60 protein-coding genes (2 of these 60 only partly in view) are annotated in these 54,398 nt (G+C 67.8%); 22 read left to right on the top strand and 38 right to left on the bottom strand.

Going from position 1 to position 54,398, the window contains the following annotated elements:
• Nucleotides 1-700 carry the 5' portion of a helix-turn-helix domain-containing protein gene (locus AC5592_RS10920; protein WP_036503997.1) on the bottom strand. It extends 179 nt beyond the left edge of the window, so the window shows 700 of its 879 coding nt (coding positions 1-700); the start codon lies at nt 698-700; its stop codon lies off the left edge, out of view.
• A 228-nt stretch (nt 701-928) separates the two neighbouring features.
• On the opposite strand from AC5592_RS10920, the gene AC5592_RS10915 reads away from it, so the two are divergent.
• From AC5592_RS10915 to AC5592_RS10895, 5 genes are all read left to right on the top strand, one after another.
• Entirely contained in the window at nt 929-1,063 is a 135-nt protein-coding gene (locus AC5592_RS10915; protein ID WP_262985056.1) for a hypothetical protein, read from the top strand.
• A gap of 5 nt (nt 1,064-1,068) precedes the next feature.
• Nucleotides 1,069-1,248 carry a hypothetical protein gene (locus AC5592_RS10910; RefSeq protein ID WP_157121733.1) on the top strand — a complete coding sequence of 60 codons (180 nt, stop codon included), beginning with the start codon at nt 1,069-1,071 and terminating at the stop codon, nt 1,246-1,248.
• Nucleotides 1,229-1,513 carry a hypothetical protein gene (locus AC5592_RS10905; protein WP_036503999.1) on the top strand — a complete coding sequence of 95 codons (285 nt, stop codon included), beginning with the start codon at nt 1,229-1,231 and terminating at the stop codon, nt 1,511-1,513. Before AC5592_RS10910 ends, AC5592_RS10905 begins: the two co-directional genes overlap by 20 nt.
• Before the next feature lie 153 nt (nt 1,514-1,666).
• Nucleotides 1,667-2,749, top strand: a complete 1,083-nt coding sequence (locus tag AC5592_RS10900; protein WP_036504001.1) for an S-(hydroxymethyl)mycothiol dehydrogenase — start codon at nt 1,667-1,669, stop codon at nt 2,747-2,749.
• Nucleotides 2,746-3,366: an MBL fold metallo-hydrolase gene (locus AC5592_RS10895; protein ID WP_232329299.1), complete on the top strand. Its 621-nt coding sequence runs from the start codon at nt 2,746-2,748 to the stop codon at nt 3,364-3,366. Before AC5592_RS10900 ends, AC5592_RS10895 begins: the two co-directional genes overlap by 4 nt.
• A 23-nt stretch (nt 3,367-3,389) precedes the next feature.
• On the opposite strand, the gene AC5592_RS10890 is transcribed toward AC5592_RS10895, so the two are convergent.
• Nucleotides 3,390-4,169 carry a glycoside hydrolase family 19 protein gene (locus AC5592_RS10890; RefSeq protein ID WP_176569397.1) on the bottom strand — a complete coding sequence of 260 codons (780 nt, stop codon included), beginning with the start codon at nt 4,167-4,169 and terminating at the stop codon, nt 3,390-3,392.
• Between the two features lie 556 nt (nt 4,170-4,725).
• Between AC5592_RS10890 and ppnP the strand changes: the two genes are divergently transcribed.
• Nucleotides 4,726-5,037, top strand: a complete 312-nt coding sequence (gene ppnP / locus AC5592_RS10885; RefSeq protein ID WP_036504002.1) for a pyrimidine/purine nucleoside phosphorylase — start codon at nt 4,726-4,728, stop codon at nt 5,035-5,037.
• A 115-nt stretch (nt 5,038-5,152) separates the two neighbouring features.
• On the opposite strand, the gene AC5592_RS10880 is transcribed toward ppnP, so the two are convergent.
• The 6 genes from AC5592_RS10880 to AC5592_RS10855 all read right to left on the bottom strand — a co-directional run bounded on the left by AC5592_RS10880 (nt 5,153) and on the right by AC5592_RS10855 (nt 11,010).
• The gene (locus tag AC5592_RS10880) at nt 5,153-6,379 is read right to left on the bottom strand and encodes a cytochrome P450 (RefSeq protein WP_063064082.1); all 1,227 of its coding nucleotides are present in this window, start codon (nt 6,377-6,379) and stop codon (nt 5,153-5,155) included.
• Between the two features lie 281 nt (nt 6,380-6,660).
• The gene (locus AC5592_RS10875) at nt 6,661-7,746 is read right to left on the bottom strand and encodes an NAD(P)H-dependent amine dehydrogenase family protein (protein ID WP_036504005.1); all 1,086 of its coding nucleotides are present in this window, start codon (nt 7,744-7,746) and stop codon (nt 6,661-6,663) included.
• Entirely contained in the window at nt 7,746-7,943 is a 198-nt protein-coding gene (locus AC5592_RS10870; protein WP_036504008.1) for a ferredoxin, read from the bottom strand. Before AC5592_RS10870 ends, AC5592_RS10875 begins: the two co-directional genes overlap by 1 nt.
• Nucleotides 7,943-8,746, bottom strand: a complete 804-nt coding sequence (locus AC5592_RS10865) for an SDR family oxidoreductase (protein WP_063064081.1) — start codon at nt 8,744-8,746, stop codon at nt 7,943-7,945. Before AC5592_RS10865 ends, AC5592_RS10870 begins: the two co-directional genes overlap by 1 nt.
• Before the next feature lies 1 nt (nt 8,747).
• Nucleotides 8,748-9,953, bottom strand: a complete 1,206-nt coding sequence (locus AC5592_RS10860; protein WP_063064195.1) for a cytochrome P450 — start codon at nt 9,951-9,953, stop codon at nt 8,748-8,750.
• A gap of 178 nt (nt 9,954-10,131) precedes the next feature.
• Nucleotides 10,132-11,010: an SDR family NAD(P)-dependent oxidoreductase gene (locus AC5592_RS10855; protein ID WP_036504013.1), complete on the bottom strand. Its 879-nt coding sequence runs from the start codon at nt 11,008-11,010 to the stop codon at nt 10,132-10,134.
• A gap of 111 nt (nt 11,011-11,121) precedes the next feature.
• Here AC5592_RS10855 and AC5592_RS10850 point away from each other — a divergent pair, with 111 nt between their 5' ends.
• Together AC5592_RS10850 and AC5592_RS10845 are read left to right on the top strand one after the other, a co-directional pair.
• Nucleotides 11,122-12,594 carry an aldehyde dehydrogenase gene (locus AC5592_RS10850; protein ID WP_063064080.1) on the top strand — a complete coding sequence of 491 codons (1,473 nt, stop codon included), beginning with the start codon at nt 11,122-11,124 and terminating at the stop codon, nt 12,592-12,594.
• A gap of 46 nt (nt 12,595-12,640) precedes the next feature.
• Nucleotides 12,641-13,390, top strand: a complete 750-nt coding sequence (locus tag AC5592_RS10845; RefSeq protein WP_036504016.1) for an SDR family oxidoreductase — start codon at nt 12,641-12,643, stop codon at nt 13,388-13,390.
• Nucleotides 13,391-13,484: 94 nt separating this feature from the next.
• On the opposite strand, the gene AC5592_RS10840 is transcribed toward AC5592_RS10845, so the two are convergent.
• Nucleotides 13,485-14,837: a cytochrome P450 gene (locus AC5592_RS10840; protein ID WP_051024844.1), complete on the bottom strand. Its 1,353-nt coding sequence runs from the start codon at nt 14,835-14,837 to the stop codon at nt 13,485-13,487.
• Nucleotides 14,838-15,059: 222 nt separating this feature from the next.
• Here AC5592_RS10840 and AC5592_RS10835 point away from each other — a divergent pair, with 222 nt between their 5' ends.
• Both AC5592_RS10835 and AC5592_RS10830 read left to right on the top strand, forming a co-directional pair.
• Nucleotides 15,060-16,064, top strand: a complete 1,005-nt coding sequence (locus AC5592_RS10835) for a DUF4189 domain-containing protein (RefSeq protein WP_036504018.1) — start codon at nt 15,060-15,062, stop codon at nt 16,062-16,064.
• 208 nt (nt 16,065-16,272) lie between these two features.
• Nucleotides 16,273-17,412 (top strand): phage tail tip lysozyme, encoded by a 1,140-nt coding sequence (locus AC5592_RS10830; RefSeq protein WP_063064078.1) that lies wholly within the window; start codon nt 16,273-16,275, stop codon nt 17,410-17,412.
• A gap of 31 nt (nt 17,413-17,443) precedes the next feature.
• On the opposite strand, the gene AC5592_RS10825 is transcribed toward AC5592_RS10830, so the two are convergent.
• The gene (locus AC5592_RS10825; protein ID WP_036504022.1) at nt 17,444-18,484 is read right to left on the bottom strand and encodes an NAD(P)-dependent alcohol dehydrogenase; all 1,041 of its coding nucleotides are present in this window, start codon (nt 18,482-18,484) and stop codon (nt 17,444-17,446) included.
• 103 nt (nt 18,485-18,587) lie between these two features.
• Nucleotides 18,588-19,007 (bottom strand): pyridoxamine 5'-phosphate oxidase family protein, encoded by a 420-nt coding sequence (locus AC5592_RS10820; RefSeq protein ID WP_174372319.1) that lies wholly within the window; start codon nt 19,005-19,007, stop codon nt 18,588-18,590.
• A 218-nt stretch (nt 19,008-19,225) separates the two neighbouring features.
• On the opposite strand from AC5592_RS10820, the gene AC5592_RS10815 reads away from it, so the two are divergent.
• Nucleotides 19,226-20,122 carry a PfkB family carbohydrate kinase gene (locus tag AC5592_RS10815; RefSeq protein WP_063064077.1) on the top strand — a complete coding sequence of 299 codons (897 nt, stop codon included), beginning with the start codon at nt 19,226-19,228 and terminating at the stop codon, nt 20,120-20,122.
• A gap of 81 nt (nt 20,123-20,203) precedes the next feature.
• Here the strand turns inward: AC5592_RS10815 and AC5592_RS10810 are convergent, their stop codons facing one another.
• From AC5592_RS10810 to AC5592_RS10755, 12 genes are all read right to left on the bottom strand, one after another.
• The gene (locus AC5592_RS10810; protein WP_232329298.1) at nt 20,204-20,878 is read right to left on the bottom strand and encodes a nucleoside/nucleotide kinase family protein; all 675 of its coding nucleotides are present in this window, start codon (nt 20,876-20,878) and stop codon (nt 20,204-20,206) included.
• A gap of 43 nt (nt 20,879-20,921) precedes the next feature.
• Nucleotides 20,922-21,566 carry a LutC/YkgG family protein gene (locus AC5592_RS10805; RefSeq protein ID WP_036504027.1) on the bottom strand — a complete coding sequence of 215 codons (645 nt, stop codon included), beginning with the start codon at nt 21,564-21,566 and terminating at the stop codon, nt 20,922-20,924.
• A complete protein-coding gene (locus AC5592_RS10800; protein WP_063064076.1) occupies nt 21,563-22,999 on the bottom strand; it encodes a LutB/LldF family L-lactate oxidation iron-sulfur protein in 1,437 nt (478 codons plus the stop codon). Before AC5592_RS10800 ends, AC5592_RS10805 begins: the two co-directional genes overlap by 4 nt.
• The gene (locus AC5592_RS10795; protein WP_063064075.1) at nt 22,996-23,778 is read right to left on the bottom strand and encodes a (Fe-S)-binding protein; all 783 of its coding nucleotides are present in this window, start codon (nt 23,776-23,778) and stop codon (nt 22,996-22,998) included. Before AC5592_RS10795 ends, AC5592_RS10800 begins: the two co-directional genes overlap by 4 nt.
• Nucleotides 23,779-23,943: 165 nt before the next feature.
• Complete coding sequence (locus tag AC5592_RS10790) at nt 23,944-24,339, bottom strand: DUF779 domain-containing protein (RefSeq protein ID WP_036504032.1); 396 nt, start codon at nt 24,337-24,339, stop codon at nt 23,944-23,946.
• The gene (gene adh, locus AC5592_RS10785; protein ID WP_063064074.1) at nt 24,339-25,856 is read right to left on the bottom strand and encodes an aldehyde dehydrogenase; all 1,518 of its coding nucleotides are present in this window, start codon (nt 25,854-25,856) and stop codon (nt 24,339-24,341) included. The genes AC5592_RS10790 and adh overlap by 1 nt, the downstream gene beginning before the upstream one ends.
• Nucleotides 25,857-26,027: 171 nt before the next feature.
• Entirely contained in the window at nt 26,028-27,248 is a 1,221-nt protein-coding gene (locus AC5592_RS10780) for a sigma-54-dependent transcriptional regulator family protein (RefSeq protein WP_198163803.1), read from the bottom strand.
• A 148-nt stretch (nt 27,249-27,396) separates the two neighbouring features.
• The gene (locus AC5592_RS10775) at nt 27,397-27,900 is read right to left on the bottom strand and encodes a nitroreductase family deazaflavin-dependent oxidoreductase (RefSeq protein WP_063010060.1); all 504 of its coding nucleotides are present in this window, start codon (nt 27,898-27,900) and stop codon (nt 27,397-27,399) included.
• 6 nt (nt 27,901-27,906) lie between these two features.
• Nucleotides 27,907-28,374 carry a peptide-methionine (S)-S-oxide reductase MsrA gene (gene msrA / locus AC5592_RS10770; protein ID WP_255535590.1) on the bottom strand — a complete coding sequence of 156 codons (468 nt, stop codon included), beginning with the start codon at nt 28,372-28,374 and terminating at the stop codon, nt 27,907-27,909.
• A 187-nt stretch (nt 28,375-28,561) separates the two neighbouring features.
• Entirely contained in the window at nt 28,562-29,059 is a 498-nt protein-coding gene (locus AC5592_RS10765; protein WP_157121730.1) for an ATP-binding protein, read from the bottom strand.
• Between the two features lie 99 nt (nt 29,060-29,158).
• Nucleotides 29,159-29,953 carry a SigB/SigF/SigG family RNA polymerase sigma factor gene (locus tag AC5592_RS10760; RefSeq protein ID WP_036504133.1) on the bottom strand — a complete coding sequence of 265 codons (795 nt, stop codon included), beginning with the start codon at nt 29,951-29,953 and terminating at the stop codon, nt 29,159-29,161.
• Nucleotides 29,943-30,371: an ATP-binding protein gene (locus AC5592_RS10755; protein WP_036504134.1), complete on the bottom strand. Its 429-nt coding sequence runs from the start codon at nt 30,369-30,371 to the stop codon at nt 29,943-29,945. The genes AC5592_RS10760 and AC5592_RS10755 overlap by 11 nt, the downstream gene beginning before the upstream one ends.
• A gap of 233 nt (nt 30,372-30,604) precedes the next feature.
• Here AC5592_RS10755 and AC5592_RS10750 point away from each other — a divergent pair, with 233 nt between their 5' ends.
• Nucleotides 30,605-30,973 (top strand): STAS domain-containing protein, encoded by a 369-nt coding sequence (locus AC5592_RS10750; RefSeq protein ID WP_036504136.1) that lies wholly within the window; start codon nt 30,605-30,607, stop codon nt 30,971-30,973.
• A 36-nt stretch (nt 30,974-31,009) separates the two neighbouring features.
• On the opposite strand, the gene AC5592_RS10745 is transcribed toward AC5592_RS10750, so the two are convergent.
• The 4 genes from AC5592_RS10745 to AC5592_RS10730 all read right to left on the bottom strand — a co-directional run bounded on the left by AC5592_RS10745 (nt 31,010) and on the right by AC5592_RS10730 (nt 34,944).
• Nucleotides 31,010-31,456: a response regulator gene (locus tag AC5592_RS10745; RefSeq protein ID WP_036504039.1), complete on the bottom strand. Its 447-nt coding sequence runs from the start codon at nt 31,454-31,456 to the stop codon at nt 31,010-31,012.
• A complete protein-coding gene (locus tag AC5592_RS10740) occupies nt 31,453-33,015 on the bottom strand; it encodes a sensor histidine kinase (protein WP_051024846.1) in 1,563 nt (520 codons plus the stop codon). Before AC5592_RS10740 ends, AC5592_RS10745 begins: the two co-directional genes overlap by 4 nt.
• A 47-nt stretch (nt 33,016-33,062) precedes the next feature.
• Entirely contained in the window at nt 33,063-34,277 is a 1,215-nt protein-coding gene (locus tag AC5592_RS10735) for a PP2C family protein-serine/threonine phosphatase (protein WP_232329296.1), read from the bottom strand.
• 373 nt (nt 34,278-34,650) lie between these two features.
• Entirely contained in the window at nt 34,651-34,944 is a 294-nt protein-coding gene (locus tag AC5592_RS10730; protein ID WP_036504040.1) for a hypothetical protein, read from the bottom strand.
• Nucleotides 34,945-35,002: 58 nt separating this feature from the next.
• Between AC5592_RS10730 and AC5592_RS10725 the strand changes: the two genes are divergently transcribed.
• Nucleotides 35,003-35,686 (top strand): PAS and ANTAR domain-containing protein, encoded by a 684-nt coding sequence (locus AC5592_RS10725; RefSeq protein ID WP_232329295.1) that lies wholly within the window; start codon nt 35,003-35,005, stop codon nt 35,684-35,686.
• Nucleotides 35,687-35,710: 24 nt separating this feature from the next.
• Here AC5592_RS10725 and AC5592_RS10720 read toward each other — a convergent pair whose 3' ends face one another.
• The 8 genes from AC5592_RS10720 to AC5592_RS10685 form a co-directional block, all read right to left on the bottom strand.
• Complete coding sequence (locus AC5592_RS10720; protein ID WP_232329294.1) at nt 35,711-36,679, bottom strand: lysophospholipid acyltransferase family protein; 969 nt, start codon at nt 36,677-36,679, stop codon at nt 35,711-35,713.
• Nucleotides 36,676-37,572, bottom strand: a complete 897-nt coding sequence (locus tag AC5592_RS10715) for a GNAT family N-acetyltransferase (RefSeq protein WP_083871043.1) — start codon at nt 37,570-37,572, stop codon at nt 36,676-36,678. Before AC5592_RS10715 ends, AC5592_RS10720 begins: the two co-directional genes overlap by 4 nt.
• Before the next feature lie 184 nt (nt 37,573-37,756).
• On the bottom strand, nt 37,757-38,518 hold the full coding sequence (locus AC5592_RS10710) for an ABC transporter permease (protein ID WP_036504043.1): 762 nt from the start codon (nt 38,516-38,518) through the stop codon (nt 37,757-37,759).
• Nucleotides 38,515-39,504, bottom strand: coding sequence for an ABC transporter ATP-binding protein (locus AC5592_RS10705; protein ID WP_083871015.1), 990 nt, complete (start codon nt 39,502-39,504; stop codon nt 38,515-38,517). The genes AC5592_RS10710 and AC5592_RS10705 overlap by 4 nt, the downstream gene beginning before the upstream one ends.
• Nucleotides 39,505-39,550: 46 nt before the next feature.
• Nucleotides 39,551-40,192 (bottom strand): PadR family transcriptional regulator, encoded by a 642-nt coding sequence (locus AC5592_RS10700; RefSeq protein ID WP_051024832.1) that lies wholly within the window; start codon nt 40,190-40,192, stop codon nt 39,551-39,553.
• A 51-nt stretch (nt 40,193-40,243) separates the two neighbouring features.
• Entirely contained in the window at nt 40,244-41,506 is a 1,263-nt protein-coding gene (locus AC5592_RS10695; protein ID WP_036504044.1) for a glycosyltransferase family 4 protein, read from the bottom strand.
• A complete protein-coding gene (locus tag AC5592_RS10690; protein ID WP_063064071.1) occupies nt 41,503-43,074 on the bottom strand; it encodes a 1,4-alpha-glucan branching protein domain-containing protein in 1,572 nt (523 codons plus the stop codon). The genes AC5592_RS10695 and AC5592_RS10690 overlap by 4 nt, the downstream gene beginning before the upstream one ends.
• Nucleotides 43,071-43,886 (bottom strand): class I SAM-dependent methyltransferase, encoded by an 816-nt coding sequence (locus AC5592_RS10685; RefSeq protein WP_063064070.1) that lies wholly within the window; start codon nt 43,884-43,886, stop codon nt 43,071-43,073. The genes AC5592_RS10690 and AC5592_RS10685 overlap by 4 nt, the downstream gene beginning before the upstream one ends.
• Nucleotides 43,887-44,096: 210 nt before the next feature.
• Here AC5592_RS10685 and AC5592_RS10680 point away from each other — a divergent pair, with 210 nt between their 5' ends.
• Both AC5592_RS10680 and AC5592_RS10675 read left to right on the top strand, forming a co-directional pair.
• A complete protein-coding gene (locus AC5592_RS10680; protein WP_036504046.1) occupies nt 44,097-44,882 on the top strand; it encodes an electron transfer flavoprotein subunit beta/FixA family protein in 786 nt (261 codons plus the stop codon).
• 41 nt (nt 44,883-44,923) lie between these two features.
• Nucleotides 44,924-45,883, top strand: coding sequence for an electron transfer flavoprotein subunit alpha/FixB family protein (locus AC5592_RS10675; protein WP_036504049.1), 960 nt, complete (start codon nt 44,924-44,926; stop codon nt 45,881-45,883).
• Between the two features lie 80 nt (nt 45,884-45,963).
• On the opposite strand, the gene AC5592_RS10670 is transcribed toward AC5592_RS10675, so the two are convergent.
• Nucleotides 45,964-46,371 (bottom strand): DUF1707 domain-containing protein, encoded by a 408-nt coding sequence (locus tag AC5592_RS10670; protein ID WP_051024834.1) that lies wholly within the window; start codon nt 46,369-46,371, stop codon nt 45,964-45,966.
• A 113-nt stretch (nt 46,372-46,484) separates the two neighbouring features.
• Here AC5592_RS10670 and AC5592_RS10665 point away from each other — a divergent pair, with 113 nt between their 5' ends.
• The 5 genes from AC5592_RS10665 to AC5592_RS10645 all read left to right on the top strand — a co-directional run bounded on the left by AC5592_RS10665 (nt 46,485) and on the right by AC5592_RS10645 (nt 50,693).
• Nucleotides 46,485-47,510, top strand: a complete 1,026-nt coding sequence (locus AC5592_RS10665; protein ID WP_063920287.1) for an aminoglycoside phosphotransferase family protein — start codon at nt 46,485-46,487, stop codon at nt 47,508-47,510.
• A gap of 304 nt (nt 47,511-47,814) precedes the next feature.
• Nucleotides 47,815-49,296 (top strand): ATP-binding protein, encoded by a 1,482-nt coding sequence (locus tag AC5592_RS10660; protein WP_232329293.1) that lies wholly within the window; start codon nt 47,815-47,817, stop codon nt 49,294-49,296.
• On the top strand, nt 49,296-49,724 hold the full coding sequence (locus AC5592_RS10655; RefSeq protein WP_051024835.1) for a roadblock/LC7 domain-containing protein: 429 nt from the start codon (nt 49,296-49,298) through the stop codon (nt 49,722-49,724). Before AC5592_RS10660 ends, AC5592_RS10655 begins: the two co-directional genes overlap by 1 nt.
• Nucleotides 49,721-50,071: a DUF742 domain-containing protein gene (locus tag AC5592_RS10650; RefSeq protein ID WP_036504052.1), complete on the top strand. Its 351-nt coding sequence runs from the start codon at nt 49,721-49,723 to the stop codon at nt 50,069-50,071. Before AC5592_RS10655 ends, AC5592_RS10650 begins: the two co-directional genes overlap by 4 nt.
• Nucleotides 50,046-50,693, top strand: coding sequence for a GTP-binding protein (locus tag AC5592_RS10645; protein ID WP_084506538.1), 648 nt, complete (start codon nt 50,046-50,048; stop codon nt 50,691-50,693). The genes AC5592_RS10650 and AC5592_RS10645 overlap by 26 nt, the downstream gene beginning before the upstream one ends.
• A gap of 52 nt (nt 50,694-50,745) precedes the next feature.
• Here the strand turns inward: AC5592_RS10645 and AC5592_RS10640 are convergent, their stop codons facing one another.
• Nucleotides 50,746-51,603 carry a LysR family transcriptional regulator gene (locus tag AC5592_RS10640; protein ID WP_036504157.1) on the bottom strand — a complete coding sequence of 286 codons (858 nt, stop codon included), beginning with the start codon at nt 51,601-51,603 and terminating at the stop codon, nt 50,746-50,748.
• A 111-nt stretch (nt 51,604-51,714) separates the two neighbouring features.
• Here AC5592_RS10640 and AC5592_RS10635 point away from each other — a divergent pair, with 111 nt between their 5' ends.
• Nucleotides 51,715-53,007, top strand: coding sequence for an NAD(P)/FAD-dependent oxidoreductase (locus tag AC5592_RS10635; protein WP_036504055.1), 1,293 nt, complete (start codon nt 51,715-51,717; stop codon nt 53,005-53,007).
• Nucleotides 53,008-53,079: 72 nt separating this feature from the next.
• Here AC5592_RS10635 and AC5592_RS10630 read toward each other — a convergent pair whose 3' ends face one another.
• A complete protein-coding gene (locus AC5592_RS10630) occupies nt 53,080-53,784 on the bottom strand; it encodes an SDR family NAD(P)-dependent oxidoreductase (RefSeq protein WP_063064069.1) in 705 nt (234 codons plus the stop codon).
• 95 nt (nt 53,785-53,879) lie between these two features.
• Between AC5592_RS10630 and AC5592_RS10625 the strand changes: the two genes are divergently transcribed.
• Nucleotides 53,880-54,398: the 5' portion of a TetR/AcrR family transcriptional regulator gene (locus AC5592_RS10625; RefSeq protein WP_063064068.1), read on the top strand. 147 nt of this gene lie beyond the right edge of the window; the window shows 519 of its 666 coding nt (coding positions 1-519); its start codon is at nt 53,880-53,882; its stop codon lies beyond the right edge, outside the window.

Genomic DNA, 54,398 nt, shown 5'->3' with positions numbered 1-54,398 from the left:
GAAACTCCAACAAGGTGAACGAACCGACGTACGAACCGAGAGCGCTCGATGCGGTGAATGGGACGACACGGATGCTGATATTCGGCCGCTCGGACAGCGATACGAAGAACTTCAACTGTTCGCGGATCACCGCCTCACCTCCCACCTGGTCAGCCAGCACGGCCTCGTGCAGAAGGGCCGTGATACGCACGTTCGCATCGCCCAATCGCTCCTGCCGATGCGTCTGCCACTCGATCCGGCGTTCCAGTTGCTCCCCCGGAAGATCGGGATGTTCAGCCCACGCCAAAGCCCGGCGATAATCCGGCGTCTGCAGCAATCCCGGCACGATGGTCGTCTTCCAGATCGTCAGCCGGTCCGCCGCATCCTCCAGCGCCAAGTAGTGGTTGAACCCGGTCGATATCTGGTCCGCATACGCCCTCCACCAACTGGCCGTCACCTTCCCCTCCCGCGAGGCCCGTATCTCCTTCACCAGATCCAGGCAGATGCGCCGCTCCTCGTCGCTCGCCCCGTAGCTGTCGCACAGTGCGTTCACCTGGAGGCTCGTGATTCTCGTCGTCTGCCCCTCTTCGATGCGGCCGATGGTCTGATGTGACGTTTCCGCGATACGCGCGGCCTGGGATTGTCCCATTCCCTTCAGGTTTCGCAGCCGACGCAGTTCGCGCCCCAATGCTCGTTGCGCGAGTGTGCTCCCTGACCCCATGTTGTTAGCTCCCCTATCGATTGTGTCCCGGTTTTCTGGACAGGTCCCCACTGGACAGGTTGCTGGTAGACGAGTTCAAACAATCGGTACGGCAACGGATACCCGAAATCCCCACCATTCGACTACAACTCGTGGCCGAGTCGATGCAACCTCAACGCCGACAACCACTTTCACATCGCAGGGGAAGTATCCACCATGGGACTGCTCAACCACGATCGAATGCCGATCATGACCGTCTCCTACGCGCATATCATCATGCAATTGCACATCGACTGCGCTTTGTGCGTGTGCCCGGTGAAACAGCAGGCGAAGCAGCGGCTGATCGAGGCGAAACACCTGGTGCCGGACTCGGGTCGGGAGTGAGGTCGATGTTCTGGGAATTCGTTCTGCTCATCAGTATTCCGCTCGCTGTGATCGTGCTCGCGGTGTTCTGGCCCGAGCAGATCTCCAAACCCGAATCGCGCGATTCCGTGCGCGCGATCATCGACCGGATCGCGCGCGAAAACCGCGCCGGAGAGGCGAAATACCGTGACCGATACCGCGAATAGCGGCCACTTCCGGACGAAACTGGGGGCATCCTCCGCATGGTGGCGTGTCTGCGACCGCGAACGGGTGGAGATCACGCACTTCACCGATTACGAAACAAGCCTCGGCACCGTATGTTTCGCGAATTTCCGGGTGGTGCGGTACTCGTGCCACGGCGTGGTGTTCATCGACACGCCGAGTTTGGCGCAAGCACATTCCCTTCTTCCGCACTACCACGCACTGTGGTGCGCGGTGAGCGAGGAGTTCCGCCGCCGGTTCGCCTCATGACCGCCGGGTGCCCCGCCGCAGCCCCGGGCAGCACCACACCAGCGTGGGACCCGGAAACCGAACTATCGTCTGGACACCTGTCCGAGGCGGTCGGTGCGGGCATACACTGACCCGTAAGGTGAACCGGCACCCCCGACGCGTAAAGGAGATTCCATGTCCCAGAAGGTTCGCGGCGTCATCGCCCGCAGTGTGGGCGCCCCGGTCGAGATCGTCGATATCGTCATCCCCGATCCGGGTCCGCACGACGTGGTGGTGCGGGTGCGGGCCTGCGGGGTGTGCCATACCGATCTGACCTACCGCGAGGGCGGCATCAACGACGAATTCCCCTTCCTGCTCGGCCACGAGGCGGCCGGCGTGGTGGAAACCGTCGGTGACGCCGTCACCCACGTCCAGCCCGGCGATCACGTGGTGCTGAACTGGCGCGCGGTGTGCGGCCAGTGCCGCGCCTGCAAGCGCGGCAAGCCGTGGTACTGCTTCGACACCCACAACGCGAGCAAGCCCATGACGCTGGCCGACGGCACCGAACTGACCCCGGCCCTCGGCATCGGCGCCTTCGCCGACAAGACCCTGGTGCACGAGGGGCAGTGCACCGTCATCGACCCGGAGACCGATCCCGCGGTGGCCGGGCTGCTCGGCTGCGGGGTGATGGCCGGGCTGGGGGCGGCGATCAACACCGGCGGCGTGAGCTACGGCGATTCGGTCGCGGTCATCGGCTGCGGCGGCGTCGGTGACGCGGCCATCGCGGGGGCGCGGCTGGCGGGCGCCACCACCATCATCGCGATCGACCGCGATCCGCGAAAGCTGGAGTGGGCCAAGGAACTCGGTGCCACGCACACCCTCGAGGCCGGGGACGACGTGGTCGAGCGGGTGCAGGAATTGACCGGCGGTTTCGGCGCCGACGTGGTGATCGACGCGGTCGGGCGGCCGGAAACCTGGAAGCAGGCCTTCTACGCGCGCGATCTGGCCGGCACGGTGGTGCTGGTCGGCGTGCCGACGCCGGACATGAAGCTGGAGATGCCGCTCATCGACTTCTTCTCACACGGCGGCTCGCTGAAATCCTCCTGGTACGGCGACTGCCTGCCGGAACGCGACTTCCCGATGCTGCTCGACCTCTACCGTCAGGGGCGGTTGCCGCTGGAGCGATTCGTCAGCGAGCGCGTGGCCCTCGACCAGGTCGAACAAGCCTTCACCACCATGCACCACGGCGACGTCCTGCGATCGGTGGTGACGCTGTGAGGATCGACCGCGTCGTCACCTCCGGAAAGTTCGAATTGGACGGCGGCAGTTGGGATGTCGACAACAACGTCTGGGTCGTCGGCGACGACCGTGAGGCCGTTGTCATCGACGCCGCCCACCGGGCCGAGCCGATCATCACGGCCGTCGGCGATCGCACGGTGCGCGCCATCATCTGCACCCACGCCCACAACGACCACATCAACGTGGCCACTGAACTGGCCGCGGCGCTGAAGGCCCCGATCCGGCTGCATCCGGCCGACGAGGTGCTGTGGAGTGCGCTCTACCCCGACACCCGCTATGAACCGCTGCACGATCGGGAGCGAATCCCGGTGGCGGACAGCGAGATCGAGGTCCTGCACACACCGGGCCACTCCCCCGGCGCGGTGAGCCTGTACCTCGCCTCGGAGAAGACGGTCTTCACCGGCGACACCCTCTTCCAGGGCGGTCCCGGCGCCACCGGCCGCTCGTTCTCGAGCTTCCCGACGATCATCGAATCCATCCGCACCCGACTGCTGCACCTGCCCGCGGACACCACGGTCCTGACGGGCCACGGCGACTCCACGACCATCGGCGCCGAGGCGCCCCACCTGCCGGAGTGGATCAAACGCGGACACTGATGATGAAGGCGCCACCCGGGGGCCTACGGGCACTTCAGTACCTGGCAGACCTGGATGAAGTGATCGCGACGGACGTCCCGGCCGTTCGAACCACCGTTGATGATCCGCGAAACCGGATCGATGCTCGCCGGGTCCCGGGGGTGGGCGTTGTCCGCCACGGCATTGAGGTTGTGGGTGGTCCAGTACCACGCGGCCGTGGCGAACGCGTACTGCGGATCGGCGACCAACTCCGGGTGGTTGACGAAGTCGACGCCCAGCGCCTGGCTGGCGAGTTCGTAATTGTGCCGGCCGGTGAGCTGGAGGGCACCGCGCCCCTTGTATCGGGGCCCGTCACCGGGCTGGGTGTTGCCGAGATCCGCGCGCCCGTCGTAGTCGCTGCCGTCGCTGTATTCGGTCAAGGTGGCGAAACCATCCGTTTCCTGACCGATCTGAGCGAGGAAAGCGGCAGCACGCTGCGGTGTGTCGTCGATACCCGCCGCCGCCATCGCATTGTTGATCTGCGGGAGCCAGGCGCTGACATGCGCCTGATCGGCACCGGGCAACGCCGCCGGTGCGGCGATGGGCTGGGGCGCCGGAGCGGGTGCCGGAGCGGGCGCCGCAGCGGGCGCTGGAGCTGCTCCGGCCGGTGCCGCCGGGACGACGGGGGTCGACAACGCGTGCAGCGCGACCGCGTCTGGTTTGGCCGACTCGCTGACGCCCGCGGCGGTGGTGATGGCCGCGACCGCGGCGGCGGCCGCTGCCACAGCACCGGCGGTACGAACGAGTGAGGTCACCGACGTGCGGCGCACGGATTTCGAAGACATGCGATCTGATTCCTTGTTCTTGACCGTTCGGCCGGGCTCGGGCATGCGGCGGGCAGCGCGCGACCCGAAGGGATCGCGACGCATTCGCCTCTGCACGAGGCGCTGTGGGGATGACTTGATATGGATCGGCCGAACTACCGCAGGCGCCGCGATGTGCCGCGCCTCGACATATGTCAGGCGTACGTCCTGCCGCGTTCGGTCCGCCGACGGATTTCACTCCGAAGGCGCGGCCGTGTCTGACGACGGTTTCAATTGGGAGACACGAATGCGCGATTCGCATTACATAACCGACTCGGGCGAGCCGGTTATATCTCAAGACGATAACGCTCATGCATCATGGGTGCAACGAACACACATTCGAATGCAGGGGAGGAGCACCGCACTTTCCCGCGGACGACCGGGAGATCCTCGCTAAACTGTGTGTTGGCACACAGTTGGGGATTCTGTATCGCGGATCACGTTCAGATCACGAGACCCGCGTCCCGAACCTCCCGAACGGAGCGCGGAGGTGGCGACAGTAGGCTTACTGCTCCACCTCATCTCCGGGAAAGAGACCATGTCGCAGTTCGAGAACGTCAGCCTGGCCACCAAGGCCAATGTGTACTTCGACGGCAAGTGCGTGAGCTACAGCCTCACGCTGCCCGACGGCACCAAGAAGTCGGTCGGCGTGATCCAGCCCGCGACCCTGACCTTCAACACCGGCGCCCCGGAGATCATGGAGCTGGTGGAGGGTGAGTGCGCCGTGACCCTGCCCGGCGAGACCGAGCCGACGACCTACCGCGGCGGCGAATCGTTCTCCGTACCCGGCGACAGCTCGTTCGACATCGAGGTCGGGCAGACGCTGCACTACGTGTGCCACTACGGCTGAACCACCGGTCGGACCTGGCTCGGATCGCCGGTTGGGTCGAGCGAGCCAATGACACGACCGAGGGCCGCACGAATGATCGTGCAGCCCTCGGTTGTCCCCTACCCTTTCCCCGGGTCTAGGAGTATTCGACCTGCCAGTGTTTGATGCCGTTGATCCAGCCCGAGCGCAGGCGCTGCGGGTCGGCGATCTGGTGCAGATCGGGCATGACGTCGGCGATGGCGTTGAACATCAGGTCGATTTCCAGGCGGGCCAGGTTGGCGCCGACGCAGAAGTGGGCGCCGGTGCCACCGAAGGCCAGATGCGGGTTGGGGTCGCGCAGCACGTCGAAGTCGAAGGGCTTGTCGAAGGCCGCCTCGTCGAAATTGGCCGAGCTGTAGAACAATCCGACCCGCTCGCCGGCCTTGATGAGCTGCCCGCCGAGTTCCACATCCTCGGTCGCGGTGCGCTGGAACGCGGTGACCGGAGTCGCCCAGCGCACGATTTCGTCGACCGCGGTGCGCGGGCGCTGCTGCCGGTACAGCTCCCACTGTTCCGGATGATCGACGAAAGCCTTCATCCCGTGCGTGATCGCATTGCGGGTGGTCTCGTTTCCGGCGACCGCCAGCAGAATCACGAAGAATCCGAATTCGTCCGAACCCAATGCCTCGCCGTCGATATCGGCGCTGACCAGTTGGCTGACGATATCGCCCGCCGGTTCCGTCCGGCGCGCCTCGGCCATATTCCACGCGTAGCCCAGAATTTCGGCCGAGGCGACCGCGGAATTGCCGTACTCCGGGTCGTCGTAATTGAGCATCTGATTCGACCAGTCGAACAGCTTGTGCCGATCGTCCTGGGGGACACCCAGTAGTTCGGCGATGGCCTGCAGCGGCAACTCACATGCCACCTGTTCGACGAAATCGCCGCCGCCGGATTCCTTGGCCGCGCGCACGATTCGCTCGGCCCGCTCGGTCAATGCCGCGCGCAGGCTCTCGACCGCGCGCGGGGTGAAGCCCTTCGAGATGATGCGGCGGATCTTGGTGTGCTTGGGCGGATCCATGTTCACCAGCAGCGCACTGGTGACCGACAACTGCTCCGGCGTCGCGAATCCGGGCAACCGGATGATGGATCCTTTCCTCTCCGAGGAGAAGACGTCCGAGCGGCGGGAGATCTCCTTGATGTCCTCGTGGCGGCTCACCACCCAGTAGCCGCCGTCCTCGAACGGGTAGGCCTGCTCCTCGCTCTGGGCGTTCCACCAGACCGGCGCGGTACGCCGCAATTCCGCGAATTCGGCGACCGGACTTCTCGCGGCCCACAGTTCCGGGTCGGTGAAATCGAATCCGGCCGGTATCGACGGAGCAGCCACAGTTCCTCCTCGTGTCCGCTGCACTGCGAATCATGGATTTTTTCGAAACGTGTTCTTCCTTGATTAGAACACGTTGCACTGCAGCGGAAAAGGGCTGCGGACGCGCGCATTCCGGAAAAACAGAAGTTATGACAAAACTATTTCGAGCATGCGAAATACAGCCCGATCGACGGGATTTCCCGATCGTCCGGCCGCGCATCGCCCAACGCTATTCGTCTGTGTCGCACTGTTCGGTCGGTGAAAACCCAAGTGGCACCCGGGAATTCAACGGCGGTGTTCGTTCATCCGCTCACCTCGGTTCTCCGGTCGCGATGCAAATGCGGCGCGGCCCGCCCCGCCGGCAGTGGCAGATCGAGATAGGTCCGCACACCCGGAGCGGCCGAGACGACATCGGGGATCGCATTTACACAGTTCAGCGCCGTGGCGACGATCGAAGGATTGCGCCGGGCCCCTTCGGCCGGGTCGTGGGCGTGCAGCCCGGACAGGGTCAGGACACACCCGGGGTCACCGCGCACCTCGACCTCGAACCGCTGCCCGTTCGGCCCGAAGCTCCACGCCGGGTCGAAGTCCCGCTCACCCATGAACCAGTTGACCGCCGCCGTGATCACCGGTTCGCCGTCGACCGTGCCCTCCCACCGGAAGTGCTGGGCCGCAACCTGTCCCGGCTCGATGATGCCGATCGGTGAGTCGATCGGCGCGGTGGCGACCGCGATGTCGTGAGTGGTGCGGATATCGGGATCCAGGTCGAAGCCCAGTTCGTCGGCGAGCATCCACACCGACTGGCTGTAGCCGCCGGCCAGCATCGCCGCGACGGTACTTTCCCTGGCCTTCTCCGGATCGGCGCCGAACATCATCCAGTGCCGCACCACATCCGGGGCGCCGTAGGTGCGGATATCGGAGAACTCCTCGGCACGGACCCCGGTCACCGAACCCGACAGCGCCGAGACCACCAGCGGCAGGCGTTCGGTGAGTCCGCCGGGATGAATTCCGGTGCCGTGCAATGTGACTGCGCCCTCGGCGCAGACCGCGTCGAATTTCTCGCGGTCGCGCTGCCGGGGATAGAACCAGCCCAGCGGAGTCACCACGTTCTTGCCCGAACGCAGGATCGCGCGCAGCACCGAGGTGTCGGCGAAGACCGGGCTGTAGACGACACAGTCGGCGTCGAGGGCCAGCAGCGCCTCGGCATCGGTGGTGGCCGTGACGCCGATCGGGTCGCGACCCACGAGTGTGCCGAGGTCGACGCCGTGCTTGTCGGGGCTGTGCACCCAGGCGCCGGCGAGTTCGAGCTCCGGATGATCGAGAATGCCCTCGATCGCCGCCCGCCCGACGCCGCCGGTCGCCCACTGAATCACCTTGATCGCGCCCATCACTGATCCCGCACGATCGACAGGGCCTGAGTCGGGCAGTAGCGCACCGCGTTCTCGACGTCGGCGCGATCGACCTCGTCCACCTCCGCGCGCACGATTTCGACCTTGCCGTGTTTGGGCACGTCGAAGTAGTCCGGCGCCTCGGCCTGACACATCGCGTGGCCCTGACACAGGTCCAGATCCACCTCGATACGCATCAGCCCTGCCCCTGCTTCGGTGAGTCCGGTTCCCGCAGCGGGGCTTCCGGCTGGACCTCGACCAGCACCAGATGCGCGCCGCGCGGTGTGTTGACCACCGCGGCGATCGCGGCGGCGAGGTCGGAGGCCCGCAGGAAGAAGGGGTGGCGGGCGAAGCCCCACTTCACCCAGTCGTCGAGCAGCGGTCCGACCTGATCGGGTGCGGCGTTCATTCCCATGCCGGTCTGGGTCGCGCCCGGCCGGACGATCGAGGCGCGAACGCCGGTGCCCTCCAACTCCATTCGCAGCTGCCGGGCCATCGCCTCGAGTCCGGTCTTGGCGGCGTTGTAGGCGCCGTTGCGGGGGCGGACCTGGTCGGCACAGTCGGAGCCGATGAAGACGAAATCGCCGCGGCGCCGGGAGATCATGCCGGGCAGGATGCGGTGGGCCAGCCGCTGCGCACCCACCAGATGGACGTCGACCTGTTTCAGGAAGGTCTGCGGGTCCATCTCGTAGGCCAACCCGAATTCGATGTCACCGGCGCCGGATACCGCGACCTCGATGGGGCCGAGCGCCTCCTCCGCGGCGGTGACGAAGGCGTCGACCGACGCGTCGGCGGTGACATCGAGCGAGCCCGCGAAGGCCGTGCCGCCGTTGGCGGTGATCTTGTCGGCGAGCTCACGGCATGTTTCCACTCGGCGCGCACCGAGCGCCACCGGGAATCCGGCCTCGGCCAGCGTGATCGCGGTCGCGGCGCCGATTCCCGACGACGCCCCCGCGATGAGGACCGGTCGCACATCCGGATGCGGATCGAAACGCGGCATATTACGAAACCTCCACGGTGACAGGGAGTTTCGCGAACCCCCGGACATTGGTCGAATGCACCCGCTCCATGGCGGACTCGTCGATCGAGTACTCCCGGACGCGGGAGGCGAACTCGCGCAACGCGACCACGGTCTCCAAGCGGGCAAGGTGCGCACCCAGGCAGAAGTGCACACCGCCGCCGAAACTGGCCAGCGCGCTCTTGTCGGTGCGTTCGATGTCGTAGCGATCCCCGTCGGTGAAGACCGCGTCGTCGCGGTTGGCGGAGCCGATGAGTAGCACCACCTTCGAACCGGCGGGGATCACCCCGTGTTCGAACGGCACGTCGACGACCGAGGAGCGCGCCACCATCTGGCTCGAATTGTCGTAGCGCAGCGTCTCTTCGACCCAGTCCGGCACCAGATCGCCGTCGGCTACCACCTTGGCGAACTGTTCGGGATTGCGGCCGGCCCAGTACAGCGCGTTGCCGAGCAGTTTGGTGGTGGTCTCGTTACCGGCCACGACCATCAGGAACATGAAGCCGATGATCTCGTCGTCGGTGAGTTTGTCGCCGTCGATCTCAGCGTCGAGCAGCGCCGAGGTCAGATCCTCGGTGCGGCTGCGGCGACGCTGGGCGACCATGTCGGAGTAGTAGACGACCAGATTCAGCGAGGCCTCGATGGCCGCCTCCGGCACGTCGAGCACGCCCTCCTCGCGGTGCACCACCAGATCGGCCATCCGGCGGATCTCCGCGCGATCGGGTTCCGGCACGCCCATCATGTCGGAGATGACGTCCATGGGCAGTTTGCCCGCGAAGTCCTCGATCCAGTCGAAACTGCCCTGCTCGAGCGCCGGTTCGAGGTGTTGCAGCGTCAGTTCCCGGATCCGGTCCCCCATGCCGGCGATCCGGCGCGGGGTGAAGCCCTTGTTGACCAGCTGGCGCATGCGCAGGTGACGCGGATCGTCCATGGCGAGGAACGACATGGTCTTGTGCGCGTGCGGGCCCCACGCGGCCGGATCCAGGGAGACGCCGTTGGCGCTGGACAGGCGGGCGGCGTCGCGGAACGCGGCGGTCACGTCGGCGTGGCGCGAGAGCGCCCAGAAGTCCAGGTCCGGGTTGTAGTACAGCGGCGCCTCCGTGCGCAGTCGCCGATAGACCGGATACGGATCCTCGTGGAATCCGTAATCGTAGGGATCGAATACGACCGGTCGCGCAGATGCCACAGTCATCACACCCACCTCTCGAAATATAACGCGTTCACATCGAGCCTCATCCGCACACCGCCAACCGAGACACAGGACTGGACATGTGTCTGGACGCTACCACCGTACCGTAATCCGGACAATGGGCGAGCGCCCTCGGCAGGGTGGGCGCACCGCCTCGGGCAGGCGAGCGCCGCCATCCTCCTCACGCCCCGTCGCCGAGGAGCGGCTGCAGTTCGGCCACCGACCACGGCGGAGTATCGGCATGGTCGCGATAACCGATCGACTCGAGTTTCGGCCGGGCGAAGCGACCGACGAAACCGCCTGCGGCAACGAAGATCTGACCCGTCGCGGTAGCGAGGCCGGAGGCGAGATAGACATACAGAGCAGCGGCGTAATGCGGCGGCGGCGCGTCCAGTGACGACTGCGCGGTGAACTCGTCGAGCAGGCCGCGCTCGCGCAACTCGGCGATCTTCGCCTCGTATTCCGGTCCGGTGGACAGCCGCGTCCTGGCCCCCGGACAGATCGCGTTCACCCGGATACCGTGCTCTTTCAGCTCCGCGGCCATGGCCAGCGTCAGGCTCGCGACCGCGCCTTTTCCGGCCGGATAGCCGGTGCCGCCATAGTCACCCAGATAGGCGAACGAGCCGGTGTTGACGATCGAACCCGCGCCGCGAGCCACCATCAGCGGCGCCACCGCGCGACAGGTGTTGAACACCGTGGTGAGGTGCGAATCCAGCTGGGCGCGCCAGTCCGCGGTCGAGATGTCGAGAATCGAGGAGTGCGCCGGTTCGGCGATTCCGGCACAGTTGACGAGAACATCGACGGCACCGAAACTTTCGACGCACCGGCTCACCAGCGCGTCCGCGATCGTTTCGTCCGCGGCCGAGCCCGCGACCGCGACGGCGCGACCGCCCGCCGCGCGAATCTCGTCCACCACCGCCTCCACCGCCGCCTCGGCCCGGGAATTGACCACCACGCCCGCGCCCTGACGCGCCAGTTCGACGGCGACGGCCCGGCCGATACCGCTACCGCCGCCCACCACGATCGCCGCCTTGCCGGCCACCGCCGCATCTCCGGTCATCGCCGGTACCGCCTCTCACGATTCGATCACTCTGCAACACGTTCTTGTATTCACAGCTCCGTCCAAACTATATTCCGTACAGGTGTCCAGACAGCCCTATCGGAGAGGCGAATGACGAAACTGCTCCCCCCTGGCGAGGGATCCCGGCTTCTGATCGACGGCAAACTGGTCGCCGGCGGCGCGGGGGTATTCGCGACGGTCAATCCGGCGACCGAGGAAGTTCTCGGCCAGGCCGCCAATGCCGACGCCGCCGATATGGACGCGGCCATCGCCGCCGCCCGCGCGGCCTTCGACACCACCGAATGGTCGCGCGATCACGCGTTCCGGGCCCGCTGCCTGCGGCAACTGCGCGACGCGCTGCGCGACAACATCGAGGAACTGCGCGAGATCACCATCGCCGAGGTGGGCGCCCCGCGCATGCTGACCAGCGGCCCGCAACTGGAGGGCCCGATCGGCGATCTGGGCTATTTCGCCGATCTGGCCGAAAGTTACGAGTGGGTCAGCGATCTCGGCGTCGCGAAGCCGATGGGAATTCCCACGGCGCGCACGCTGCGCCGGGAGGCGATCGGCGTGGTCGGCGCCATCACGCCGTGGAACTTCCCGCATCAGATCAACTTCGCCAAGCTCGGTCCGGCCCTGGCGGCCGGGTGCACGGTGGTGCTCAAACCGGCTCCCGACACCCCGTGGGTCGCCGCGCTGGTCGGCACGGTGATCGCCGAACAGACCGACATTCCGGCCGGCGTGATCAATATCGTCACCTCCGACGACCACCAGCTGGGCGCCCAGCTGGTCACCGATCCCCGGGTGGACATGATCTCGTTCACCGGGTCGACGCAGACGGGCCGGACCATCATGGCCGGCGCGGCGCAGAGCCTGAAGAAGGTGTTCCTCGAACTCGGCGGCAAGTCGGCCTTCATCGTCCTGGACGACACCGATGTGGCCGCCGCGGCGAGCTACGCGGGCTTCACCGTCTGCGTCCACGCCGGCCAGGGCTGCGCGCTCACCACCCGCCTGCTCGTCCCGCGCGAGCAGTACGACACCGCGGTCGCGGCGGCGGCGAAGTCGATGCGCGGCATCGTCCCGGGTGATCCGAACGAGCCGGGTACCGTCTGCGGACCCGTCATCTCGGCGCGGCAGCGCGACCGCGTGCGGCGCTACATCGATATCGCTCGCGCCGAGGGCGGCACGATCGTCACCGGCGGGGGCAGTCCCGATCGCGAGCGCGGGTACTTCATCGAACCCACCCTGATCAGCGGCGTGTCCAACACCTCGACCGTGGCCCAGGAGGAGATCTTCGGCCCCGTGCTCGTGGTGATCCCGCACGACGGCGACGACGACGCCATCCGGCTGGCCAACGAATCGCCCTACGGGCTCTCGGGCGAGGTGTGGGGCACCGACCGGGCGCGAATCGACCACGTGGTCAACGGTGTTCGGACCGGAACGCTCGGCGTCAACGGCGGCATCTGGTACAGCGCCGACGCCCCGTTCGGCGGCTACAAGCAGTCCGGCATCGGCCGCGAACTCGGTGTCGCCGGATTCGAGGAGTACCTCGAGACCAAGCTGATCGCCACCGCGCAGAAATAGACAGCACGCGACCTCGTCGCGAATCATCGACAGGAGAAGACAACTCATGGCTCGTTTCACCGATCGCGTCGCGATCGTCACCGGCGCGGCGCAGGGCATCGGCGCCGAATACGCGAAGGCACTGGCCGGCGAGGGCGCCACCGTCGTCGTCGCGGATCTCAACGCGGACAAGGGAAAACAGGTCGCCGAGGAGATCGGCAGCGGCGGCGGCACCGCGGTCTTCCATCCCGTCGACGTCTCCGATCCGGAATCGGTCACCGCCCTGGCCGACTACACGCAGAACGAATTCGGCGCGATCAACCACCTGGTCAACAACGCCGCCATCTACGGCGGGATGAAGCTGGACCTGCTGCTGACGGTGCCGTGGGACTACTACAAGAAGTTCATGAGCGTGAACCTCGACGGCGCGCTGAACATGACCCGCGCGGTGTGGCAGCACATGTCGAAGGGCGGCGGCGGGTCCATCGTGAACCAGTCCTCCACCGCCGCATGGGTGTATTCGAACTTCTACGGTCTCGCCAAGGCCGGAGTCAACAGCCTCACCCAGCAGCTGGCGGTCGAACTCGGCGGATCCAACATCCGGATCAACGCCATCGCGCCGGGACCGATCAACACCGAGGCGACGCAGACCGTCACCCCCGGCTCGATCGTGAACGACATGGTGAATCGCCTGCCGCTCAAGCGGATCGGCACCCCGCAGGATCTGGTGGGTGCGTGCCTGTATCTGCTGTCCGACGACGCGGCGTGGGTCACCGGGCACATCCTCAACGTCGATGGCGGGCAGATCATCCGGTAGCGAGCGCGAGCGACGCCCGTCCCGCTACGGGGCGGGCGTGTGTGCAGCAGCGGTTCGGGTGATGAAACGGGCTCGGCCGCAGCGCCTTCCGCGCTCAGAGGCCGGCGCCGTCGCGCCGGACGGTGACCGGTTCGGCCAGGCGATTCTCATCGCAGAGCCGTTGCAAGGTCTCCAAGGTTTCGTCGAGCCCCGGTCCCAGCCGACGGCCGGGTGTGAACGTCGCCGGTAGGTGGCGCATGCCCTGGATCACGCCGATCGTGTCGTAATGCACCGCGCCGCCGGGATCACACCGGAAATCCGGCAGCCGATCGAGCACCGCGACCAGCATGCGCTTGAATACCGTGCGCGCCACATTGGATCCGATACAGCGGTGCACACCCAGGCCGAAGCTGAAATGCCGGTTACCTTTCCGATCCAGATCGAGAGTGTCGGGATCCGGGAACGATTCCGGATCGCGATTGGCCATCGCCCACGACAGCCACAGCCGCTCCCCCTCCACGAGCCGGATGCCCGCGTATTCGCAATCCGCGGCGATGGTACGGCCGTCGCCTGGTGCGGGAGTGAAGTAGCGGAGAAACTCCTCGGTCGCCGAGTTCAACAGCAACTCGCGTTCGGTGCTCAGGGTCGCCCGCTGATCCGGATGCTCCGAGAGCCATTCCAGCGCATGGGCGGTCAGCGCGGTGGTGGTGTCGAAGCCGCCACCGATCAGCAGGCCCAGCATGCCCAGCAGTTCGATATCCGGCGGCGCGGTCCCGTCGATCTCGAGCCGCGTCAGCGCCTCGATGATTCCCGGACGCGGATTCTCCCGCACTTGTGTGAGGTTGATCAGCAGATCCAGCCCCATCGCCTCGTGCTGTCGCCGAACCCGTTCGATATCGGGGGAATTGGGCGGGGTGTAGACCGAGGCGTGCGCGGGTTCGCAGTACAGCTGCCATTTACGCAGCGGTATGCCCAGCATCGCCAGGGTGAGGACGGCGGGCACGATATTGGCCAGATCGTCGACGAAATCGATCCGTCCGCTCTCGATCCGATCGTCGAGGCTCGCCCGGACCACCTCGTCGACGAACGGCACCCAGCGCTGCACCGCGGCCGGCGACAGATACGGATTGAGCGCCTGGCGCCACAGCCGCTGTTCGGGCGGATCCATTTCGAGGATGCCGTTGCGGATGGCGTTCCCGGTCTCGGGGAACGGAATGGTGATGCCGCGATAGCCACGGCGCTCCCCGTTCGGATCGTGGTCGCTCGACACGTTTTCCGACCGCGCGAGGCTGAACACCTCCCGGCTGCCGGCCGCCACCCAGTGCCCGCCGTAGGTCGGCGACCAGGCCAGCGGGCACTGCCGGTGCATGTCGGTGGTGATCGCGTCGAAGTTGTCGCGGTACTGCGGCGCATGGCGATCGAAGTCGTAGCGCGGCTGTCTGTGGTCGTCGGCGTGCACGGTCACGATGCTGTCCTCTCGGGCGTCCCCGGTCTCAGGCTCCGACTTCTCAGAATAATGGCGACGGCAACATTGCTCTCTAAATTCGAGAATGCTATTTCGGGCAATCTCGACGTCATGGGTATGCGCTACAGTGGCTCGCCGATACGATTCACAGCAGGGACGGGGGCACGGTCGATGTCGATACCGACCACGACACAGCGCATTTCGACGAGCCGGGCGCGGTAGGCGATGGCCACCGACGATCGCCCGGATTCCCCGCAGCAGCCGCCGTCCGGTGAGCCGGGCCCGCCCCCGGCGCCGCCGACCCGGGCCTACCCCGGTGGCGTGCCGGATCCCGGCGCGCAGCACGGCGGCCCCGTGCCACAGCAACCGGCTCCGCCCACCCAGGCCTATCCGGGACAGCCCGCCCCGCCGACCCAGGCCTACCCCGGGCAGCAGGCGCCGCCGACCCAGGCGTATCCCGGCGGGCAACCGGGCCCGCCGCCCGGGTCCGAGGAGCCCACCGTCCATGCGGGACAGGGATATCCCGCCGGAGTGCCGTATCCGGGCGATCCGAATCAGCCCCCGATGTACGGGCAGGCATATCCGCCGGGCGGCTATCCCGAAGGCGGATATCCGGGCGCGCAACCGTATGCGCAGCCGTATCCGGACCCGCAGTACGGAGCCCAGCCCTACCCGTATCCTGGTGCGCCGCAGCAGAATTCGGGTGGCGGAAAGGTGCTGGCGATCGTCGCGGCAGTGGTCGCGGCGGTCCTCGTGCTGGGCGCGGTCGTCGCGGTGATCGTGGTGCACAACCACAACAAGAACAGCGATACCGACGCTGCCGCCCAGCAGTCGACGACCACCCGCCCCTCGCCGACGTATTCGACCTCGACCGCACCCACGACCCGCGAGACCACCCGCAACGCTCCCCCGCCACCCCCGGCCACCCCGGCCGATGTCTGGATCGCCGCGGGCTACGACGTCGACACCGGCAAGGTGACCTGGGCGCGCAGCACGGTCAGCTCCGACGATGCCACCAACCAGGTCCAAACCCGTTGCCCCGGTTGCGCACAGCCGGCGGCGTGGGCGCGCAACGCGTGCGTCGCGGTGGTCGTCGGCCAGAACAACGGCTGGGCCTCCACCTGGGGAACCACCGCGGAAGAGGCCGAATCCAAGGCCGTCAGCAGCGCCCAGGACAACTACGGGGTATCGGGACCGTTCAACAAATGGTCCAAGTGCGCGACGGAGTAGGGGCGGCGCACTTCTCTTCCCAGCAACGGGAGTAGAGCCTTCCGACGCCACGCTTATGCTTCCGGCAGTGATGTCGGCGGGCACCACCGGGTCGGTGTCGGCGGCGCACACGAAACATGTGTGGCCGAGGATCGACGATCCCCGTCCCGCTCCGGGAAGTCCGGTAACCGACGCGTGTCGACTTTGCCTGGTTGAGAGCGAGGCCCCGATGAGCTCCGATGGCACCAGCCGACTGGGTGATCTGCACGAGCTCCCGGACTGTGCGCCGGCGGGCTTGAAAGGGCTCTTCGACGCCGCGGAAGGGGTCATCCAGGAACAGGTCCGGCTGCTCGGTTCGGGCACGCCGTCGAAGGCTCCCGACCTGCGGGTGCTCCTGCGCGGTAAGGGAATCGCCGACCCCGAGGACGAGTCGGCGATGATCGACAAGTACAGCGATCGCAAGAGCCAGATGCTCGAGGCGACGTCCAGCATCCACCGCAAGGACGCAGGCATCGTGGTGCACACGGCGGGCATCGGCGATGCCGTGACCGAGGCCTACGGGGCCGTCGATACCGCGGTGGGAGAGCTCAACACGAAGATCGACGCCTCCTTCAAATCCGTGCGGACGGTGAAGGACGAGGACGGCACCTCCCACCAGGAACTACCCAGGGAGATCATCGACGGCTTGTTCAAAGGCGTGTGGGAGTGCGTCGGTACGACCTACGACAAAGTGCACGGCGTCTCGGACAAGGCCGCGGCCGCGGCGCTGAAGATCAAGGGTGACGCCCCGCCCTCATCCACGGGGAATCCGGTACCGGCCGTGGCGCCCAGTTCAGGTCCCTCCGCGGGAGCCACACCATCGGCGTACAACGGGAGCACCCCCTGGAGCGGCCAGTCAGGTTCCATGGGCACCGCGATCATTCCGACCACGGAGAAGCCCACCGCGATGGCGATGATGAAGTACCTCATCGACACCTACCACTTCACGCCGGCGCAGGCGGCCGGCATCGTCGCCAACGCGAAGTTCGAGTCGGGATTCGACGTGTCCGCCACCGGCGACAACGGATCAGCAAAGGGCCTGTTCCAGTGGCGTTTCGACCGACTGTCCGGCCTCCAGGCCTTCGCGAAACGGCCCGGTGAGAACATCGGCGACTGGCATACCCATCTCGATTACATGGTTCAGGAACTGCGCGGTGGCAATTATCAGCAGGCGAACAATGCCGTCACCGCCAACCCCGACGACGCCCGGACAGTGGCCGAGTCCTTCGACAGGTACTACGAGAAGAGCAAGGGCCTCTCGACCAACGACCGGCGCGATTACGCGGCGGGGCTGCTCGCGGAGTACAACAAGTCGGCGCTGGCCGTCTGAGACCGGCGGCCGGCGTGTGGCCGAAGCCTGATCAGGGCACGATGACGGCGCGGCCGCGCAGGGTGCCCGCCGCGAGCCGACGATACGCCTCGGGCGCGTCGTCGAGTGTGAACCGTTCGACGGCGATGTCGAGGACACCCTCGTGCGCCAGATCGATCAATTCGATCAGCTCACTGCGCGCACCCCAATACGGGGCGGTGGCCGTCGCCTCGTACGGGCTGACGCCGAAACCGATGCGCGCCGCGGACTTTCCGTCGCCGATACCGACGATGGTCACATCGGAATCCACGCCGGCGACGGCCATCGCGATATCGATGGTCGGCTGATATCCGACGAAATCGAGCACCAGGCTCGCTCCCGCCGCGCCGGTGATCTTGCGGACGTTGTCGGCGGCCTGGGCATTCGACAGCACCGCCTCGTGGGCGCCGACCGATTTCGCGAATTCCAGTTTCTCGTCGCTGACGTCCAGCGCGACGACGCGTGCCGGGGACAGGTGGCGCAGCAATTGGATTGCCACATGGCCCAGTCCGCCGCTGCCGATGACGACGGCCCAGGACCCGGGACGCAACTTCGACAGCGACCGCTTGATCGCGTGATACGGGGTGAGACCGGCATCGGTGAGCGGAACGGTCGCCACCGGATCCAGATCCCCGATCGGAACGAGATGGCGGGACGAATCGACGATCAGGTAGTCGGCGATGGCTCCCGGCGCCCCCAGGCCGGGCGGGTAGATGCCCAGTTCGGCCGCGCGGGAACAGTAGTTCTCCAGACCCTGCGCGCAGAACCAGCAGGTGCCGCAGCCCCACGGTCCGTACACCACCACGCTGGTGCCCAGATCCAGGCCGCGCACACCGTCGCCCAGCGCGGCCACCGTCCCGGCGCCCTCGTGTCCGAGCGTCAGCGGCAGCGGATAGGTGAAGGCTTCCGCGGGCAGCGACATCACGAAATCGTCGGAATGGCAGACCCCGGCCGCGGTGACCTTCAGCAGCACCTCACCCGGCCCGGGCTCGGGAGTGGGAATCTCGCGGACTTCCGGTTCGGCACCGACGGTGACGTACTGCAGAGCCTTCATAGCGCTTTTCCTCTCGGTCGAGCAGCTGGGGTCGCGATCGTTCACACCGGCCTGGCAACTCCCAGGCTAGTGCGGACCCCCACTGCTCCCTGCGTTCGGCGCGCTACTGCTTGGAGTAGTCGGTGCTCAACCACCGCTCGGGGCGCATGCGAATCACCACCGAATCCGGACCGAGGTTCTGCTCGGCGAATTCCGCGCCTTCCTCCGGTCCCAGATAGCGCACCGCGATCGCGCGGGCGACCTCGGGCGACGCCGCATCGATCGAGGTGACCGAGCCCTCCGCGGTGACGTACCGGTACGGCGGCTGTTCCACCTGCGCGGTGATCGAGAACCGCCCAGCCGCCCGGATGAGCTTCTCCTTCACCGTCCCGGCGTCGGTCCACACCACTACGTCGCCGCCCGGCTCGTAGCCGTACCAGATCGGCACCGCCAGCGGCGCCCGATCGGGCCGCTCCACGGCGATCACCCCCACGTGCAGTTCGGCGAGGAACTTCTCCCGTTCGGTACGCGTCATGGTCGGCATCGATGGTCCTTTCGCGAGTCGGGTCTTCGTTCGCGACAACCCGGGGCGACGGGTGTCCTATTCCGAATCCCGGATGTGCAAGGCGGTGGACGGCGTGGGACGGACCGTCGCGGTCGGCGCGGCGTCCGGATGACGCAGCAGGCGGCGGCGCTCGTGAGACAATCACGCTGTTTCGTCTCGATACGAGACACCACAGGCCGAAGGGATCATATCCGGCGATGCGAACCACCGACGTCGATCGGCTGGCGGGAGGGGCCCCGCTGTTCGTCGGCCTCACCACCGTCGACCTCTCCTACGCCGTCGACGCCTATCCGGCCGAGGACACCAAAACCCTTGCGCGCGAACAGTTTCTGGGCGCCGGTGGACCGGCCGCCAATGCCGCGGTGACCTGCGCGATACTGACCGGCGGCGCCCGGCTGCTCACCGCCGTCGGGCAGCATCCGCTCACCGCGCTGATCCGCGACGATCTGCGCTCGCACGGCGTCGAACTCGTCGACACCACGGCGCGGCGTACCGACCCGCCGCCGATCTCGTCCATCGTCGTCGCGGCCGGTGCCGGGACGAGAACCGTTGTCTCGCTGGATGGTTCGGGTATCGAGGCGTCGTTCGACGACGAGTTCGCGACCCTCGTCCGGCAGGCACCGGTCGTGCTCGTCGACGGGCATCACATCGGACTGGCCCTCGGCATCGCGCGGGTGGCGCGCGACGCGGGAATTCCGGTGGTACTCGACGGGGGGCGCTGGAAGGCGGAACATGCGCAGTTGCTGCCGCTGGTCGACATCGCCATCTGCTCGGCCTCGTTCGCGCCACCGGGCTCCCAGGACGTGTTCGACCACCTGCACCGGACCGGGGTCCAGGCGGTCGCCGTCACGCGCGGGCAGCAACCGATCATCTACTCCGCCAACGGTGTCCGGGGCGAGATCGCGGTGGCTGACGTCGACGGCGCGGATACGCTCGGCGCCGGGGACGTCCTGCACGGCGCGTTCTGCGCGTACCACTCGCGCGGCCACGACTTCGTCGACGCGCTCACCCGAGCCGCCGCGGTCGCCACCCTGTCGTGCCGGTTCTTCGGCACTCGCGCATGGGGCGACCGGCTCGGCGAGTTGGCCGAATGAGGTGACCGGCTGCGGTGCGCGCTGGACACGCTCATCGAGTCGCACGAACGAATCAGCCGGTCAGACGCACGCCGGACAGGCTCACCGAACCGGACGGATACGGTAGCCGCCGGGGACCGCGCGCAGCACGAGATCGGCTCGGTCCGCGGTCCGCGCGATGAGACGGGCATTCGGCAGGTCGCTGCCGGCGACCATGGCCAGTGCGCGATCCGGTGATTTACCGCCGCGCCGATGCCGGCGCAGCAGGCGCCGCTCGATGACCGATTCCTCGGCATCGAGGTACCAGACCTCGTCGAGATACTCCCGCACCTGCTGCCATCCCGGCCGATCCAGGAGAAGGTAGTTTCCTTCCACGATCGCGACCCGTTCGCCGGCGAAGGTCACCGCATCGGGGATCGGGTCGTGGCGGGCCCGGTCGTAGACCGGCCACGGCACCGGCACGCCGATCGCGCTGTCGCGCAGCCTCCGAAGCCGCGCGACGAACGACGCCACATCGAAGGTGTCGGGCTGCCCTTTGCGGCCGAGCGCGCCGGAGTCGCGCAGCTCTGCCGAGCTCCGATGAAATCCGTCCATCCCCGCCACCTCGGCGGGTACTCCGAGGCCGCGCACCCCATCGGCCAAACCCTGTGCCAGCGTGGACTTTCCGGCTCCCGGCGGTCCGGTGACCCCGACCAGGTACCGGCGCCCGCCCGCGTCCTCCGCGGCCCGCACGATCCGCGCCGCCAGCTCACCCGTCCCCGTCATCTCGGCCCTCACCGGGCACCTCCTTCACCGCGCGGCCGATCTCGCTTCCCCGCTCTCACTCGACCAGGATCACGATCAACCGCCTGGGCCCGTGCACACCCTGCACACGGGTCATCTCGATATCCACGGTGGCCGACGGACCGCTGATCCAGGTGGTCGGCCGGCGCGGGTCGAGACGCGGAACGACCTCCGGCAGTGCGGTTTTCACCTGATCGGCGTGGACCACGCACACGTGACAGTCCGGGACGAGGGTGGGCGCGCGGCGGCCCTGTCCGGCGTCGCCGTCGAGGACGATCGTGCCCGATTGCGCGATCGCGGCGGCGCAGGTGGTCACCACCGCGTCGACCTCGTCCAGTTCGAGCGTCGTCAGCGGCGGATCGTCGGTCACGACGCGGTGCTCGGAGCGGTCCGCCCACAGGGCCGTCCAGATGTCCGGCAGTCCGGGCGGCGTCAGCACCACCCGCGCCGACGCGTTCCGCAGTTCCCGGTCCACGGCCGCGGCGACCCCCGCCAGGGTGGTCCGATGCACCTGTGCGCCATAGCGTTCCAGTCGTTGTTCGAACAGCTCCAGAATCGCGGCGCGATCGTCGGGGTCCACTCCCGGCGCGGTCCGCAGATAGTCGCGCGGCACGGTGACCGCGTCCGCCGGTTCGCCGATGGCCTCGCGGACGCGTCGCAGAATCGTCTCGCGCGCACTCACGAGCGGCCCCCGTCGGTGCGTGCCCACCAGCGGCGAAACGATTCGGCGGGGATGTCGGGTACCCGCCGGCTGTCGGTCCACCCGCCCAGCGGGCCGGGCAGATGCCGCTTCGGGACCGCCACGCCGATGCGCGCCGCCGAGCGCACGGCCGCGCCCCACAGCGCCGGATGGCTCATGAATCCCGCCATCGCGTCGAAGGCCGCCCGCTCGACCCGATGCTTCACCGCCGCCTCACCCTCGGCGACCTGGTGGCGCAGGGCCAGCAGATTCCCGGTGATATCGATGCGGACCGGGCAGACGTCGTCGCAGGCCCCGCACAGCGCCGACGCGTACGGCAGCGAGGCGGTCTGCGGATCGTCGGCGCCCTTCAGCAACGGGTTGAGGATGGCGCCGATCGGCCCCGGATACACCGAACCGTAGGCCTGTCCCCCGGTGCGTTCGTAGACCGGGCAGATATTCATACACGCGCCACAGCGGATGCAGCGCAACGCTTCCCGCCCGAGTTCGTCGCGCAGCGCGCGGGTTCGGCCGTTGTCCACCAGAACCAGGTGAAAGGCCGACGGACCGTCCTGGGCGGTGACGCCGGTCCAGGTCGACACATACGGCGACATCCGCTCCCCGGTCGCGCTGCGGGCCAGCAACTCCAGATAGATCTCCAGATCGCGCCAGCTCGGAATCACCTTCTCGATGCCGGCCACCGTGATCAGCGTCTCCGGCAGGGTCAGGCACATCCGCCCATTGCCCTCCGACTCCACCATCACCACCGTTCCGCTCTCGGCGACAAGGAAATTCGCGCCGGTGATGCCGACCTTCGCGCGCAGGAACTTCTCCCGCAGATGCAGCCGGGACGCATCGGCGAGTGCCCGCGGATCGTCGGTCAGATCATCCGGCGCGGGACGGCCGTGCTTGCCCATCTCGCGGCGGAAGATGTCGCGAATCTGGCTGCGGTTCAGATGCATCGACGGCACCACGATATGGGAGGGCAGATCGTCGCCCAGTTGCAGGATGATCTCGGCGAGATCGGTTTCGCGAGTGTCGATTCCCGCCGCCGCCAGCGCCTCGTCCAGGCCGATCTCCTCCGACAGCATGGATTTGGCCTTGACGATCTCCTTCTCGCCGGTCGCCCGGACCAATGCGGTGACGACGGCGTTGGCCTCGGCGGCATCGGTCGCCCAATGCACCACTCCCCCGGCACCTTCCACCGCATCGGCCAGTCGCTCCAGATAGATGTCGAGACGGCGCAGCACATCGTCCTTGACCGCGGCCGCGGAGGTGCGCAGTTCCTGCCAGTCCGGTCGTTCGGCCACCAGGGCGTCGCGCTTGGCGCGGATGGTGTGGGTGGCACGGTGCACGTTGGCGCGCAGTTGGTCGTCCGCGGTCGCGGTCCGCGCGGCCTGCGGGAACGGCGGCCACCCCACGAAACTCGTACTCACGAGCGGGCTCCCGCGACCACCGGCAGCCCGGGCATCGGCCCGTCGGCCTTCGTGCGCGCCAGGATTTCCACCAGATGCAGATCGCGCACCGGGGTCGCGTCGGCGGCGAGGCGCCCGCCGATGTTCATCAGGCACGAATTGTCCACGGCGGTCACCACACTCGCGCCCGTCTCGCGTACGTGCGCGGCTTTGTCGGCGTTCATCGCGCCGGAGGCGGCGGCATTCTTCACCGAGAAGGTGCCGCCGAATCCACAGCATTCGTCGGCCGCGGGCAGATCGACCAGATCCAGTCCGGCCACCGCGCGCAACAAGCGATACGGGCGGTCGCCGATGCGCTGCACGCGCAGCGAATGGCAGGTCGGATGGTAGGTCACCCGATGCGGGAAATAGGAGCCCACATCGACGACACCCAGGTCGTCGGTGAGGAATTCGGTCAACTCCCGGATTCTGGGGAGCAGCGCCTCGGCATCGCGGGCCAGCGCGGCGTCGCCGACCTGCTCGGCCACCACCCGGTAGAACTCGCCGGGCGCCGCGCCGCACGAGGCCGACGGCACCACGATCCGGTCGTAGTCACCGAACACCGAGACGAAATGCCGGGCCATCTTCGCGGTGTCGGCCCGATAACCGGTGTTGGCATGCATTTGGCCGCAACAACTCTGGGCCATCGGGAAGTCGACCTCGACGCCGAGCCGGCGCAGCAACGCCACCGCCGCCCGGCCGGTTCCCGGATACATGACGTCGTTGACGCAGGTGATGAACAATGCCGTACGCGCCGACATGCGGCCCCTCTCGTCACCGATGCCGCGGGCCGGGCACTGTTGTGGAGCGGCACCTCGATACGGATACTGGCGGACGATCCCGGCCAGAATACGCCGCACGCACCGCGGCGAGGCGGATCTGCGGGCCGTGTGGGCCCAACGGATCCGCCTCGCCGGCGGCATTCGTCAACTCACCGCGTCCGCCCCGGTGAGCGGCGGCGGTCCGGACTCGAGTTCGGCCACTTCGGCGTCGGTGAGCAGCCGAGACCGGATCAGGAACCGCACCCCCTCGGGGGCTTCGAGCGAGAATCCGCTCCCCCGCCCGGGCACCACGTCGACGGTCAGATAGGTGTGCTTCCAGTACTCGTACTGATCGGCGCTCATCCAGAACGGGGTATCGGCGCCGACCCGGCCGAGCAGCACATCCGAGGCGCCCACCCGGAATTCCCCGCGCGGGAAGCACATCGGCGCGCTGCCGTCACAACACCCGCCGGACTGATGGAACATCACCGGCCCGTGCTGACGAATCAGATTGTCCAGCAACGTCTGCGCGGCCTCGGTCAGGTCGACGCGGGTACCCATCAGAAGAAGCCGAGTTTGTTCGGCGAGTAACTCACCAGCAGGTTCTTGATCTGCTGGTAGTGATCGAGCATCATGCGGTGGTTCTCGCGGCCGATACCGGACTTCTTGTAGCCGCCGAAGGCCGCATGCGCCGGGTAGGCGTGGTAGCAGTTGGTCCACACCCGGCCGGCCTTGATGCCGCGGCCCAGGCGGTAGGCGGTGTTGCCGTCGCGGCTCCACACGCCCGCGCCGAGCCCGTAGAGGGTGTCGTTGGCGATCGCGAGCGCCTCCTCGGTCGAATCGAAGGTGGTCACCGCGACGACCGGGCCGAAGATCTCCTCCTGGAACACCCGCATGTCATTGGTGCCCTTGAGCACCGTCGGCTCGACGTAGAAGCCGTTCGGCAAGCCGTCGACCTTGCGCTGGCTGCCGCCGGTGAGCACCTCGGCGCCCTCTTTGCGGCCGATGTCGATGTAGGACAGGATCTTTTCGTACTGGTCGTTGCTGGCCTGCGCGCCGATCATGGTCTCGCTGTCGAGCGGATTGCCGCTGACGATCGCCTTGGTCCGCTCCAGGCAGCGCGCCATGAACTCGTCGTAGATGGAGGAGTGGATCAGCGCGCGCGACGGGCAGGTGCACACCTCCCCCTGGTTCAGCGCGAACATCACGAAGCCCTCGACCGCCTTGTCCAGGAACGCGTCGTCGGCGGCCATCACATCGGGCAGGAAGATGTTGGGGCTCTTGCCGCCCAGCTCGAGGGTGACCGGGATGATGTTCTCGCTGGCGTACTGCATGATCAGCCGCCCGGTGGTCGTCTCACCGGTGAACGCCACCTTCGCCACCCGCGGGCTCGACGCCAGCGGCTTACCGGTCTCGACGCCGAAACCGTTGACCACGTTGAGAACTCCCGGCGGAAGCAGATCGGCGATCAGCTCGACCACCTTCATGATGGAGGCCGGGGTCTGCTCGGCGGGCTTGAGCACCACCGCGTTTCCCGCGGCCAGCGCCGGCGCCAGCTTCCAGGTCGCCATCAGGATCGGGAAGTTCCACGGGATGATCTGACCGACCACACCCAGCGGCTCGTGGAAGTGGTAGGCGATGGTGTCGGCATCGATCTCGCTGACGCCGCCCTCCTGGGCGCGGATGGCGCCGGCGAAGTAGCGGAAGTGGTCCACGGCCAGCGGCAGGTCGGCGGCCAGGGTTTCGCGCACCGGCTTGCCGTTGTCCCAGGTTTCGGCCACGGCCAGCTGGTCGAGATTCGCCTCGATCCGGTCGGCGATCTTGTTCAGGATGTTGGCGCGGTCGGCGGCCGAGGTCGCACCCCACGCGTCGGCGGCGCCGTGCGCGGCATCCAACGCCGATTCCACGTCGGCGGCCGAGGATCGGGCCACCTCGCAAAAGGTTTCCCCGTCGACCGGGGACGGATTCTCGAAGTATCTGCCCTCGACCGGTGCCGTCCATTCGCCACCGATGAAGTTGTCGTAGCGGTCGGCGTAGGAGACGATGCTGCCTTCGGCGCCGGGCTTGGCGTAGATCATGACGGGTGCTCCTCGATGAGTCACGAAGGGTCGCATCACGACAGGGCTCGCCGTGATGTGGACCACTATGAGCCGCGAGGGTTGGCACAAGGTTGAATGCGGCGGGCGCGTCGCGATCAGCTTCGCAGCGCCGGTCAGCTCGCAGTGTCCGATCAGCTCCGCAGTGACCGATCAGCTCCGCAGTGCGCTGTGCAGACGCGCGGCGGCCACCGCGCGGCGCGCGTCGCGGGCGGGTAGCAGCCGCAGCGCGTGTTCGTGGATCGCGATGTCACCGGGCGCTTTCGCGCCGTAGTCCAGGGCGTATTCGGCCTCGCCGGCCGACAGGACCGCGGTGCGGATGCCCACCTCGAGGTGTTCGCGCCATTCGACGATGCCCGGTGTCTGCGATCCCGGCAGCAGCGGGCCGCGATACAGCCGCACGGCAGTGGCGGTGTCTCCGGCGGCCAGGGCGGCGAGCATTTCGGTCGCATCGCAGGAGACCGGTGTGGTCAGCCGATAGACCCGATTACTGATATCGCCGCCGGTGGCGCGGCGCAGATGCGAGACGTCGGCCTTGAGCGTGCTGGAACCGGTGGGCCGGTCGCCGTAGACGGCCAGCTGCAACCGTTCCGGCGTGTAGCCGTCGGGTTCGAGGGCCAGCAAAGTGAGGATTTCGAGCAACCGCCGGCGCAGTCGCAGCGGCCGCCCACCCCTGGTGAGTGCGGCGGCGCCGAGACATTCCAATCGCACCCCGGCGGCCGTATTCGCCACGCCGCCTTGTAGTTTCGCTTCCACGGCCGCGGTCAGCGACAACACCGTCGACATGGCCAGCGGATGCGAGCGATCCCAGGTGGTGGACAGATCCAGCACGCCGAGTTGCCGGCCGTCGGCCGCGCGGATCGGCGCGCAGTAGCAGACCCAGCCGTGCAGCGCCTCGACCAGATGTTCGGCGGAGAACACACTGCTGGGGCGGCCGGTGTGCAATGCCAGCGACAGCGCGTTGGTGCCCATGTGGTTCTCGTCCCAGCGACCGCCGGGGGTGAAGCCGACCCGCTCGGCACGCCGTCGCATCACCTGACCACCGTCGGACCACAGAATGGTTCCCGCTTCGTCGGTGACGGCGGCGACGAATCCGGCGTCGTGGGTGATGCTGTGCAGCTGATCGGAGAGTTCGGCGATGGGAGCGCGCAGTGGCGAATCGGCCCATTTCGACGCGACGTCCCCGGCTACCGCGGGCGCGCAGTCGGTGGCGGGGTCGACGAACGCTCGGGATCGCACCCAGGACTGTGCCACATCGGACCGGGGCTGCGCCGCATCGGTTTCGGGCGCCTCGCGCTCCGGCACCCAGCGCGCCCATTGCCGTTCCAGTGCCGCACGTCGCCGCAGCAGAGCACTGTCCTGTCCTGATCGCATCCGCATCTCACCCGTCGCCGCTCGGTCCGCACCGTGCGTTCCGGCGGTGCCTGGGGCCGGGCCGCACATCGTCGGCTCGGCCCCCATTGTCCAGCAGGCCGGCTCGCCGCGGGAGCGAAACCGGCCGGTGCGCACCGTCGAACTCGGCTCAGATGGGCGTCAATTCGAACAGCCGGAACCGGCGCGTGCCCGCCAGACGCTGTTCCATGGTGTATCCGGGCCAATAGGCCACCGCGCGAGCCCAGGCGTCCTCGCGCTCGGATCCGCTCAGGTGCCGGACCCGCACCTTGATTCGCCTACCGCCACTGTGGATTTCGGCGTCGGAGGCGGCGGCCAGATTCGCCGACCAGGACGGATGTTCCGGCCGCCCCCAGTTGGACCCGATCAGCAGATACCGCTCGGGCCCGTCCGGTACGTACAACAGCGACACCGTCCGCGGCAAGCCGGATTTACGTCCGCGCACCGTCAACTCCATCGACGGCAGGCCCGCCAGGTCGAGCACGCCGTGCCGGCCGCCGGTGAGCCGGCGGATGACGCGTTCCAGCACGATGACGACCGGGCCGGTACGCATCACCCACGGGATGCGCGCGATCGCGCGTCCCAGGGCCGAGAGCGGATTGCCGATACGTGAGCGACGAGTGCGGTCCGACATGCCGGCCTACTGCGGGGTCGCGGCGCGCTTGGGCAGCTTCCAGCCCGGCCGGGGGAAGTGGCAGGTGTAGCCGTTCGGATAACGCTGCAGGTAGTCCTGGTGCTCCGGCTCGGCCTCCCAGAAATCGGACGCCGGGGTCACCTCGGTGACCACCTTGCCCGGCCACAGCCCGGAGGCGTCCACATCGGCGATCGTGTCCAGCGCGACCGCCTTCTGCTCGTCGTCGAGGTAGAAGATCGCGGACCGATAGCTGCTGCCGACATCGTTGCCCTGGCGATCCTTCGTCGACGGATCGTGGATCTGGAAGAAGAACTCGAGCAGGGCCCGGTAATCGGTGCGCGCGGGGTCGTAGACGATCTCCACGGCCTCGGCATGCCCGGGATGGTTGCGGTAGGTGGGGTGATCGTTGCGCCCGCCGGTGTATCCGACGCGCGTGGAAATCACACCCGGCTGCTTGCGGATCAGCTCCTCCATACCCCAGAAGCATCCGCCTGCCAGAATCGCCGTGCGCGTATCGGTCACGCTTCCTCCTTCGAATCGGGTCCCCGCCCCAAGTCTCGCACCGGTACAACCCCGGTGGGGGCCCGAAAAATCCCGCCGCGGCACGCGCCTCGCCCGCCTGCTGCCTACCGCATACCCGCTCCCCGCGCGGATTAACGGACTACCCCCGGTCGTGTCCCGCGGTCGACTCGGAACCCGTTGGCGCCGAGACGATTTCGGTCCGCATCACCACACGGGTGCCGTCGGCGCCGGTGGTGATCTCGACATCGCGCACGAGGGCCCGCATGATCGACAGTCCCCGCCCGCGCACAGGATCCGGAACCTCGGGACGGGGTTCCCAGCTGCCGTGGTCGACGATGGTCAGGTACAGGTCCGGCCCGCTGATCTCCGCACGCAGCCCCACCATGCCGGCACCCTCGCGGTAACCGTGCTCCACGGCATTCGTGCACGCCTCGTCCACCGCCAGCAACAGATCGTAGATCTGTTCCGAGCCGATTCCCCCGCGCTCGAGCCAGGCCCGCAGATCGTGACGCACCTCGGCGATCCGGTCGGCCTGCGACGGGAAATTCGCCTCGAAGGGGGCCACCCGTAGCGGGTGCGGCTCGCGCAGCGCGGGCCCTGGGGCGGGGTCGCCCGGGGGATCTGGAAATCCGCTCATGTCCTCATTCCGATCGCAACCGATGATCTCCACTCGATGATCTCCTCGGCATCCGCGATACCCCCTTTCCCGCGCGCCATGCGGCGCCGTCGGCCTACCTCAGTCGCGCAGCGCCTTCTCGCGCAGCTGTTTGAGCGTTCTGGTCAGGATCCGCGACACCTGCATCTGCGAACACCCGAGTTCCCGCGCGATCTGTTCCTGCGTCATTCCGCCGAAGAAACGCATGGTCAGCACGTACCGCTCCTTCTCCGGCAGCGCATCGATGAGCGGCTTCACCGTCAGAGTGTCGTCGATCGCGCCGAAAGTCGGATCCACGTCGCCCAGCGTGTCGAGGATCGCATTCCCGCGGCTGTCGTCCTCCGAGGTCGGCGTGTCCAGCGATTGGGTCTGGTAGGCGTTGCGGGCGATCAGCGCCTGCGTCACCTCGCCCAGGTCGGCGTCCATCTCCTCGGCGATCTCCCGCGCCCGCGGCATCCGGCCCAGCTGTTGCGACAACGTCTCCACGGTCGGTCCCAGCGCGGTCTGGATCTCCTTGATCCGCCGGGGCACGCGCAGGGCCCAGGTGTGATCGCGGAAGTGGCGGCGCACCTCGCCCATCACCGTCGGCACCGCGAAGGCGAGGAACGGCGACCCCTGCGTGGGATCGAACCGGTCGACGGCCGCGACCAGGCCGACCCGGGCGATCTGCAGGAGATCCTCGAAGTTCTCGCCGCGCCCGCTGAACTTGCGCGCGATGTGCTCGGCCAGCGGCAGACACCGGTTGATGATTCGTTCGCGCAGCCGGTCGTGTTCCGGATCGTCCTCGGGGAGGGCGGCGAGCTCGACGAACAGCGGCGCGACGTCGTCGTAGCCGTCGGGATGGCGCGTGGTGCCCGAACCGTTCTCAGTCGACATCGGTTCCGCCACGTGCCCAGCGGAACTCGACGACGGTCGGGTGCCCGCCCACGGATGCGTCGTAGTCCGAACTCTCGGTCTTCACCCACTGGGTCAGCGTCGAGACGATATGCCAGCCGAAGCTGTTGGTGTCCGGGCCGCCCGCGGTCGTGGTGACAGCGGATACGCGCACGTCCATGGTGGTATCGGTCGCGCTGAATGTGCAATCGATCACCGACTCGGCGGCCGCGTCCACGATCAGCGCGCTGACCACCTCGTCGACGGCCAGACGGATATCGGTGGCCTCGTCGATACCGAAATCCGCGACCAGAGCGACGGTTTCGGTCAACGCCCGGACCATCATCAATTGCGCCGCATCGGCCGGTACCTGGAATCCGACCGCAGTGGTCCCCGCGTCCGGGGACACTTTCTCGACCATGCCCATTCGTTGCTCCCAAATATCGTGCCGCGAAACGATTTCACAGCGTACGCGAGCGCCCGCCCGACGCCCGCCGATCGCGGTGCAGGCCCCCGTTCCGATCGCGCCGAAACGGGTATGTTGGTCAGCGGCGAATCGTCGCCACGCCGCGGACAGCGGCGCAGATCGGAATACGCCGGAGGTATCGAAGTGGCGAAATGCGGTACGAATCGCCTCGCGCTGGGATCGGCGCGATGAGCGGCGAACGGGTGTCGCCGCTGCTGCGCGTCGAGCAGCGCACGGAAGGTTCGGCCGTGGTCGTGACCGTGGCCGGTGAGGTGGACATGAACTCCGCGCCGGAGCTGCAATCGGCCCTCGACCAGGCGTTGCAGGACGAGCCCACCGCCGTGGTGCTGGACATGACCGAGGTCGGTTTCCTCGGGTCGGCCGGGCTGAGTGTGCTGCTCGCCAGTTCCCAGTCCACCGCGACGGGGAGCCTGCGGGTGGTCGCGTCGCCCGCGGTGCGGCGCCCGATCGAGGTGACCTCGCTGGACGCGTTGCTGCGGCTGTTCCCGACCGTCGCGGACGCGCTGGCCGCGCCGGAGCAGACCACCTCGGCCTGATCCGGCGCCCGTCCGGCGCGTTTCTCGCCGTCGGCTTCATCGCTGACGTGGCAACCGGACGACCTGAACGAAGAATTCGTCGATGTGCTTGATCGCGGCGATGAATTGATCCAGGTCGACCGGTTTGGTCACATAGGCGTTGGCGTGCAGCCGATAACTGCGCAGAATGTCCTCTTCGGCCGCCGAGGTGGTGAGCACCACCACCGGAATATGGCTGAGGTCGGGATCGGATTTGATCTTTTCCAGAACTTGGCGGCCGTCGTATTTCGGCAGGTTCAGATCGAGCAGAATCAGATCGGGCCGCGGCGCCTGCGCGAATTCCCCCTGCCGGTAGAGGAAGTCGAGCGCCTCCTGGCCGTCGCGGGCGACGTGCAGCGTATTGCCGATCTTGTTGTCCTCGAACGCCTCCCGCGTCATCAGCTCGTCGCCGGGGTCGTCCTCCACGAGCAGGATGTCGATGGGCTGGCTCACCGGTGCGGTCATGCGTCGGCTCCTTCGGATACGGGTTCGATCAGTGCGGGGGCGGCGGCCTCGGTCGCCAGGGTGAAGCGGAACCGGGCGCCGCCGGTGTACTCGGTGTCGATCCACAGGTCCCCGCCGTGGTATTCGACGATCTTCTTGCACAGCGCCAGGCCGATCCCGGTGCCGCCGTAGTCCTCCCGATTGTGCAGGCGCTGGAAGATCACGAAGACCTTGTCCGCAAATTCCGGCGCGATGCCGATCCCGTTGTCGGACACCGAGAATCGCCATTCGTCGGGCTCATCGCCCGGCTCGCACTCGATGCGCACCACCGGCGCGGTGCCGGGGGTGCGGAATTTCACGGCATTGCCGATGAGGTTCTGCCACAACATGGTGAGCAGGGTCGGCTGGCCCGCGACCTCGGGCATCCGCTCCGGACGCTCGATCACCGCGCCGGATTCCTCGATCGCGCCGGACAGGTTGTCCAATGCCGAATCCAGGGCGCCGTCCAGTGCCACCATCTCGTTGCCCTCGATCACCCGGCCCACGCGCGAGAAGGTCAGCAGATCGTTGATCAGCCGCTGCATCCGCTTGGCGCCGTCGACGGCGTAGTCGATGTACTGTTTGGCCCGCTCGTCGAGCTGATCGCCGTAGCGTTTCTCCAGCAGCTGACAGAACGCGGCGACCTTGCGCAGCGGTTCCTGCAGGTCGTGGGAGGCGACGTAGGCGAACTGCTCCAGTTCGGCATTGGAGCGGCGCAGCTGCACCGTCTGGCGATCCAGATCGTCGGCCTGCCGCGCGAGCAGGTCCTCCTGTGCGCGCGAGGACCCCAGTTCGGAGACGATGCGCACGCGCATCTCCTCCACCGCCTCGGCGACGGTCGCCAGGTCGGCCGGTCCGTGCGCCTCGATGTGATGATCGAATTCGCCTGCCGAAACCCGCCGGGACGCCTCGGTGAGCTCGTCGAGCGGCCGGGCGACCAGCCGCCGGATCAGCACGGTCAGCGCCAGGCCGGTGAGCAGGATGAGGACGACCACCGCGATCAGCACACCGTCGCGCAGGGAACGCGCGTTGTCGAGGTCATGGCGGTCCTGGGCGATCGCGGCCGCCGAGTCCGCGTTCTGCGTGGCGAACTTCGCGCGGATCTCGTCGAACAGGGCCTTGCCCCGCGTGACCATGGCGGCGGATTCGGCCGGCGACACCTTGCCCGCCGCCGCGATCATCGGCTGCACGTATTCGGTACGCCAGCGCTGAGCGGCAGCCTCGACGGCGTCCAGATCGCCGAGCAGCGTGGTGTGGCCGGCGGCCACCTCACGCAAGCGCCCCGCGGCGGCGGCCTCGTCGGTGACGCCCCGGTTGTAGGGCTGCAGGAACTGCTCGTCGGCCGAGATGGCGTAGCCGCGCAGGCCGGTTTCCTGGTTGATCAGGGCGGCCTGGAGCCGATAGGCCTCGGTCGCGGCGGGCTGGGCGCGATCGAGCAGCCGGTCTTCGATGGAGTCGGTGCGGGAGATCATCTGCGCGGCGGCGATCGCACCGGCGATCACCACCACGAGCATCAGGGCGAGGACCAGCTGAAACCACATCTGTGCGGTGAGCCGGCCGACGATCCCCTCACGGTGTCGGACGTCGTTCACCGGACCCACTCACCCCCGTGCCAGCGCAGATAGACGATCGCCAGATCGTCGTCGAGTCCTCCGGCCGGGGCGGCCGCGGATTCGACCTGACCCAGCAATTCATCGAGATAGCGTGCGGGCTGTTCGACCGACACGCCCTTAGCCATCGCCAGCAGGCCGTCCTCACCGAGCCAGTTACCCGTGCCGGTGCGCACCTCGAACAGGCCGTCGGTGAACAGCACCAACCCGGTACCGGCGGGAACGGTCACCTCGGTGACCGGCCAGTCCGCGCGCCCCGGCATGAAGCCCAGGGCCGGTCCGCCCGGCACCTCCAGCCATTCGGTACCGGTCGGCGAATGGACGAGCATGCCGGGGTGACCGGCCCGGATCACCTCGACCGCGCCTCGACCCGGCGGGGCGTAGAGCGTAGTGAGCGTGGCGAACGTCTGCGGGCCGGTGCGCTCGGCGACCAGCACCTCCTCCAGCAGTTGCAGCTGGCGAGGTCCGGTGATTCCGCTGAATACCAGTGTGCGCCAAGCCAATCGCAGGCCCACGCCGATCGCGGCCTCGTCCGGGCCATGGCCGGCCACATCGCCGATCAGCGCGTGCACCGTACCGTCGTCCTCCTGGACGACGTCGTAGAAATCGCCGCCGAGCAGCGAATGCGCGCGACCGGGGCGATACCGCGAGACCACATCGACTATCGGCGCACCGCGCAACAGCGGCTTGGGGAGCAGCCCGCGTTCCAGGCGCGCGTTCTCCTGGGCGCGCATGGTGCTCGCGCGCAGGGCCGCGGTGGTGCGCTCGGCCTGTTTGCGCTGGATCGCATACCGCACAGCCCGGCCGAACCACTCCGGCTCGACCCGGCCCTTCACCAGATAGTCCTGCGCGCCGGCCGCCATCGCGGCCAGCCCGGTCTGTTCCTCGTCCAGACCGGTCATCACCACGACCGCGACCTGATCGGTGTATTCCCGCAACCGCGCGAGCGCGTCCAGGCCATGGGAATCGGGCAGATTCAGATCGAGCAGCACGCAGTCGGGCAGGCCCGCGGCCAGCCACGCGCCCGCTTCGGCGAGCGAGCGCACATGTTCCAGGCGCACGCCGGGCGCCCCGTCGGCGACGAGTTCCTCGACCAGCAGGGCATCACCCGGGTCGTCTTCGACCAGCAGGATCGTCTGCCCGAGCGGCGACCCGGTACCCAGCGGCGTGACGCCGTCGAGGGGTGGCCGCACGGTGGAGCCGCTGCTCTCGTCTCGAACGGATGCGGAATTCGGACCCTCGGACGAGTGGCCCGCGGAACGGCTGGATACATCGCGAAACCGCGGGGTCTGTTCCGTCACCGCGACCGTGTGGGGGCGCGGAGCGCCGTCGATGCGACGAATGCGCACGGTGTCGGCCCGCAGCGCAACGGCTACATCGGACCGCGACGAGGGAACAGCAACCGTGCCTGGGACGGCACGCTTCGACAATGCTGCCTCCGATCAAACGAAGTGGCGGCCCGAGCGCACGCCGACTTGCTCAGCGGCCCGTTTTTCGACCGTGAGGCTTGCCGATCCTATCGGACCCCGCCCGAACACGCTGCGCGCACCGGGGGGCAGGCCACGATCAGGACGTCGCGTCGGCACCGGCACGAGGCCGGAGAAGAGGCTGATGTACAACAGTTTTCGCGACGAGAGGCGCCGCCCCGCGCAGGGCGGCAGCGGTGCGCCGAACGCGCAATTTCGCCGTCCATACCGCGACCACCGCCGCATGCACCGCGATGACGATCAGTGATACCGAGCCGATCACCATGAGCAACGCAACCACGACTGTCCCGGTCCTCTCGAGTTGGATGTCCTGTGTACCGACGACAAGATGCCCCGAAACCCTCATATCAAACAGATAACGCGCGCGGGGCACGTCACATCCCTCCCGACCTGGTGTAACACTCGACCACAACACAGCGGATACTGTGAGGGTGAGTACGGAACAGTCGCCGCGCATCGCGCCGCTCGCCCCCTTGACGAGCGCGCTCGGCACACAGCCCTGCGATCATGTCGGCTGGTTCCGATTCTGGTTCGACGATCAACGCTGGGAATGGTCGGACGAAGCGGCGCAGATGTACGGATATCCGAGCGCCGACACCGAACCCACCACCGAACTGCTCATGTCGCACAAACACCCGGACGACCGGGAGGAACTGGCGGCCAGCATCGCGGTCTCGGTGAAAACCGGCGAGCCGATCTGCGGTCAGCACCGCATCGTCGACACCGGCGGCGACACCCACGAGATCATCGTCGTCGGCGAACAGCTCACCGGCGACGACGGCACGGTGGTCGGGGCCAGCGGATATTTCGTCGACGTCACCGAGACCATCGCCGAGGAGCGCAACGATGCCCTCTCGGAGGTGCTACCCGAGGTGATCGAGTCGCGCGCGGTGATCGAACAGGCCAAAGGTGCGCTGACGCTGGCCTACGGCATCAGCCCCGAACAGGCGTTCCGCGTGCTGAGCTGGCGTTCCCAGGAGACCAACACCAAGCTGCGGGATCTGGCCGCGCAGTTCGTGCACGAGTTCCGCCGGCTCAACGGCGAGAACACCGCCCTGCGCAGTCGCGTCGACCACATCGTCCTGACCGCCCACCGCCTCATCCCGCACGACTGAGCGCCGGTCGATCTCTCGGTGCGGTCAGGAGACCGCGTCGGTGACGACGATCTCGCGGGTCGGGCCGGTGCCGATGGCCGTCGCGTGGGCGTCGATGCGCACTTCGGTGCGGCCGCGGATGGCGCGATCGCAGCGCTCGGCCAGGTCGTGGCGGTCACTGCCCGGTTCCTCGACCGGCAGCAGGACGAGTTCGGCGACGACGCCCTTGGCGCGCAGGACGCGGCGGGCCGAGTCGAGGAAGGTATCGACGCCGACGAAGCCGGGGACCGTCGACGTCTCGCCGGTGTGGTCCAGATAGCGCAGCCGGATCGGCTGCACCGGCGTGGCGGTGTCGACCGCGGCCTGGAACAGGGCGGGGCGTAGCCGGCCGTGGGCCCGGCCACACCAGGTGGTGCCCTCGGGGAACATGGCGACCCGCTCCCCCGCCGCCAGCCGCGCCGACATCGCCGCGATCACCTCGGGCAACTGCCGCAACCGCTCCCGATCGATCGGGATCACGCGCATGAGCCGGGCCAGCTGCCCCAGCACCGGCCACGACACCAGATCACCGCGGGCCACGAAGCCCATCGGCGAGACCGCCGCCAACGCCAGCACGTCGGCCCATCCGACGTGCCCGGCCACTACCAGCAGACCGCGTCCGGAATCCGCCGTAGCGCCACCGCGTTCGTCGACGATCCGCAATCCGATTCCGCAGCAACGCAATGCCGCCCGTGCATACCGCCGATGCAGCCCCGTCCGGCGGGCGGGCGGAGTCGCCACGTTGACCACGGGAAACGCCACCAGCAACCCCACCACGCCCAGCAGCCGCACCGCACTTCGCACCGCACCCGCGGTGTCCGGCGCCGCCACACAGCCGGCCCCACACGGACTCGCGGGCATCCACGCGTGGACCGCCGGCGCATCGGCCGCTGTCGCCGCGGCTCGTTCACTGGATGTGGACGTGGCGGGTTCGAGAACAGCCGCGTCGCTTCGCAAATCCGTTGTCTCGGTCATCGTGTTCCTCCGCCGGTATCGCGGGCCCGCGCGGCATCGGCTTCCGATGCGCGGGCGTCTGTGCCTTCCGCCGCACGAGCGTCCATGGCTCCCGCGGCGCTCTGCAGCCGTTCCAGGTAGCGGGTGTTGATGGTTTCCAAGCCGAGGAGGGCGACGAAATCCGCGACGCCGAAATCCGGGTCATGGGCCGGTTCACCGCAGATCTCGGCGCCCAGGCGCAGATAACCGCGCAGCAGCGGGGGAAGTTTCGGCCGGGCCGGGGCGGCCAGTTCGTCGAGGCCGCGGCCGTCGACCACGACCGGGCGGTAGGGGCGCACGCGGCGAGCCGGATCGCCGGCGTGCTTGCTCAGCAACAGATCCCGGACCGCGGCCACGTTGGCCCCGGGCGGATCGGCGGGGGTGTCGCGCATCGGCACCGAGACGCAGCCCATCACCCAGTCGTAGCCGGTGAGCTGGATGTAGTGCAGGATTCCGGCCCACATCAGCGTCAGCACCGAGCCGTTGCGATGGTCCGGAACCACACAGGCGCGGCCCATTTCGACGATCCGGCGCCCCTCGGGATCCATGGCGCTCAGATCGAATTCGGTCGCCGTGTAGTAGCCGCCGGCCGCGCGCACCTTGTCCGGCGGCAGCATCCGATAGCAGCCGACGAAGTCGCCGGATGCCTCGTCGCGGACCAGCAGATGGTCGCAGTGCTCGTCGAACCGGTCGGCGTCCAGGCCCTCGGCACTGAAGGGAATGTCGAATCCGGGTTCGCCGGCGAACACCCGGTAGCGCAGCCGCTGCGCGGCGCGGCGATGGTCGAGATCGGAGGACACAACCAGGGAGTACTGTGGCGCCGCCACCCCTGGGCCTGTCGTGCGGGTCGGGTTCAGCACGGACGTTGGCGTCATGGTGTCGATGAAGCCAGTCCGATTCGGCGAGGCGGCGACGTTCGAGTGTCGAGCGAATGCCAGTCCGGTGAACGAGATCCCCGTCACACCGAACGTTCACTGCGTCGTTCCCCCGAGTTGGCCCACGCGCGGCGAAACCGCCGCGCCGGAGCACCGGCGCGGCGGCAGTGAGCAGAGTAGCGGTTCAGGCGTTCTCGCGGGCGAAGCTGCGAGCGCCGACCACCATCAGCGCGACGGCGACCGCCACCGTCAGGCCGGTACCGAGATAGACCTCGGTCACCCCGAAGTCACCGCGGAACAGCGCCCGCGCGGCCTCGACGGTGTGCTGGAACGGATTGATGTCGGCGACGATCCGCAGCCAGTGCGGCGCCAGACTCATCGGCAGCAGGATGCCCGACAGCAGCATCAGCGGCACCGAGACACTGTTCAGCACCGATGCCAGGGTGTCCTCCGAACGCGCCCACAGCGCCAGCGCATAGGACCCCGAGGCCAGCCCGGCCGCCATCACCGAGATCAGCAGCACCGAGGCGATCAGCCCGAAAACGTTGGGGCGCAAGGAGAATGCCCCCATCGCGACCGCGACCAGGACCAGCGCCTGCACGATCAGCACGACCATATCCTTGAGCACCCTGCCCACCAGCAGCGCGCCCCGATTGGCCGGGGTGACGCGCTGGCGTTCGATCACGCCGGCCCGCAGTTCCTGCACCATCGCGAACCCCGCGAACATGGACCCGAACAGCCCGACCTGAATCACCAGTGCCGGCGTCAGCACCTTCCAGGGGTCGGTATCGGCGCCCAGCGCGGGTGCGATCGCCTTCACCAGCGGACCGAACAGCACCAGGTACAGCACGGGCTGACTCAATCCGATGATCACCCACACCGGATTGCGCAGCTGGGTGCGCAGTTGCGACCAGAACACCAGTCCGGTCTCCCGCGGAAAGCTCATTTTTCCTCCCGCAGCGAACGCCCGGTGACGGTGAGGAACACGTCGTCGAGGCTCGGTCGTTTCACGGTCAGCGCACCGGGCACGATGCCGTGCTCGTCCAGTGCGCGCAGCAGCGGCACCACGGCGGCATCGCCGCGCGCCACCGTCAGATGCACCAGTCCGTCGGCACGCAGTTTCGAGCGCAACTCCAGCACCGAATCGGCGATCTCGATCGCGAGATCCGCTTGCGCGTCGGCGATGTCGAGGCTGATCACATCGCCGGAGATCCGCTGTTTCAGCTCGTCCGGCGTACCGGAGGCGACGATGCCGCCGTGATCCATGACCAGGATCCGGTCGCACAGCGCGTCGGCTTCCTCCAGGTAGTGCGTGGTGAGCACGATCGTCGTGCCCTCGGACCGCAACCGCCGCACGTGGTCCCAGAGGTTCGCGCGGCTCTGCGGGTCCAGTCCGGTGGTCGGCTCGTCCAGGTAGACCAGCCGCGGCCGATGCACCAGGCCGAGTGCGATATCGACCCGGCGGCGCTGCCCGCCGGACAGTTCGCGGCAGCGGCGACGGCCGAGTCCGTCGAGTTCCAGCGTCCGCAGCAGATGTTCGGCACTCGCCGCCGCCTCGGCCTTGCTCAGGCCGAAAAGCCTTGCCTGCAGGACCAATTGGTCGATCACCAGTTCTTCGTCGTTGGTCATGCCGCCCTGGGCGACGTACCCGATGCGAGCGCGCACCTCGCGCGGGGCCCGGCGCAGATCGGCGTCGGCGATCTGCGCCTCGCCCGCGGTCGGCGCGAGCAGCGTCGCGATCATCCGCAGGGTGGTGGTCTTACCGGCGCCGTTGGGACCCAGTAACCCCACGATCTCGCCTTCGCGGACCTCGAAGTCCAAGCCGTTCACGGCCTGCACCGGTCCTGTTTTCGTCGTGAAGGTCCGTGCCAGCCCCCGCACTCGGATCGCCGAGGTGCGGGTTCGGTCACGAACGGTAACCATCGTTTCCATACCGCTCACGGTAGGAAGGACGGCTCAAATAGTCAAGCTTTACTATTCAGTCTTGATCAACTGCGGCTCCGACGTCGCCCTGCGGATGCTCGAAGAGGGTGTACGGTGCCGACGCCCAGACATCCAGCTCGCCGTTCTCGATGCGCTGCAAGGTTTTTCGCGACCACTCCAGGTCCGCGCGGGTATGGGCGGCGGCCAGCGCCACGGCGTCGGCCACGTGATACGGCTCGGTTTCGGTCGGATCGCCGCTGCCGGACAGGATCCGCTGCTCTTCCCGCTCGAAGTAGCCCAGATCGGCCTCGAACTTCAGGATGCGGCTGCGCAACGCCGCGATCACATCGCCGCGCGGCGCGAACGGGAACAACGCCACCGCGGCGTGATACGGATGTTTCGGCTGCTCGGCCGACCACAGACCCTCCCGGATCAGATCGGCGAGCACCTTCTCCCCCTCCGACGTCAGCCGATACGAGGTCCGTTCCGGTCGCGCGCCGTCCTGGCCCACGCCCTCGACGGCGATGAGCCCGTCGCGCTGCAGGGTGTTCAGCGCACCGTAGACCGAGCCGGGTTTGACGTTGGCCCACTCGTCGGCATGCCAGGACAGCAGCTCACGCCGCACGTCGTAACCGTGCACGGGTTGCAGCAGCCGCACCAGGGCCAGCACCAGCAGTCGAGTCGTCGGAACAGCCATACCGAAAATTCTGCCCTCGCCGCCCGGCGGCTGCCGCCGCGACCCGGCCGATCACAACGGGTTGTTCGGATCCCGTTCCGGCAGTGGACGTTCGGTGATCACCGGGCGGCCCAGCGGATTGCGGACCCGGCGCTTGGCGGCCTGATAGACCTGAATGGTCTCCGCCGCCACCACATCCCAGGCGAAATCGGCGGTCAGCCGATCGTGGGCCGCGTAGGCGCGCTGCTGGGCCGCGATCGGATCGTCGAGGACGGCCGTCACCGCCTCGACCAGTCCGGTCACATCCGCCGGTTCGAACGAGGCCCCGGTGACGCCGTCGATCACCAGCTCACCGAGCCCGCCCGCGGTGGAGGTCACCAGCGGCGTTCCGGCCGCCGCGGCCTCCAGGGCGACGATGCCGAAGGGCTCGTAGCGACTGGGCAGCACGATCGCGTCGGCGCCGTGCAGCCAGCCCAGCAGTTCCGCGTGGTCCAGGCGCCCGGCGAAATTCACCGCCCGCGCTACCCGGTGTACCCGTGCGCGCTCGCGCAACCATTCGAACTGCGTGCCCACACCCGCGATGGTCAGCGTGGCGCCCGGATGCGCGCGCCGGATCCGCGGCAGCGCGGCGATGGCGTCCTGGACGCCCTTCTCGTATTCGAGGCGGCCCACGTACAGCAGTCGCGGCGGGCCCGACCGCGGCGCCCGATCGCGAAATGTCCAGGCCCCCACGTCGATTCCGTTGCGGATCACCGTCACCGGCACCAGTTCGGGACCGTAGAGTTTTTCCACCTCGTCCTGCATCGAGGCCGAACAGGTGATGAGGGCGTCGGATTCGCGAGCCAGCCACCATTCGACCGAATGGACCTGCTTGTTGACCCGGCCCGAAACCCAGCCGCTGTGCCGGCCCGCCTCGGTGGCGTGGATGGTGGAGACCAGCGGCACGTCGTAGTACTCGGCCAGGGCGATCGCCGAATGCGCGACCAGCCAGTCGTGGGCGTGCACCACATCCGGCGTCCAGCCCTCGGCGATACCCGGTTTGCTCAGCGCGATACCGGCGCGGACCATCGCGTGCCCCATGGCCAGGGTCCAGGCGAGCATGTCCTCGCCGAAGTCGAAGGCGGGCGGATCCTCGGCGACCGCGACCACCAGCACCCGTTCCTCGATGAAGGTGTGCGTGGGATGGGTCGTGGCGTCGGTGCCCATCGGCCGGCGCGCCAGAACGACGACCTCGTGACCGGCGGCCGCCAGTTCGACGGCCAGATGATGGACGTGCCGGCCGAGCCCACCGACAACTACCGGTGGGTACTCCCACGACACCATCAAGATCTTCATGCCGGTCCTTCTGTTGCTCCCGCCGAGCGGTGACCGACTGCGGGGATGTCCGTACCGCGTGCGTCGAGTCGTCGCGCGTCGAGAGCGGGGAAGAATCCGTCGGCCGCGTACCATCCTGCCGCCAACTGCCGTGCTTTGGCGAGTTGGCCCGCGGTGACGCCCGCGGCGATCTCGCGGACGGCGTGCGCGTGCTGATGCGCGCGATCGCGGGCGTATCCGGCCGCCGAGTCCTTGCTGACCATGAACGCCCAGTCGCTGGACACCGCCAGAATCGCCTCGCGCAGCAACTGATCGGCGACCGGATCCCGCAGACCGTCGGACTGCGCGGCCATCTTGTCCAGCGTGTCCAGGGCCGCGCGCACGATCTCGGCATTGAGGTCGACCAGGTCGCGGACCTGATCGCCGGCCCACACCCGCCAGTCCTTCCCCGACCCCCACGACGAATCGGCCAGCTCGACCGGTGCGCCGACGAATCCGTCCGCCCGGGCATCGGCCAGGGTGCCGACGGTGACGCCGGCCTCGGGCAGGGCGCGCAGCACCTGTTCCAGCCACTGCGGCCCCTCGTGCCACCAGTGGCCGAACAGTTCGGTGTCGAAGGCCGCCACCACCAGCGCCGGCCGGCCGATCCGCTCGGATTCGGTGATCAGCCGCTCGCGCACGGTCGCCACGAAATCGGCGACATCGCGTTCGATCGCCGCCGCGGCGGCCGCGGGATCATAGGGCGCCTTGTCCGGACCGGCGACCTGCTTGCCGGTGACGCGCGCCGGCTTGAGGCCGGTCTCGTGGTCGTAGTGGTGGAAGTCGCGGTAGTGGGCCTGGCCCGGATAGCCCGATTTCGGCGACCACACCCGATAGCTGACCTGCAGATCCCGTCCGAACGCGACCACATCGCTGTCCCACACGGGCCGGCCGAGGGTGGTGTCGCCGCGCAGCGCCGGACCGTCGACCATGAAATGCGTCACACCCGCCGCGGCATAGCCCTGTTCCATCCCCGGAGTGAAGCCACATTCCGGCGCCCAGATCCCCGCCGGGGTGTGTCCCCAGCGATGCCGCGCATCGGCCAGACCTTCGCGCAACTGGAAGTCGCGCAGGCGTGAATCGAGCAGCGGCTGGAACGGATGCGCCAGCGGACCGCCCAGCAGCTCGATCGCCTCGGCATCGATCAGTTCCCGCCACACCGGCGAGCCGCCGTGCCGCCACCGCTGCTCGAAGTCGGCGAGCGCCTCGACGGCCAGTGCGTGTTCGTAGCCGCCCAGTTCGCGCTTGCCGGCCATCGATGCCTCGTCGGCACGCATCTGCCAGTTCCCCAGCCAGTGGTGCATGGCCGCGAGTGCGTGCGGATCGTCGAGCTGCGCGGCCAGCACCGGCGTGATGCCGAAGCTGATCAGGTGCGAACGTCCTTCCGCGGCAAGGGTTCTCAATACCCGGGCAACGGGCAGATAGGACGCCGCCCACGATTGATACAGCCATTCCTCACCCACCGGCCAGCGGCCGTGGTGCACCAGCCAGGGCAGATGGGAATGCAGGACCAGGCTGAACCGGCCCGGCACCGCCCGCGAATCGCTCACGGCTTCACCGCGATGGCGACCAGATCGAGGCTGGCATCGATATCCGGATCCCACGCCGGGACGACCGGCCCGGGCGCCGGGCGCAGCTCGAAATCGTCGGTGCGCACCCCGGCCACCGCCGCGGTGAGTTCGGCGGGCCAGGGCTCACCGGCCAGCGCCCGTTCGATCTGCGCGTCGATGAACGAGCCGCCCCACTGTTCGTCTAGGGCGACCAGCGCCGGGCCGTGGTGGACACCGGCCATCACGTCGACGCGGAATCCGGCCTGCTCCAGCAGTTCCGCGAGTTCGGCGGCGTTCAGCTCGCGAGTGTGGAAGGGGTTCAACGGCGTATCGCGCCCGGGCGAGAAGGTGATCCGGTTCGGCGTGCTGATCAGCAGCTGCCCGCCGGGACGCAGCACCCGCAGGCATTCACGCAGGAATTGTCCCTGATCCCAGAGATGTTCGATGACCTGGAAGTTCACCACCACATCGACCGAGGCGTCGTCGAGCGGCAGTTCGGCGAGATTGCCCTGGATCATCTCGACCCGGGGATAGGCCGCGCGCACGTGTTCCACCGCGCTGGTGTCGTAGTCCAGCCCGATCACCCGGGTGGCGACGTCGGCGATCATGTTCGCGCCGTAGCCCTCGCCGGAACCCGCCTCCAGAACCGTTGCCCCGCCGCAGCGTTCGAGCAGGCGCGCGTAGACGATCTCGTGTCGGCGGAACCAGTAGTTCTCCTCCGCGATACCCGGCACGGTCCGTTCGCCGGTCAGTGGCAGCGACTCCACCCCGGCAGACTCCCCGCTCACCGGGGAGACGACAGCCTCACTCATTGGATCGACGTTAGCGGTTGCCTGTATCACACCGGCGCCCGGACCGGCCATGGAGAACATCACACCCTAAGTTACCCGTGAGTAACTTAATGTAGGGTAATCTCCCGGACGGAGCTTTAGATGTGACGGAGCTTTTCATGTGGACGTACGGCCACCCGATCGTGCGACCCCACCTCACGTGCCACCAGAACAGGAGGTCGACGAAGACCAATGCCGAACATCGTCGTACTGATCAAGCAGGTTCCCGACACCTGGTCCGAGCGCAAGCTCAGCGATGGTGACTACACCCTCGACCGGGAGGCCGCCGACGCGATCCTGGACGAGATCAACGAGCGTGCCGTCGAAGAGGCTCTGCTGATCAAGGAAGCCCAGGGCGGCGAGGTCACCGTTCTCGCCATGGGTCCCGAGCGTGCCACCGAGGCCATCCGCAAGGCGCTGTCCATGGGTGCCGACAAGGCCATCCACGTCAAGGACGACGCCATCCACGGCTCCGACGCCGTGCAGACCGCGTGGGTGCTCGCCGGTGCGCTGGGCCAGATCGAAGGCATCGAGCTCGTCATCGCCGGTAACGAGGCCACCGACGGCCGCGCCGGCGCCGTGCCGGCCATCATCGCCGAGTACCTGGGCATCCCGCAGCTCACCCACCTGCGCAAGCTGACCGTCGACGGCGACAAGATCTCCGGCGAGCGCGAGACCGACGAGGGCGTGTTCAAGCTCGAGGCGAACCTGCCCGCCATCGTCTCGGTCACCGAGAAGATCAACGAACCCCGCTTCCCCTCCTTCAAGGGCATCATGGCCGCGAAGAAGAAGGAAGTGCAGACGTTCACGCTGGCCGACCTGGGCATCGACCCGTCGACCGTCGGCGTGGGCAATGCCGGCACCGCAGTCTCCGGTGTCACCCCGAAGCCGCCGCGCACCGCGGGCGAGAAGGTCGTCGACGAGGGCGAGGGCGGCAACCAGGTCGCGCAGTACCTCATCGGCCAGAAGGTCATCTGAGCCCACCGAGCGCAATCACCACAGACTTCAGGAGAAGCAACATGGCAGAAGTACTCGTGCTCGTCGAGCACGCCGAAGGTGCCCCCAAGAAGGTCACCACCGAACTCCTCACCGCCGCCCGCACGCTGGGCACCCCGGCCGCGGTCGTGCTGGGTGCGCCCGGTACCGCCGACAAGCTGGCCGACGCGCTGACCTCGGCCGGTGCCGAGAAGATCTACGTCGCCGAGTCCGACGACGTCGAGGGCTTCCTGGTCACCCCGAAGGTCGACGTGCTGGCCGGTCTGGTCGAGTCGGCGTCGCCGGCCGCCGTGCTGGTCGCCGCGTCCGCCGAGGGCAAGGAGGTGTCGGGTCGCCTGGCCGCCCGCATCGGCTCGGGCCTGCTGGTCGACGTCATCGACGTCAAGTCCGACGGCACCGCCGTGCACTCGATCTTCGGTGGCGCGTTCACCGTGGACGCCAAGGCCACCGGCGACGTGCCGGTGATCTCGGTGCGCCCGGGCGCGATCGAGGCGGCCCCGCAGGCCGGCGCCGGCGAGAAGGTGACCGTCGAGGTTCCGGCTCAGGAAGAGGGCGTCACCAAGGTGACCTCCCGCGAGCCCGTCGCCGGTGGCGACCGTCCGGAACTCACCGAGGCCACCATCGTGGTCTCCGGTGGTCGCGGCGTCGGCAGCGAGGACAACTTCCACAAGGTCGTCGAGCCGTTGGCCGACGCGCTGGGTGCCGCGGTCGGCGCCTCGCGTGCCGCCGTCGACTCGGGCTACTACCCGGGCCAGTTCCAGGTCGGCCAGACCGGTAAGACCGTGTCGCCGCAGCTGTATGTGGCGCTTGGCATTTCGGGCGCGATCCAGCACCGCGCCGGCATGCAGACCTCGAAGACCATCGTCGCCGTCAACAAGGACGAAGAGGCGCCGATCTTCGAGATCAGCGACTACGGCATCGTGGGCGACCTGTTCAACGTCGCGCCGCAGCTGACCGAGGCGGTCAAGACCCACAAGGGCTGATCGAGACCCCTGCAGGGAGTACGGCTCGCCGAATCGGTACCTCGCGGTATCGGTTCGGCGAGCCGTCTGCGTTCACGGATTCAGTCCGGCGGACGCGGCGTCCGGTTCCCGCCGACGGTGATGCCGATGACGGTCGGTATGCACAGCGCGAGCCCCCACGGCACCTCGACCCAGAACGGCCAGAAGTATCCGGCGCCGGTGGCCAGCCAGATCACGACGCACAGGATGTTGACGAAGACCCACGGCGTCCACATGATCAGCACCCAGGGCGGTACCCGCCCGGCCCCGGCGGCGCCCGGCCGCTCCCGCACCGCCGGCAGATCCGACAGGATCGGCGACAACTCCCCGTAGGTGCGCGCGGCATAGACCTGCTGGACCCGGTCGTCGAATTCGGCGAGATTCAATCGCCCCTCGTTCATCGCCGAGCGCAATCGCTCGACGATCTCCTCCCGGTCCGCGTCCGAGGCCCGCACGTGCTCGTTTCCCACGGGCCAAGCCTAGAGGCGACCCTCGCCACGCGCCGGGGAACATCATCCGGAACCCTTACGGGCAGGCGGTAATCCGCTTGCGCTCCCCCGCCGCGCTCGGCAAGGCTGAGGCGGTGCCGACTCCGACCGGACCGCCGATCACGCTCCCACCCGAGGTCGTCGAGACCGTGAGCACGGTCTTCGGCGCGCGCGGACGGACCTGGCTCGCCGAACTTCCCGAGCGCGTCGAGACCCTGTGCGCGCTCTGGCAACTGACGCCGCTCGGCTCCGCGTTCGCCGGTGGCACCCATTCCTGTGCGGCTCCCGTCCGCCGCGCCGACGATTCGGTGGCGGTGCTGAAGATTCCGGTGGTCGACGAGGAGAACGTGGGCGAGGCGGCCGGACTGTACTGCTACGACGGCGACGGAGCGGTCCGCCTGTACGACTACGACCCCGGCAGCGGCGCCCTGCTGCTCGAGTGGGCGCGGCCGGGTACGCCACTGCTGGCACAGCCCGGATTCCCCAGTCTGGAAGGTTTGCCGGAACACGCGGACAAGGTCGATCGGGCCTGCCGCTTGTATCGGCATCTGCGCCGCCCTCCGGTCGCGCTTCCCGACGGCTATCCGGACATTCCCAGCGTTTCCGCCGTGATCGCCGACTGGACGGTCCGCTTCGAACAGCCGAAACCCGAACTGGTCCACGCCGTTCCGTCCACCCTCCTGGACGCCGCGACGGCTCACTGCGACGAACTGTCCCGGCCGCGGGAACCGCTGGTCGTCGTCAATCGCGATACCCACCTGGGCAATATCGTTGCCGCCGAACGGGAGCCGTGGCTGCTGATCGATCCGAAACCGTATCTCGGCGAGGCCGCATTCGACGTCGGCTTCCTGATCATGATTCGGATTCAGCGCTTGCCGACCGCCGAGCACGCGAAACGAATGGTCACCGCCACGGCGGCGGCCACCGGCGTCGACCCCGGACGAGCTTGGCGCTGGGCGTTTCTGCGGGCAATGGAGGAAATATCCTGGGCCGTCGATGATCACGCTCCCGAAGACCTGCGGTTACACCTCGCCGTCGCCACCGCACTGCACGCCGTCGCGGCGTCTTTCGAGGTGAATCGAGGCCCGGTGAACCCGCCGAGTCCGAAACACCGGCGATGAACATATTCCCTACCGAGCCGTAGATAACGAATCGGTCGCTGCCACCCGGAATTGCTGCTATCTTTGCTGTCGTCGGGTGCTGGGGCCGATCGGGATCCTCCACCGGTAGGTCGATGGTGAATTCGCCTGTCCGGTAAGCGCTTCGAGGTCCCATTCAGGTTAGGTGCAGTATCATCCTGCCTGCCGCGTTCCCGCCGTCCGACCTGAGTGTTATCCCGGCCGCGTCGTTCGCGGTCGTCGAGTAGGGAAGGACGAAGCGGCCGGAAATCCGGCACCGAGGGAACTGATGAATCAAGCTACCGCCGTGACTCTTTCGTGGATCCTCGCCGCAATTCTGATACTGACGATCGCGGGAGCTCTGTATGCCGCGTATTACGCGTCGCAGCAGCGCGCCCGCGCCCGCAGTGCCGAGGCGGAATTGCGCGCCCACGAGGACGAGCTCGAACATTTCACGAGCACCACAATGGGTTTGGTGGCCGACTCGGTGCGCCGCGCCGAATCGACGGTCGAATTGCCCGCCATCGACCGCGGCGGTTCTCGCTTCGCCCAGCTGCTGCAGCGGCTGACCGAGCGTTACGCCGACGACCTGCACCGAGTGGCCGCCGAAACCCATGAACGCACCAGCCATGAGCTGGAATACGAGAAGCAGCAGGCGATCTCCGCCACCGAGGCCAGTATCCGCGAACAGGTCGAGAACGCCTCCCGCGAGGCGACCAGCGCCGCGGTGCGCGCGTTCGGTACCTCCGTGGTCAGCCTGGGCGCCGACGTCGGCCAGGTGGTGAGCGCCGCGCTGCGCCAGCACCGCGGTGACGACGTCTACGAGACGCTGATCCGCATCGACCACAGCGTCCAGCAGATGATCCGCCAGGCGCAGTCGTACGTGATCGTCTGCGGTGGTCTGCCCGGCCGCCGCTGGCCGCAGCAGTCGCTGACCGACATCGTCGGCGGCGCGATCGGCCGCGTCCGCGACTTCACCCGGATCCGGCCGCAGCAGCTCGACCGCGTGATCATCAGCCGTGCGGTCGAACCGCTGGTGCACACGCTGGCCACGCTGCTGGACAACGCGCTGCGGTACTCGCCGCCGACCTCGTTCGTGGACGTCACCTTCCAGGAGGGCCACCACGGCCTGACGGTGATCATCGACGACGCCGGTGTGCGGATGAACCCCGAACAGATGGAAGAGGCCCGCCAGGTCCTCGCCGGCGAGCGCACCGTCGACATCCATCAGCTGGGCCCGACCCCGCGGGTGGGTTTCCCGGGCATCGCCGCGCTGGCCCGCCGCTACGGCTTCACCGTGTACATCGACGGCCCCAATATCTACGGTGGTATGCGCGCGATGGTCTACGTACCCGAGGGACTGCTGGCCGCCCGGCCCGACAACCTCGAAAGCGTCACAGCTCCACCGATTTCCACACCGATCGAGGTCGCCGCGGCACCCGCCGCGGTCGCGAGCGGCAATGCTGCCCCCGCACCGGTGAGCCCCGCCCCGGTGAGCCTCGCCCCGGCGCCGGCCGCCCCGGTCGCCGAGGCCGAACCGTTGCCGGCCGCGGACCCGACACCGACCGGTCAGTCGTCCACGGTGCACGAGATCACGCCGGGCGGGCTGCCGCGCCGGCGGCGGCGCAGCGTGGCGTTGCCCGCCTCCGCCCGCGGGCCCCGCACCGATACCGGACAGCCGCATACCGATACGGGTCTGCCCCGCGTCGATATCGCCGAAGCCTGGCAGACCGGTTCCACCAGCGGACGTGCAGCCGCACATGACAACTCCGAAGGGATGACATCCTGATGGCCACACCCGGCACCACTGTGACCGACGGCGACAACAAGCTGTCGTGGATGCTCGAGGATCTGACCGTTCCCGGCGTCCGATTCGCCGTACTACTGTCCGAAGACGGCCTGCGCATCGCCCACGTCGGCGCCATCTCCCTCGACGACGCCGAACGCTTCGCCGCTGCGGCCTCGGGCCTCAGATCCCTGGGCAAGGCCCTCAGCGAATTCTGTGGCCCCGCGAATACGGTGCGGCAGAACATGACCGAGTACGACGAGGGCATGATCTTCATCACCGCAGCCGGTGAGGGCGCCCTGATCGGCGTCTCGACCATGCCCGACGTCGACGTCAGCATGGTCGCGCACCGGATGAACGAACTCGCCGTCAGAGTCGGCCGCGAACTCGGCAGCCTGCCCCGCCACAGGCCCGGTAGCGATCGGGCATGAGCAAGCACCGGCGCGATCCCGACCTGGTCCGTGCCTACGTACGCACGGGCGGACGTACCCGTGCGAGTCGTTCGGTCGACCTGGTGACACTTGTTGTGGCAGCACAGGATCCGACGCCCGGTGCCAGTCCGGACGCGCGCCGGGTTTTGAACGTCTGTAGTCGGCACGCTGCACTGTCGCTCGCCGAGGTGGCCGCATATCTCGACCTGCCGCCCTCGGTAGTGAAGATCGTGGTATCGGACCTGCTCGACAGCGGCCATCTGGTCAACCCGACCCCGGCGGACTATGTGCCGGAGGTCGCCCTGCTCGAGGAGGTACTGAATGGGCTCCGCGCTCTCGCCGTCTGAGCGCCCGACTGCCCTGTCCGAACGACCCGCCGCTGTGACCGACCGCACGGTCGACTATGTGCCGGAAACGGTCACGCGCTCGGTGAAGCTATTGGTAGCAGGCAATTTCGGCGTCGGTAAGACCACGTTCGTCAGCAGCGTCTCGGAGATCCGTCCGCTGCGCACGGAAGAGACCATTACCGAGGCCAGCGTCGGTATCGACGATATGGCCGGACTCCCGGGCAAGCAGACCACCACGGTGGCCATGGATTTCGGGCGCATCACGCTCAATCCGCAACTGGCGCTGTATCTGTTCGGTACGCCGGGGCAGCGCCGATTCCTGCCGTTGTGGGAGGAGCTGGCCAACGGCGCACTCGGTGCGCTGGTGCTGGTCGACACCCGCCGCATCGACAAGGCGGACGAGGTGCTGTCCATCCTCGAGGAACGCGGCGTGCCGTATTCCGTGGCCATCAACGAGTTCGACGGTGCGCATCGCTTCCCGCTCAGCGAGATCCGCGATGCGCTCGATCTGGAACCGGGCACCCCGCTCACCGCGCTGGACGCCCGTGACCGCGGCACCTGCCTGCGCTCGCTGATCACGCTGGTGGAATTCCTGTTCCACTGGCTCGAACCGCGATCCTGAACGTTTCCGACCGAGCAACGCCGCACCGGCCTCCGGTGCGGCGTTGTTCATTTCAGGAGCTGTGCAGGGCGGCCAGCAGGGTGGTCAGGATCGGTGAGCGCCGGATATCGCTGCGGAGCACGGCCGACACCGGAATGCGCAGCGGCCGGCCCGCGAGTTTCAGGGTGGCGATACCTTCGGTGGCACTGTCGGCATACAGGATGGTCCAGGCGTCCGGCCGGTTGATCAATTCCATCGTCGCGGTGTGATCCGGGGGAATCGGCGGACCGTAGCTGGGCCGGGTCGGCAGTTCGGCGAACGCGTGCCGGACGACGTTGTGCAGAAGCACCTGTTCCGCCTCCGGGGGCAGCAGCAGCGGATATTTCCCCAACTCGGCCAATGTCACATCACCGCGGCCGGCCAGCGGGTGGGCGGTGGAGGCGGCGATCACGAGGTCCTCCACCCACAGCTGGTCGACCGTGAGACCGGGCTGTTCGACACTGCCTCGGATGAGAGCGAGATCACAGTCGCCATCCGCGACCGCGGCGATGCGCTGCCGGAAAGGCTTGATGACGAACTCGATTTCGGCACCCGGATGCGCTTCGCGTGCTCCGGCTATCGCGGATAGCGATCTTGTTGCGAAAGACATGTTCGCCGCCAGGCGAATGCGGGGCCCCGAGTCGCGTACAGCTGCGCGAATAGCGGATTCGAGGCTCAGCATTTGTTTCGCAAGGGGAAGTAGCCGAATAGTTGCCTCAGTCGGAACAACGGAGCGCGTGGAGCGTTCGAAGAGCTGAACACCAAGATCATGTTCGAGCCGCGCGATTTGATGACTGATAGCCGATTGCGATATGAAGCAGCGCACGGCGGCGCGACTGAAGCTCAACTCCTCGCACACCGCGACGAAGTAGGTGAGCTGACGCAGTTCCATCAAGATCTCCATTCATGAATGATCTAGATAAGAGTCATCAATATTATGCGCCCTGACCCCCGAAACATCCAGCCTATGAATCGCGTTTACTCATGACAGAAGGAGGCTGTCATGCAACACGTGGATGCGGGAATCGAAACCACCGATGTGGTCATCGTGGGTTCGGGGTTCGGCGGGCTCGCCGCCGCGAAGCAGCTCAGCAAATCGGGAATCAATTACGTACTCATCTCGGCGACGCCGGAACACCTGTTCCAGCCGCTGCTCTATCAGGTAGCGACGGGTGTGCTCCCGTCCGCCGATATCGCCCCGCCGATCGCGCAGATCCTGCGCAGGCACAAGGGCTCGGATGTACGGCTGGGCAAGGTCGTCGATATCGACGCCGATGCCGCCGTACTCACCTACGACACCGAGCAGGGCCCGCGCAAGATTCGCTACGGCTCGCTGATCGCGGCCACCGGGGCCACCCAATCGTATTTCGGCCGCGACGATTTCGCGGAGAAGACGTTCTCGCTCAAGACCATCGACGATGCCACGCTGCTGCGGGCGCAGATCGAGCGCGTGTTCGCCGAGGCGGCGAAGGCCGATCCGGAAACTCGTGAACGGCTGCTGAGCTTCGTGGTCGTCGGCGCGGGCCCGACCGGCGTCGAGGTCGCCGGCCAGCTCAAGGAGCTCGCGAAACGCCACTACCACCAGGAGATCTCGGTAACCCTGGTCGAGGGCGCCGGCGCGGTGCTGCCACCGTTCGGCGGCAGCCTGTCGGAGTACGCGCGCACATCGTTGAGCCGCAACGGCGTCGAGGTCCTGCTGGACACCTTCGTCACCGATATCGAGGCCGGCAAGGTGACCGTGAAGACCAAGGACGGTGTCGAGCGCGGTATCGGCGCCGAGACCGTGGTGTGGTCGGCGGGTGTGGCGGCCGGCGGATTCGCCACGCTGCTGGCCGAGGTCACCGGCTGCGAAACCGACCGCGCCGGACGGCTTCTCATCAACCCGGACTGCACGGTGGGCGGGCACGCCGATATCTACGCCATCGGCGATATGACCTCGCTGAACGGCTATCCGGGCCAGTCGCCGACGGCCATGCAGGAAGGCCGCCACGTCGCCGACATCATCCGTCGCAAGAAGCAGCCCGGCACCCCGTTCGTGTACTGGGACAAGGGCTCGATGGCGGTGATCAGCCGGTTCAGCGCGGTCACCAAGATCAACGACCGCGTCAAGTTCACCGGCACCATCGCCTGGGCCACCTGGCTCGCCGTCCACCTGTTCTACCTGGTCGGCTTCCGCAACCGCTTCGTCGCGGTCCTGTCCTGGCTGGTGGCGTTCATCGGCACGGGCCGCCCGGGCTTCGACGAGAGCGACAAGCCGCGGGCGAAGACGGTTCCCGAGAACCGGCAAGCGGCTTAGCGTCATTCCCACCGAAGTTCCACCTTCCGGCCCGCGACAACGATGCGGGCCGGAACGCGCGGCGTCGGAGTCTCAGGCCGCCCGCTCGACTTCCGCGTCGGTGGTGGCCATGGTGAACAGGTCCTCGGCGAGGGCATCGGGATGTACGCGCCGAATGTCGTCGGGTTCCACCGTGGCGAAGCGGCCGGCATCGAACAGCTGTTGTGCCGCACTGTTTTCGATGAGGCGGCTGATGAGCAGAGCGCCCACCCGCACGCCGCTCGTACGCACCTGCTGGTCGATCGAGTGCAGATAGTTGAGCAGGGCCGACTGCGGCACGCTCGAACTGGCCAGCGCCGCCTGCGGTGCGCGCACCGATCCCCCCTGAGCGATGAGGACGGCGCCGGAGCCGCAGGCCGCCATCGCGGGCACCAGCGCGTGCATGATGCGCACCGGCGTGGTCAGGTTGATCGGCAACCAGCTGCGCAAGGTGTCCGCGTCCAGCGACAACGCATCCACCGGTAGCCGGCTCACATCACCCGGGCTGTAGATCACCACGTCCGGAAGCCCGTGCGCCGCCTGCAGTTCGGCGAGTGCGTGGTCGACCCGGGCGTCGTCGGCGAGGTCGGCGAGCAGCACATCCACCTCTATCTCCTCGGCCGAGAGCCGCGCCCGCAACCTTTCGAGCGTCTCGGGGTTGCGCGCGATCACCGTCACCGAATAGCCCGCACGCCCGAAACGCAGCGCTGCCGACAATCCGAGCGCGGGACCGGCACCGAACACTGCCAGATGTGGCATGACCCAACCTCCATAACTTGAGAGGGCACTCAATTTGAATGCCCTCTCAAGTTAAGGTCAAGTCGAGTGGGTTTTCAAGTTGTTAGGGTGAGGCCATGGCCGAGAAGGTGGCGAGCACCGGGGATACGACCGCCGGCGCGCGACCGCGGCGTCGTGACGCCCGGGACAATCGGGACAAGATCGCCGCGGCGGCCCGGCGGCGGTTCACGGCCGAGGGCCTCGACGCCTCGCTGAATCAGATCGCGCGCGACGCCGGAGTCAGCATCGGCACGCTCTACAACCACTTCCCCACCCGCGAAGCACTGATCGACGACGCGCTCCTCGAGTTGGTCGTGGAGTCGGGCCGCAGCGCGGAGGAGGCACTGCGAGCGCACGACCCCTGGACGGGCCTGGTCGACCATCTGACGAAGCTGGCGCAGTGGCAGGCGAACGATCGCGGCTTCACCGATATCTGCGTGTACTCGCTGCCCGCCGACAGTCCGATCGAGGTGGCGAAACGTCAGGGCCACACCCTGTTCCGGCAACTGGTGGCCCGGGCGCAGGAGGCCGGGCGGCTGCGTAGCGACATCACCGAAACCGATCTCGGTCTGCTGCTGTGGTCGGTGGTGCGGGCG

It is taken from the genome of Nocardia violaceofusca NBRC 14427 (genome assembly GCF_963869435.1).
GTDB classification, from domain to species: domain Bacteria; phylum Actinomycetota; class Actinomycetes; order Mycobacteriales; family Mycobacteriaceae; genus Nocardia; species Nocardia aobensis.
Note: the sequence above shows the minus strand (reverse complement) of the source record. Positions and strands in the feature narration are given on the sequence as shown.

Excerpts from the sequence above, each read along its gene's own strand:
- AC5592_RS10890 (WP_176569397.1), bottom strand. The coding sequence starts at position 4,169 with ATGTCTTCGAAATCCGTGCGCCGCACGTCGGTGACCTCACTCGTTCGT.
- AC5592_RS10790 (WP_036504032.1), bottom strand. The coding sequence starts at position 24,339 with ATGGGTACCCGCGTCGACCTGACCGAGGCCGCGCAGACGTTGCTGGAC.
- AC5592_RS10675 (WP_036504049.1), top strand. The coding sequence starts at position 44,924 with ATGGCAGAAGTACTCGTGCTCGTCGAGCACGCCGAAGGTGCCCCCAAG.
- AC5592_RS10705 (WP_083871015.1), bottom strand. The coding sequence starts at position 39,504 with ATGGAAACGATGGTTACCGTTCGTGACCGAACCCGCACCTCGGCGATC.
- AC5592_RS10835 (WP_036504018.1), top strand. The coding sequence starts at position 15,060 with ATGGCCACCGACGATCGCCCGGATTCCCCGCAGCAGCCGCCGTCCGGT.
- AC5592_RS10640 (WP_036504157.1), bottom strand. The coding sequence starts at position 51,603 with ATGGAACTGCGTCAGCTCACCTACTTCGTCGCGGTGTGCGAGGAGTTG.
- AC5592_RS10900 (WP_036504001.1), top strand. The coding sequence starts at position 1,667 with ATGTCCCAGAAGGTTCGCGGCGTCATCGCCCGCAGTGTGGGCGCCCCG.
- AC5592_RS10715 (WP_083871043.1), bottom strand. The coding sequence starts at position 37,572 with ATGACGCCAACGTCCGTGCTGAACCCGACCCGCACGACAGGCCCAGGG.
- AC5592_RS10910 (WP_157121733.1), top strand. The coding sequence starts at position 1,069 with ATGTTCTGGGAATTCGTTCTGCTCATCAGTATTCCGCTCGCTGTGATC.
- ppnP (WP_036504002.1), top strand. The coding sequence starts at position 4,726 with ATGTCGCAGTTCGAGAACGTCAGCCTGGCCACCAAGGCCAATGTGTAC.
- adh (WP_063064074.1), bottom strand. The coding sequence starts at position 25,856 with ATGATCTACGCCAAGCCCGGCGCCGAAGGCAGCATCGTCTCCTACGCC.
- AC5592_RS10755 (WP_036504134.1), bottom strand. The coding sequence starts at position 30,371 with ATGGTCGAGAAAGTGTCCCCGGACGCGGGGACCACTGCGGTCGGATTC.
- AC5592_RS10765 (WP_157121730.1), bottom strand. The coding sequence starts at position 29,059 with ATGAGCGGATTTCCAGATCCCCCGGGCGACCCCGCCCCAGGGCCCGCG.
- AC5592_RS10915 (WP_262985056.1), top strand. The coding sequence starts at position 929 with ATGACCGTCTCCTACGCGCATATCATCATGCAATTGCACATCGACTGC.
- AC5592_RS10650 (WP_036504052.1), top strand. The coding sequence starts at position 49,721 with ATGAGCAAGCACCGGCGCGATCCCGACCTGGTCCGTGCCTACGTACGC.
- AC5592_RS10760 (WP_036504133.1), bottom strand. The coding sequence starts at position 29,953 with ATGTCGACTGAGAACGGTTCGGGCACCACGCGCCATCCCGACGGCTAC.
- AC5592_RS10775 (WP_063010060.1), bottom strand. The coding sequence starts at position 27,900 with ATGTCGGACCGCACTCGTCGCTCACGTATCGGCAATCCGCTCTCGGCC.
- AC5592_RS10750 (WP_036504136.1), top strand. The coding sequence starts at position 30,605 with ATGAGCGGCGAACGGGTGTCGCCGCTGCTGCGCGTCGAGCAGCGCACG.
- AC5592_RS10635 (WP_036504055.1), top strand. The coding sequence starts at position 51,715 with ATGCAACACGTGGATGCGGGAATCGAAACCACCGATGTGGTCATCGTG.
- AC5592_RS10795 (WP_063064075.1), bottom strand. The coding sequence starts at position 23,778 with ATGTCGGCGCGTACGGCATTGTTCATCACCTGCGTCAACGACGTCATG.
- AC5592_RS10780 (WP_198163803.1), bottom strand. The coding sequence starts at position 27,248 with ATGCGATCAGGACAGGACAGTGCTCTGCTGCGGCGACGTGCGGCACTG.
- AC5592_RS10710 (WP_036504043.1), bottom strand. The coding sequence starts at position 38,518 with ATGAGCTTTCCGCGGGAGACCGGACTGGTGTTCTGGTCGCAACTGCGC.
- AC5592_RS10695 (WP_036504044.1), bottom strand. The coding sequence starts at position 41,506 with ATGAAGATCTTGATGGTGTCGTGGGAGTACCCACCGGTAGTTGTCGGT.
- AC5592_RS10815 (WP_063064077.1), top strand. The coding sequence starts at position 19,226 with ATGCGAACCACCGACGTCGATCGGCTGGCGGGAGGGGCCCCGCTGTTC.
- AC5592_RS10845 (WP_036504016.1), top strand. The coding sequence starts at position 12,641 with ATGGCTCGTTTCACCGATCGCGTCGCGATCGTCACCGGCGCGGCGCAG.
- AC5592_RS10820 (WP_174372319.1), bottom strand. The coding sequence starts at position 19,007 with ATGCCGACCATGACGCGTACCGAACGGGAGAAGTTCCTCGCCGAACTG.
- AC5592_RS10720 (WP_232329294.1), bottom strand. The coding sequence starts at position 36,679 with ATGACCGAGACAACGGATTTGCGAAGCGACGCGGCTGTTCTCGAACCC.
- AC5592_RS10680 (WP_036504046.1), top strand. The coding sequence starts at position 44,097 with ATGCCGAACATCGTCGTACTGATCAAGCAGGTTCCCGACACCTGGTCC.
- AC5592_RS10630 (WP_063064069.1), bottom strand. The coding sequence starts at position 53,784 with ATGCCACATCTGGCAGTGTTCGGTGCCGGTCCCGCGCTCGGATTGTCG.
- AC5592_RS10745 (WP_036504039.1), bottom strand. The coding sequence starts at position 31,456 with ATGACCGCACCGGTGAGCCAGCCCATCGACATCCTGCTCGTGGAGGAC.
- AC5592_RS10825 (WP_036504022.1), bottom strand. The coding sequence starts at position 18,484 with ATGAAGGCTCTGCAGTACGTCACCGTCGGTGCCGAACCGGAAGTCCGC.
- AC5592_RS10645 (WP_084506538.1), top strand. The coding sequence starts at position 50,046 with ATGGGCTCCGCGCTCTCGCCGTCTGAGCGCCCGACTGCCCTGTCCGAA.
- AC5592_RS10855 (WP_036504013.1), bottom strand. The coding sequence starts at position 11,010 with ATGACCGGAGATGCGGCGGTGGCCGGCAAGGCGGCGATCGTGGTGGGC.
- AC5592_RS10875 (WP_036504005.1), bottom strand. The coding sequence starts at position 7,746 with ATGGGCGCGATCAAGGTGATTCAGTGGGCGACCGGCGGCGTCGGGCGG.
- AC5592_RS10830 (WP_063064078.1), top strand. The coding sequence starts at position 16,273 with ATGAGCTCCGATGGCACCAGCCGACTGGGTGATCTGCACGAGCTCCCG.
- AC5592_RS10870 (WP_036504008.1), bottom strand. The coding sequence starts at position 7,943 with ATGCGTATCGAGGTGGATCTGGACCTGTGTCAGGGCCACGCGATGTGT.
- msrA (WP_255535590.1), bottom strand. The coding sequence starts at position 28,374 with ATGGAGGAGCTGATCCGCAAGCAGCCGGGTGTGATTTCCACGCGCGTC.
- AC5592_RS10740 (WP_051024846.1), bottom strand. The coding sequence starts at position 33,015 with ATGTGGTTTCAGCTGGTCCTCGCCCTGATGCTCGTGGTGGTGATCGCC.
- AC5592_RS10860 (WP_063064195.1), bottom strand. The coding sequence starts at position 9,953 with ATGACTGTGGCATCTGCGCGACCGGTCGTATTCGATCCCTACGATTAC.
- AC5592_RS10865 (WP_063064081.1), bottom strand. The coding sequence starts at position 8,746 with ATGCCGCGTTTCGATCCGCATCCGGATGTGCGACCGGTCCTCATCGCG.
- AC5592_RS10850 (WP_063064080.1), top strand. The coding sequence starts at position 11,122 with ATGACGAAACTGCTCCCCCCTGGCGAGGGATCCCGGCTTCTGATCGAC.
- AC5592_RS10655 (WP_051024835.1), top strand. The coding sequence starts at position 49,296 with ATGGCCACACCCGGCACCACTGTGACCGACGGCGACAACAAGCTGTCG.
- AC5592_RS10685 (WP_063064070.1), bottom strand. The coding sequence starts at position 43,886 with ATGAGTGAGGCTGTCGTCTCCCCGGTGAGCGGGGAGTCTGCCGGGGTG.
- AC5592_RS10700 (WP_051024832.1), bottom strand. The coding sequence starts at position 40,192 with ATGGCTGTTCCGACGACTCGACTGCTGGTGCTGGCCCTGGTGCGGCTG.